Raw genomic sequence first — 56592 nt, 5'->3', positions numbered from 1 at the left:
TCAGAGCGGTTCCGGACCATCCGGTTACAGAGCGAGCCGATCCATAGCACTGACTACCTGTCGTGTTTAAAGAGCGAGCTGTCGCGGCAGGTGATTCAGGCTCTGTATCGGGTTGCGGGCGCGTTGCCTCGACAACTGGATGCCGGTTCACGGGAACGAAGAATTGAGACTTCCGCAGTTAACACCATGCAGCCTCTCTCGCCGCCATCAGCGAGGTGAAGAGAGGCCAGCAGGTGCAGAAGTCTGGTTAGACCGTAGCAGCCGTCAGAATGCCCCTTTGACAGTGCCGGAGAACGTCGGTAACTGGCCTCCGACTACAGCCAGTTAAAGAGAGGGGCGGGGGAGCGGCGCATCGCGGCCCGTTTCTACCTTCGGCTTCGCGCAATTCGTAGCGATGGCTTCACGCTGTTCGGAGGATTGTTGCGGAACGCGTTCTTCGTTTCGTCACCTATGCCGTCATAGAAGGCAATCAATTGCCGTGCGACCAGCATGCTGCCCGGGCCTATTCGCACACGCGCTCGTAACGAGCGTTCCGTCACCATGTGCCCGATCGTGAGGACCCAGCTAGAGGAAAGGTTGGACCGACGGCCATCGGCATCAGGTCAGAAGCCGTGAACGGCCTGGCGAAATAACAGTGGCGGTCGCTCGATTGCATCCCTCCGTCCTCCGAGAGAAGTTTCTCTTTGCCTGTTTCGCTTGATACGAGGTAGCGAAGAAATTAGTGGCGCTAAAATCAGAATTAAATACGAATAAATTCACAGAAAAGACCCGTTCGGGTGAATTAAATTTAATTTTTCTCAGACTTATCGCGCTGATAAAATTTCCGCTGCGGCGGGTCTCTTTTACTTTTGGTTTGGCTTTTTTTTGTGCGGGATATTTAAAATCCGCGTAGGGCGGGATGGCGGATGCATTGTTGAGGCGATGCGCTCTCGGGATAATAAGAATGATACGCGATATGAGAATTCGAGCCGCCGGGCCAGCGGATGTGGCGGCAATCACTGAGGTATTCCACGCGTGCGGTCTGATGGGCGGCGATATCGACCCCTCGTCCTCCTTCTACAGCCTGGCAGTGCAAGGAGAAAAGGTCATCGGTTGTGCCTGCGGTGAGGTGCATGAGGAGACGGTCATTATTCAAGCCGCCGCGGTGCTCGACGAATACAGGGGGCGCCAGGTTGCGACTCATCTGGTCAGAGCCATTTTGATGCGCGCCCGCGCTAATGGTTGCACTCGAGCTGCGGTGCTGACATCTGAGCATCCCGCGTTCTTTGCCCGCTTCGGGTTTACGCTCACCGCGTTGGACGACATGCCTCAGAAGATGAAGCTAACCACTGATTTCCTCCGGCGATTTGGTGCAAGGACACACTACATGTGCCGTCATCTCGACTGAGCGGGCGGAGGTGCCTGGAGTGGCAGCTAGTTCACAAGAGGCTCGACGTGACGGAAACTCAACCCGCGATGGTGAGAGGGAAAACTGATGAACCTTGATTTGCTTTGGAGGTGCAACGCGCCACATTGATGTCTTCTGCAGCCATCCTTCACACTGAACCGTGTTTGCGTTGCTGCGTTGCAACATACGATATGGGTTACTCTAAAATCAGTATTAAATATGATTTAATCTGATTCCGCAGCGGAACTGCTGCACCACTTGTGCGCCACTGCGCAGGACCGGATCGATGCCCCCGCCTCGCTCCGGTTTTTGTCCGCTCATAGAGCGTTTTCCTCTCCCAGGCGATGGGTGGCGGTAAGCCATCAGCGTTTCGCGTTGTGTGCGCTGGCTCGAAAGCCGCGCTGCTCTCCGAGTTAGTTCCGGGCTTGGGGTCAATCCGCACGTGCCGGTCCTCCCAACTTGGATTGTTATTTCTGCACGGCCATCTCACGGATGCTTGAATGTGGCGAGGTCGGTACTCGCAGCGGACTGGTCGGGCGCAAAGCACTCGCCGGCTTCTATCGTTACGTGGATGACAACAAGCAGGTCCTTGCCGTTGCCCGTCCCGTCGGCGCCTTGCCCCGGATCGTCCGCTCTTACCTTCCCGCTGATGGGCCCGCTTCACTCGCGGAGATCGTGAAGCCTCTACCTTCTCATCGCCGCCCACTACACTCGCCAGACGGGTTCCGCTAAGTTTAGTGTGGCCGAAGCCGTGAATTCCGAACTTGCTAGCGCGACGCCCAATTTCGCAGCGGATAACCCGCGCAAGATAGTGGACTTAGTCAACTCCCAACTCAGTGCTTCTGCGCGTGTTTGGTGTTCCGATGCATGCGATTGTCTTGTGCCTTTTCGTGGCTCGAGCCTTCCAGACTTCTCCGGTCCTCAGCACGCTGTTGGCCCTTGTCGCGGTCGCTGGAAAACGAGCCATTGGAATTTGTCATGGCCTCTTTGCTTGCGTGGCTAGGAGCCGCGCTACCGAAGTTGCCACCACCGCCTCCACCACCGCCACGCGCGGAAGCAGTAAGACTCAAGCCAAGCAGCAGACTTCCGACGGCAACTACCAGTGTTTTCTTGAACATCACGTCCCCTTACAAATGTCGAGAGTAATCTCACTCACCCCTAATATAGCCTGAGACGGGTTGGCGCCGCGTAACAAACGGTAAGGTAACCAGCGAATCCAAATCATGAAGTAGAACTATTGAAGATGAGAGCCTGGCAAATACTGAAATGGTCGAGTACTGGGCTAGCCACGGTCGGCGTCGTTGCTGCCGTGATGTTTGCGTGGTTAGCAGAGGGAAGGCTGTCTACGCCAGCCAATGTGCCGCGTGTCAGGCGGCAGAGAAGTAGTTCCAAATCCGGACGCGACAGACAAAGCGCTGGCAAACCTTGAGGGCCAGCCGAGCTGGCGAAGTCGCGGACCAAACGGACGACTGCCGGCACCGCCTCACGATGCGAGCGGCCATACCTGGCACCATCCCGACCAAGTACTGTTTTCTATTACCAAAAATGGACTGGTTCTCGACGAGACTGCGCCCTCTGGCTATGAAAGCGATATGCCTGCTTTCAAAGCTACCTTGTTGGACTCGGACATCGCCGCTGCGCTTGCCTATATCAAGAGCGCTTGGCCGGAAAGCCTGCAAGCCGCTCAACGAGAGGCAACCAGGGAATACAGGAGCCGATCGCTAAACTGGCAAGGAAGCGTCGACTGGGGCGGAACCTTGTCATATCTGTTTGTGCGGCTCACATAAGCCATTGCCAGAGACGCGTCCATGGAGATACTTTGATGCAAAACAAAACGAGGGAATCATGTGTAGGCGCATCGCACAGTTCAGCCCGTTTGCCATATGGGAAGCCGAACTGGGGGTCCAATGCGTCTACTCGGGCAGGCTACCCCAGCCAAGCGTGGTACTGCACGGCCACCAGGGCGACAAGCGCAATATTCCAGAGGGCTCTTTTCATAGCTATAGTCGGCATTGCTGAAATTTTCCTGGTTACTTGCTGGGTTTTTTCTTGTTGGGCTGGGAAATAGCGGCTGGAGGCTGGGCAATAAGCAGAGGCTGGGCCGCTGGGCTAGGCGTCGTTGCTGGCGTCTTTTCGGGGGCAGGCGCTTGGGGGAGTTGACCGTTCTCATAACCCGTTGAAACCGATTCCAGGTAGCCGGGTGGAAACTTCTGTTCCGTTGTTGCCGCCGGCTCGCCATGCGCGACAGCGCAGCATGTAAGGGCGCTTATGGCAATAACTTTCCGCCAAACTGTGCGCAGAAGGGGGGCGGTGAGCCTCATGGGCAACTCCTTATCAAGGGGAGGCGTCAGCCCCTAATTCGCTTACCAATTCAAGCTTGTGCTCAACTGTAAAGCGACAACGAGTTCTGGCGTTATGTCAGGTTGGGATGTGGAGTCGACCGTAGCTAGAGTCGTGCCAAGCCTGCTGTGAGGCCAGAAGCCGGCATGGACAGGCAGGCCAATTAAATTGAGTTGTATTAAAACGTTTCACTTTCAATATGTCGCAATCGGCACCGGCCTGCAATGGCTGACACCATGGCGACTAACCAGGAAGCCGGAAGTGGCCAATTTTCAGTAGGTTAGTACGAACGAAGAAATGCTGGCCATCGTTGTCCTTTCTCTAAATCCTGTTGCAAACCTGTGACAAAGGATTTTTTTTCAGAATAAATAAATCTTAATTTCACTGAGGTGAGCGTGTAATGAAATTAATTCTGTTTAAGCCAGATTTAAATGTTGCGAATGTGCGTTGGCGCCAAGATGACCCATTCGGGTGAGGGAAAACTAGAGTGTCCTATGGCATCTTGCTCGAGGTGGGACTTGACATCAATGGACATCGCCGTTTTATTCCAGCAGAAAGCGGGCGAACGGCCCGACGATAGACGATATAGGCGGTCGATCCATCCTCGACGGTGACTGAATCTACGCGCGGGCTTTCCGGGCAGCTCGGCGCTTATAGCGCTTAGTACAGTCCCAATTCCAGTGCTGGCTTCGAAACGGAGACGCTTGGCAGGCAATGCAGCTACTGCCAGCCTACGCTCAAGATTCATTCGAACGACCGCTTGCTGACTGGAACTGCCATGTGAATGTCTCAACGATGCATCGGACGAGCGTCCCATCATGGCCGAGAACGCCCTGAAGTAGGCAGACTTTCATCTGTTCTGCCATTCGATCGAAACTTCGACGCCAACGTATTGAACATCTGTGCGGAAGTGAACATACGACGGCGAAGCTTTTTCATACCGTCTTTAAGTAGGAAAGCGCGCGTCGCGCGGCAAAGCACCGGAGGCGATATTGGCATCACTACTTTATGGTGCCGGCTGGGGCGGCGGGCTGGTGTTTGCGATCGGATTATTCACCAGTATCTTGCTTGGCTTGGAACTGGGCCGGCTGGTGTGGCGATGGCAGGTTGCCTCCGGTCGGGAACCGGAAACAACGGGCGTCAGCGCAGTCGCCAGCGCGATATTTGCACTGCTTGGGCTATTGATCGCCTTCACCTTTTCCGGGGCGGCAAGCCGCTTTGATATGCGGCGTACGCTGATCGTCCAGGAAGCCAATGACATCGGCACGGCTTACTTGCGCCTGGATCTGCTGCCGCAACCGGCGCGCGGTGAGTTGCAGGAGATATTCCGGCAGTATCTGGATGCCCGGCTTGACGCCTATCGAGCCGTCCCCGACCGAAAACGCGTCGATGCAGCCCTGGCCCGTTCGGACGGACTGCGTGAGCGCCTCTGGACAAGATCCGTAACTGAGTCCCAGCGAACCACCAGTACGGCGGCCACGATGCTTCTGCTGCCAGCGCTCAATGCAGCGTTCGATACGGCATCGACCCGGCTCGCTGCCACGAAGGAACATCCGCCCACCGTCATATTTGGCATGCTTTTGGCGCTTTGCTGGATCGGGGCCCTGTTCGCGGGCTATGGCATGGCCAGCAACGGTCCGCGTAACTGGTTGCATGCGCTTTTCTTCGTGGCCACACTGGCCGGGACGCTCTATGTCATCGTCGACCTGGAGTTTCCGCGGTTGGGCCTGATCCGCGTTGATGCGTTTGACGAGGTGTTGCAGGACGTCCGCAATGGAATGCGATGATCGGGCCGGTGCAGCATGCCGCCGCCAGTGCCCAGACACGGGAGAGAGGCCAATGAGCGTGCTGTCGGCCATTGGAGGCGGAGGACCGTACCCGACCCACTACGGTCACTGGACCACGCGCTTCACTAACGGCGGATTCCTTGTGCGGATTCAACCGGTCGTCTGAATGGCACGGTCGGGGCAACCTCGCACGCCGCTTCGGTGAAGTACACAGAACGCCTGGCCCGGCCGCTCAATGTCTCCGGGCCGGAGTCCATCATGCTTAAAGTACGCAAGACCATCCACCTGCTGCAGCCGATCGAGCAGGCGACTGTAGAAGAGGGGCGCTCCATCTTCATCTGAGCGGTGCGGACCATGCAGCGTCAACTTCTGGCAGCGGGCACCAGCTTCTCGAACCTCGTTGATGATGTGCGCCAGGAGCTCGCCGCGTGCTACCTATCTAACAAACGCTATCCAATAGGTAGGATGGCCACGCTGCTGGGATATTCGCGCCCATCTTCGTTTACGCAGTGGGTTAGTGACCTGCCGGGCGGCGGAGACTGCAGTGGCCTCTAAGCGCGTGGCGGCCGCCGCGGAGCGAGGGCGCGCCGGTCGTCGCCCAAATCCATGGCGTGCTGCGCTCTAGAATGCTGCGCTGAGCTGAGCGGCGTCAGAGGTGTGACAACGCCAGCTTCGCCGGCAGTCCGAGGAACACAAGTCCGGCGAACCTCACCAACCCAAAAGTTGTGATCTTCTTCCTGGCGTTCCTGCCGCAGTTCGTCGTGGCAGGGCAAGGCAGCGTGGCGCTGCAAGTCCTGCTGCTCGGCATCGTTGGCGTCGTCCCACGCCATACCGTGGACGATGACTTCCGCACCGTACTGCCGGATCAATGCCTTTGCGCGCGCTGTGGTGGATTCGGGTACCACCACCGTTACCGGGATCGACAGGCGGCTTCCGGCGTAAGCCACGGCGATTCCCGCATTGCCGCCCGATGACGAGAGAACAGCAGCTTGCCCTGTCGCATATATGTCTCGCAGGCGACACCGATGCCACGCAGCTTGAACGATCCGGACGGCTGCAGCGATTCCAGCTTGAGCCAGACAGTACGTCCGGCCGCTGCGCTCAGCGATGGCGAGGCCAGCAGCGGGGTCTCGACGTGTAGTGCCATGTCAGTTTCCAAGCTTGCAGGTCAGGAAGTCGTCGATGTACGCGGCCGGTATCGAGCAGGTGGACTGGGAGCAGGCGTAGTCCTGCCCCAGCCATCACGCGATCTCGACTACCACCTTGGCGCGCGCGGTGCCTGCGGTGACGAGTTCGTATGCCTGCTCCGCCTGGGCCAGCGTGAAGCGGCGCGGATCGACCACCGGCCGCAACAGCCCGCTTTCCACCAGCCGCGTGGCCTCGCTCATTATCTCGCCGTGATGGGCGCGCAGCTTGCCGGTGAGCAGCGGATACAGTGTGAACACGCCCGAGTAGGTGGCTTCGCGGAATGACAGCGGGGCCAGGGCATGCGTTCCCCAGCCCAGCGCGCTCACCACGTGGCCGAAGTGCTTCACCGCAGTGAACGAGGCATCCAGCGTCGGGCCGCCGACCGTGTCGACGACCAGCTCGAAGCCTTCACCCTGCGTGTGCGCGGCGACATACGCTTCGACAGGCTGCGCGCGGTAGTCAATGGGCGTTGCGCCGAGCTTGCCCACCAGGTCAAGATCCTTCTCACTGGCCGTGGCAAACACTGTGGCGCCCAGCGCGCGTGCCAGTTGCACCGCGATGTGGCCCACGCCGCCAGCGCCGCCTTGCACGAGCACGGTCTGGCCGGTCTGGAGATGCGCCCGATCGACGATACCGGCATAGGCCGTGATAAAAGCCAGCGGCAGGGCAGCGGCCTCGCGCATCGACAGATTCGACGGCTTGCGGGCCAGCAGGTTGGCGTCGACGGCGGCGTACTGCGCGAGCGAACCCTGCAGGCCGCCCACGCCGCCGGTCATGCCGTAGACTTCATCGCCAGGGTGAAAAGCGGTAACGCCTGCACCGACTGCTTCCACCGTGCCGGCCATGTCAATGCCAAGCACGAGTGGTAGCGGATGCCGCGCATGCGCGGCGGCGCCCGCCCGGATCTTGGTGTCGAGCGGATTGAGGCCGCTCGCAGCGATGCGTACAAGTACCTGCCCAGGGCCAGGGGTGGGCCGGGGCTGTGTGGTTGGTTCGAGGGGGCCGTTGTAGTGGTTCAGCACCAGGGCCTGCATGGACATCGTCACCTCCTGTGTTTCCTTTCGGTCGTCACGCCTGGCAATCTTGCATTCCGCGTGTCGTTGGACTCATGATGGTTCATGCGCAATCGCATGAAAACCAATAATCCTGAATGGTGGCTAGTCATAGATGCATGACCATGGACTCGAATGGAGCGATGTGCGCATCTTCCTCGCCATCGCGCGGGCCGGGACGCTCGGCGGCGCGGCCCGGGTGATCGGCCAGACACAACCGACCATGGGCCGGCGCCTGAGGGCGCTGGAGGAGGCGGTTGGGCAGGCCTTGTTCCACCGCACCAGTGACGGCTTTGTGCTGACCGACGAAGGCAGCGCCGTCCTGGTCTACGCCGAGCGCATGGAGGAGGAAGCACTGGGCCTCTCCCGAACGCTGGCCGGACAGGGCAACGCGCTGACAGGCTCGTTGCGTGTCACGTCGTCCGACTGGTTCGGCATGCATGTGCTGACCCCGGTCTTTGCCCGCTTCCTCAGGCAGCATCCGGATGTGTCGCTGGAGCTGGTGACGGATTCCCGCCAATACAGTCTGGCGCGCCGCGAAGCCGACCTGGCATTTCGCATCATGCCGTTCGAGGAGCCCGACGTCATCCAGCGCAAGCTGATGCACATGAACTACGCGCTGTACGGGCACCGGGATCTCGTGGCGCCTCGCGCCGGCGATGGCGAGGGTGTAGCGCTCATCAGCATGGACACTGCCTTCGGCACGCTGCCCGACGTGGAATGGGTCGGGCGAATGCTGCCCAGGGCACGCATCGTTTATCGCAGTAACAACCGTGGCGTGCAGGCGCGCATGTGCGCCGAGGGCGGTGGCTTCGCAGTGCTGCCGTGTGCGCTGGGAGATGCCACGCGGGACCTCCGGCGCATCGATCTGGGCGAAGCGCCGCCGGGGCGCGATGTCTGGTTTGGCCTTCACCGCGACCTGCGCCGGCTGGCACGCTTGCGGGCGTTAGTGGACCTGACGGTGGCGTGCCTGGGAGAGCGATAGGTGCGCCGCGCGCGCTCCGTCAGACGGCATCGCGCATCTTGGTTCGCAATGCCCGCTGCTGGCGCCGATACGCTCCCGGCCCCACGCCGAATTGTCCGCTGAAGGCGCGCCCGAACGCAGCCTGGGAGGCGTAGCCGCATCGCTCGGCGACGGCGGCGGCCGAGAGGTTGTCTTGCTGCAGCAGGCGCGCCGCGCGCTCCATGCGTAGCGTCGTCACGAGTTCCAGCGGTGTAATGCCGCCCAGTTGTGTGAAGCGCCGCGCGAGCGTGGCGCGAGAGACGTTGGCGGACTGCGCCAGGCTTTCGATTGTCCACGGCCTTTCCGGTGAGCCCACGACGGCATCCACCGCCTTCGCCATGCGCGTGTCAGCCAGCAGGGCGAGCACCCCCCGTGTCACCGTACCGCGCGAAATCAGCGTCCGGAGCAGCACCGTAAAGAGCGCGGTCGACAGGTCGGCAATGATGGCCGCACCGCCCGGCCGAGGCGTTTCGGCTTCCGCATGCATCATGCCGATCAGCCCGCGCAGCCAGCCAGCGTCATGCCCGCCCTCGCCGGGGGATGGCCCGGCCGTAGGCACGCACAGCATCTCCGGCAGTGCGCGCAGCAGGATTCCGGCGCCGCCGCCCAGAGCAAAGGTGCCGCAGAGAATGTCGAGTGGCGCGTCGGCCCCCGGCACGGTGATTTCCGTGACCACGCCGTTGAAGCGCTGCGATGCCGTTCCGCGCGGCGGCCCGCTTCGCCTGGTGCGTTGCGCGCTGGCCAGCGTGTGCGCAGCGCCGCGCGGAAAGAGCAGGACATCGCCTGCGCTCACTGGCAAGACGTCCTTGCCGATTGTCACGTCGGCACGCCCGTCGAGGATCACGTGATATGGCATGTGGCCCGCTGGGGCCTGCGCGTTGTGCGCGGACCACGCGCCGGCCACGCGGCAATGCAGGTCCACGGTGCCGGATGGCGACAGCAGCCGCACCAGCTCGCTGAGACTGTCCATGGGGTTTCCCTCGTGGCTGAGACGATAGAGCCAAAACGTGAGCTGATTCTAGCTCTTTCGAATCTGCCGGGGGCCTACCATGAAGTCAAGGGAAGCAGTGCTTGCCTTCACTGACAGGAAACCGGAGAACCATCATGACCACTCGTCTGCATACCATCCCCGTCCAGGACGCCACCGGCCAGACCGCCGAGCTGTTCGGCGCCATCCGCAAGGCAATCGGCAAGGTGCCGAATGCTTATGCGACCATCGGCAGCAATGCCCCTGCTGTGCTTGCCAATGCGCTGCAGACAGGGCAGATCTTGAAGAATGGCGCTCTGTCGGCGCGTGAGCTGGAGGCGATTAACCTGGCCGTCAGCGAGCACACCGGCTGTGACTATTGCGTGGCTGCACACACGCTCATGGGCAAGTTGGCAGGATACAGCGGGCAGCAGATGCGCCAGTTGCGGGAGGGGAGCTACCCCGATGACGTCAAGATCGATGCGCTGGTGCGCTTCGTGCTGGAACTCGTCAGTACCCGTGGTACGGTGCCGGCGGAGAGCGTGCAGGCTGTGCGCGCCGCCGGCTACACGGATGGCCAGATCGTCGAGATCATCCAGGCCATGAGTGCCATCCTGTTCACCAACATGGTCAACCGCGTGAACGACACGGCCCTGGATTTCCCGGCGGTGGCCTGACACGCTCTCCCGGCGGGCGCCTTGAATGGGCAGCGCCGCCGGGGGCGAGGCCGGCTCGGGCCCGGACATAGCCGTGCAGCGGTCAGGTATCTCTGGCACGAACAGGGTTTCGGGATTCTTCCGTTTCGCTCGAAGATCATTTAAGCCATTTGATTACACGTCGAAGCGGCAAATCTCGGCAGTCTTTCGGCAGCGGGCCGCAAGCTCGGCCTGTCACCGGCTACGGCCAGCGTCAAGCTCGAGTCTGCGCTGCGCACGCAATTGTTCGAGCGTACGTCGCGCAAGTTGCGGCTGACCAATGAGGGCCGGATCTACCTTGCGATTGCCAGCACGCACCTCAGACGCTTGAAGACGCGCTTGCCACGCTTCATGCAGGCACCCACAGGTTAGCGGACGCGTGCGCGTTTCCGCAACGTCGGACTTCGGGCGCAATATGCTGAGGCGCTGGCTGGACGAATTCAATGAAGACCATCCGAACGTCAGCATCGCGCTAGTTTTGTCCGACTCGATCCTGCATCTGCTCTACGACGATATCGACATCGCGATCCGGTTTGGCGTGGCTGCCGACAGCCGGCACTTTGATCGCGAAACGCCTTGCCGATAACCGGCGAGCACTGTGCGCCTCGCCTCGATATATACAGCAGTTCGGTGTTCCCGTTCATCCTGTCGGAGCACAGGTCCCTACCGCTGTCGTCGGCCTCGTGGCCAACGAATGGCACTTCGCTCACGACGGGGAAACAGTGCAATTTTTCGCGCCGGTTGCGAGCTCCCGCGAGACGAACGACGGTGCACTGGCAAGGGGTGGGGTGTGGAAGGAGGCGGCATTTCCGATCTGCGCGATGGGCGGCTCGAACTGCTGCTGCCGGAATGGCGTTGTCCGGACTTGCCCTTGAATGCCCTGTTTCAACGCAATCGATACATGGCGCCGCGTGTGCGTGTGCTGCTCCATTTTCTGGGTGAACGCATAGCGCTGGCTTTTGCAGAACTGGAGCCGGGTGCACACGTTCGCTGCTGGCTGCATCTACGTGCCCGGCTCTTGCCTAGGCGAACGTGACTCCGGGATGCCTCCATGTCATTCATTTTTGTTTGAGCGCCATGCAATAACGTAAATTTACAGGCAGGCGTGCATGAACAATCATGATCCGTGCGACCCGCAGTCCAACCCGGCACAGATGTCACGTCAGGTGGACCGTGCTCAGGTCGCCCTTGAGTGTGTTCATGTAGTGAAGGAAGGAGACCTTGTCATCAAAACGAAGGTTGATCACCGCCTGGCGGTAAAACTCGTGGATCTTCGGCTGCAGCTCTTCCCAGAACTGCCTTCCTTTGCTGGTCAGGACCACGCGTCGTGCGCGGCGGTCTTCATCGCTGGTCACGCGCGAGACGTGTTCTTCGCGCTCGAGCCGTTTTAGCACGCCATCGAGGTTCTGGCGGCTCACCACCAGATACTCGGCCAGTTCGGAGAAGGACATGCCGTGCGTGGCCTTCGGCCGCGACAGTGCTCCCATCACGGCCCACTGCACACCACTGATCCCCAGTTCGTTGGCGGTCTGGCGATGCAGGATGTTGCCCACCTGAAAAAGTCGGAAGAACAGCCGGTTGGTGACATCCAGTCCGGACTGGTCAGGACGCTCTTCTGCGCTTGCGGATTTCATCTGCTTCCCTTTGCTTCGAATCTTGTTGGCTTCCATGAGACATGAAATCGACTGGACGCCAGATGATACCTTGCCGTCGCCGCAGCGCCGCATTGACCCGGTGCAGGAGCTTTTCTATTGTGCCTTAACATCAATGTATTGACATAGACGCCGCAAGCGGCACTGGCCTGACTAGGTAAATTCCCGTTGTTTCCCAAAATATTTATATCAAGACCTTGTCATATATGAGATTGAGCACCTAGACTTCCGAACACCACAACACACGGTCTTGGAGGCAAGCAAACCATGGATCAGTACCCACGCCTGATGGCTCCCCTCAGCGTTGCAGGCATCACCCTCAGGAACCGCATCGTGATGGGCGCGATGCACACCCGGCTGGAAACCTTGGACAGGCCACATGAAAGGCTGGCCGCGTTCTACGGCGCACGCGCCAGGGGCGAAGCCGGCCTGATTCTGACCGGCGGGTATGCTCCCAATCCCGCGGGAGTTTTCGAACCTGGCGCGCCGCTACTATGCGAACGCAGTCAATTGGCGGAGCACCGTGCGATCACGGAGGCGGTGCATGCAGCAGGCGGGCACATTGCGCTGCAGATCGTCCATGCAGGTCGCTACGCCAAGCACCATCTTTGCGTGGGGCCGTCTGCCGAGCGGGCGCGGATCAACCCGATTGCGCCACGCGAGCTCACGACGGAGGAGGTCTGGCAAACCATTGAGGACTTTGCCAATACCGCGGAGCTTGCGTGGGAGGGTGGCTACGACGGCGTCGAGATCATGGGGTCGGAGGGGTACCTCATCAACCAGTTCACGGCGCCGTTCACGAATCAACGAACCGATGAGTTCGGCGGCAGCTTCGAGGCGCGCATCCGCTTTCCGCTGGAAGTCCTGAAGGCCATTCGCCGTCGTGTAGTGGACCGCTTTCTGGTGGTCTACCGGATTTCCGCCGTTGACCTGATCGAGGGCGGGATGACCGGCGCGGAGGTGGCCGAGCTGGCGCGGCGCGTGGAGGCCAACGGCGCGGACATCATCAATACCGGGGTGGGCTGGCACGAGTCGGCGGTGCCGACGATTGCCGCGTCCGTACCGCGCTCGGCGTGGGCGTATGCGATCGAGAATGTGAAGCGGGCAGTTGACATCCCCGTGATCGCATCGAACCGGATCAATACGCCGGACGGCGCCGAGGCGCTGCTGTCATCAGGCTGTGCCGATATGGTTTCCATGGCCAGGCCATTGCTCGCGGACCCCGATTTTGCCAGGAAGACCCGCGTTGGAAAGGCGGCCGAGATCAACACCTGCATCGCTTGCAACCAGGCCTGCCTGGACCGCATCTTCACAGATCGCACCGCCACCTGTCTGGTGAATCCGCGCGCAGGCAGAGAGATCGAGTTCATGCCAAAGCCACCCGAAGGGACGAAGCGGATCGCGGTGGTCGGTGGCGGCCCTGCTGGCATGTCGTTTGCCATCAATGCAAGCGAGCGCGGTCATCGGGTCACGCTGTTCGAGGCCGGCAATGAACTCGGCGGTCAGCTCAACATGGCGCGCGTCGTGCCGGGCAAGAATGAATTCAACGAGATGCTGCGGTATTTCCGTACCAGGCTCGACGGCCTTGGTGTGACGGTGCATCTGGGACGCTTCGTGAAAGCCGGCGAACTGCTGGAAGCTGGATTCGACACAATCGTGATTGCGACGGGCGTGCGTCCGCGCTCACCTGGCTTTCCAGGAGTGGATCATCCCAAGGTCCTTTCATACGTCGATGTGCTCGCCCGCGGCGCTGCCGTCGGGCAGCGGGTGGCCATCATCGGCGCAGGCGGTATCGGCTTCGATGTGGCCGAGTTCCTGCTCGGCGATGCGGAAGAGTCACTGGATCCCTCCAGCTTCCTTGCCACATGGGGTGTCGATCCGTCGCTGTCCACGTCAGGCGGCCTGAGCGAATCGGCCGAAACTGCTGCCCCCGCACATGCGCGCAGGGAGGTACACATGTTCCAGCGCAAGCCCGAAGCGCTGGGCAAGCGTCTGGGCAAGTCGACCGGCTGGATTCTCAAGTCCAGGCTGAAGCGGGCCAACGTTGCGATGGCGAGCGGAGCGGTCTACGAACGCGTGGACGATGACGGCCTGCACTACACGATAGACGGCAAGACGCACGTTCTGCAGGTCGACAACGTCATCCTCTGCGCCGGCCAGGAGTCCGAACGCGGGCTCTACGAAGCGCTTCGGTCGAGTGGCGCAAATGTCCACGTAATCGGAGGTGCGGATGTGGCCAGCGAGCTGGATGCGCTGCGCGCGATTGATCAGGCAACGCGGCTCGCCATGACCGTATGAAGGCGCGCGGCCCTATCGGGCCGCAAGAACAGCCATACCACCGAGATGCAGGACTTCCTGGAGACACTTCATGGTGACAAAATTTGATCTGGGGCTCGATCAGCGCGCGGCAAACTACCAGCCGCTGACGCCGCTCCATTTCCTGAATCGGGCCGAGGATGTATACCCGCATCGGATTGCCATTATCCATGGCGACCGCTCATACACGTGGAAGGAATATGCCGGACGCTGCCGCAAGCTGGCTGGCGCGTTGATCGATCACGGCATCGAACGTGGCGATACGGTTGCCATCCTGGCGCCCAACACGCCAGCCATGCTCGAAGCGCAGTTTGGTGTGCCGATGGCAGGCGCCGTGCTGAACTGCATCAACATTCGCCTTGATGCCGCGGCCGTCAGCTTCATTCTCCGGCATTCCGAGACCCGCCTGCTGTTTGTCGATCAACAGTTCGCCGAGGTTGCGCGCGCGGCCATCGCCGTGCTTGGCGAGCCGATCACCGTTGTGGATATCACGGACCCGGAGGTGGCGGGCAGCCGGCCGGTTGGGCATATCGAGTATGAGTCGTTCCTCGCCAGCGCGCCGGACACGCCGGATATTCGCCTGCCGCTGAGCGAATGGGACGCGATTGCGCTCAACTACACGTCGGGAACCACTGGCAATCCGAAGGGTGTCGTGTATCACCACCGGGGCGCATATCTCAATGCGCTGGGGCAACTTGTCAATGCCGAGCTGAGCGGCGACGCACCCGTCTACCTGTGGACCTTGCCGCTGTTCCACTGCAATGGCTGGTGCTATGCCTGGGCGCTCGCCGCGGTCGGCGCGACACAGATCTGTCTGCGCAAGGTGAGCGGAGCCACAATCTATGACGCGATAGCCAACCACGACGTCACGCATTTCTGCTGCGCCCCGACAGTCCTTTCCTTCCTGATCGAGAGTGTGCCGCCGTCGTGGGTGCCGCCGGCCAGGCCGATCCGTGTGCTGTCGGGAGGAGCATCACCGCCGCCGGCGGTCTTTCGCAGGCTGATCGAGCTCGGCTTCCGCGTGCAGCATGTCTATGGCATGACCGAGATGCACGGGGTTGCCACGATCTGCCAAAGCCAAGAGGCATGGCAGGCGCTGCCGGAAGAAGAGCATCTGGTTCACCTTACCCGGCAAGGGGTCAGAACTGTCGTCATGAACGAAATGATGGTGGCGGATCCCAAAACGCTATCGCCGGTTTCGCGGGATGGCAGTGCGATGGGGGAAATCCTGCTCAGGGGCAACCTGGCGATGAAAGGCTATTTCAAGAATGCCTCTGCAACAGAGGAGGCGTTCGCAGGTGGGTGGTACCACACCGGAGATCTCGCTGTGGTTCATGCCGACGGATATATCGAAATCAAGGATCGCTCAAAGGACATCATCATCTCGGGGGGAGAAAACATTTCCTCGGTAGAGGTCGAGGACGTCCTTTACGAGCATCCGGCCGTAGCAGGCGCGGCTGTAGTTGCGGTGCCGGATCCACGTTGGGGAGAGGTGCCATGCGCCATCGTCGAACTCAAGGCGGATCTCGCGGGGGGCGTCAATGCCAGTGAAATCATCAGCTTCTGTCGCGCCAGACTGCCTGGCTTCAAGGCGCCGCAGCACGTGATCTTTGACAGTCTGGCGAGAACCGCCACGGGAAAACTTCAGAAATTCAAGCTACGCGAGTCCGCGTTACAGCACCTGGTGGGCAACGGTGCGATCGGGCCCGATTCAGGTACGACGGAGTAAGGGAATGCGAGATCTCGACAACAAAGTGGTGGTGGTTACAGGCGCGGCTGGCGGAATCGGTACTGCAATTTGTCGGCGCTTCGTCGATGCCGGGGCCAGGGTGGTAGCGGTAGACAAGGATGAGGATGCGCTGCAACGGCTTGCCGAGGCACTCCGGCCTCTCAACGCCCAACTGGCATTGCTCCCGCTCGATATTACCAACCACGAGCGGGTCGTCAGCCGGATCGGTTCGATCGCGGAGAGCCTGGGCGGTATCGATGCTCTGGTCAACAATGCGGGATGGGATCTGCCGGTGCAATTCCTTGAGAGTTCGCCGGAATTCTGGAACAAGGTCATCGCCATCAATCTGGTCGGTCCTTTGAACCTTCACCATGCCGTGCTGCCGCACATGATATCGAGAGGAGGGGGCATGGTGGTCAATATCGCCTCGGATGCCGGCCGCGTGGGATCTTCGGGGGAGGCCGTCTATTCCGCATGCAAGGGCGGGATCATCGCTTTCACGAAGACGATTGCCCGCGAATGTGCCAATCACAATATCCGTGTCAATACGGTCTGTCCGGGGCCCACGGACACCGCGCTTCTGCAGTCATTTGGCGGCGATGGCGAATATGGGAAGAAGCTCTATGAAGGGCTGAAGCGCGCGATCCCATTGAAGCGTCTGGGCAAGCCGGAAGACGTTGCCGGAATCGTCGTCTTTCTCTCCAGCCCGGAAGCCGGGTTCATCACTGGCCAGACCATTAGCGTATCTGGCGGTCTCACCATGCACGGTTAAGCATCATGACCCAATACACCGACATTTTGTTCGACAGGAAGGACGGCGTTGCACGCATCACGATCAATCGTCCCGAGCGTTATAACGCATTCCGGGGGCATACCTGCGAGGAGTTGATCGATGCGTTCAACACGGCGGGATGGGATCCTTCCATTGGCGTGATTGTCCTGACCGGCGCGGGAGACAAGGCCTTCTGTACGGGCGGAGATCAATCGGCGCATGATGGCAAGTATGACGGCAGGGGCGTGGTGGGGCTGCCCGTGGAGGAGTTGCAGGGCGTGATCCGCGAAGTACCGAAGCCCGTCATTGCGCGTGTCAATGGCTATGCAATCGGCGGCGGCAACGTACTGGTGACGTGCTGCGATCTTGCCATCGCATCGGACACCGCGATCTTCGGGCAAGTGGGGCCGAAGGTCGGTTCGGTCGACCCGGGCTTCGGCACGGCATTCCTGTCGAGAGTCGTCGGAGAAAAAAAGGCGCGGGAGATCTGGTTCCTGTGTCGCCGCTATCCGGCAAAACAGGCGCTGGAGATGGGACTGGTGAACCGGGTGGTTGATCCTGCGGAACTCGATGCGGAAGTGGCTATCTGGTGCAACGAGATCCTGGGCATGAGCCCGACCGCGATTGCCATCGCCAAGCGATCCTTCAATGCCGATTCCGATTCGATCCGGGGCATTGGCGGGCTCGGCATGCAGGCCCTGGCGCTCTATTATCAGACCGCCGAATCGCGCGAGGGCGTGTCTGCATTCCTTGAGAAGCGCCGGCCGCAGTTCCGGGGCATTGTGAACGGCCACGAGGGCGACGCGTAAGAAGGGGATGGAATCATGCCGATAAACCTGCACTACGACGATTATCTTGCTGTCATCACCATCGACAGGCAGGAAAGCCTCAATGCCCTGAGCCTTTCGCTAATACAGGAACTTGGACTGGCGATCGATGAGGTCGCGAGGTCGCCCGCCAGGGCGCTTGCGCTGGTCGGCGCGGGAAACAAGGCATTCTGTGCGGGCGCCGATGTCGAGGGCCTGCTTGACCGAGATTTCTGGGCCGAGCGCGAAGGGATTCGACTAGGACAGGATACCTTCGCAAAGCTTGACCGCCTGCGTGTCCCCTCCATCGCGGTGCTGCACGGCTATGCGCTCGGTGGTGGTCTGGAACTTGCCATGTCATGTACTTTCCGGGTGGCGACCACAAGCGGAAAGTTTGGCCTGCCGGAGGTCAGGCTGGGGCTATTGCCTGGATACGGAGGCACGCAGAGACTTCCGCGGCTGGTCGGAGAGTCGCGTGCGCTGGAGTTGATCATGACAGGCCGAATGATCGATGCGCGCGAGGCCAGGGAAATCGGACTGGTCAATGACGTCGTGGAAGACGGTGATGCGGTTGCCATTGCAAAGGTCTTTGCCGATCGCTTCGTTCGCCATAGCCAATGCGCTTCCCTGCTGGCCCGGACTGCCGTTCAACGTGCCCTGGACCTGCCGCTGGCGGAGGGGCTGCGTATGGAAGCGGACCTCATTATGCAGGCATTCCAGACCGACGATGCGCATGAGGGGATCCGCGCCTTTCTTGGCAAACGGCCTGCTGGTTTCACCGATCGGTGAGCCCTGCCATCCGCTCCACGCGCCACCAAGGCGATTTGGTAGTGTTCAGAGGGGTTTTTCGGCAGGGTAGTCTGGCAGCATGCACAACCCGCCCCTCGATTTCAATAACGATATCCTCCTGTTGGACGTGGCGTCAGGATCGAGTTGTCGAGCTCGACCCTGAGGCCGGTCTGAAGACCGTCATTCGATATTGACCGTGACGCCGAGCCGTGAGGCATCCTCAATTGCCGAGAGCAGTCGATGCCGGCGCAGAGCATACGAGAAGTCGGGAACCGTGTGCGCGCCTGTGGCGAGGTCGTGGCCGATGGCAATGTACTCGTGTATGACGTTCGCCGCCATGCCCGTCCTTAGCGCTTCCGGTATCTAGCCGGCGCCAATGGGGAAGCCGCAGCGCCGTCCGCGCTCCAGACCGTTGCACCGGACCCAAAGTCCTTCGCTGGGAGATTCACGGTACACGTGGCGATTTGGTCATCACTTCGTCGAACGGCAACCTGTGCGGCTAGTGCCCAGCCAGGACTGAGCGGGCTGGCGCCGATGATGCCGACGCCGATCGTACCGGGTCGGCGCGCCTTCGAATCAGGGTTTGTCATGGGAGGGTCTTGGCTATTCAACCCGTTCTAGGGTAGTCAGTCTAGAAATAGCGCCCATAGTTCAGATCAATTATTTGCTCGATCGTCTCACTGATTGATCCGAAGCCGGGATCCACATGATCAGCGGCTTTGCAGGCACTGCCGCACGGATGGCCAGCACCGGACTTCCACTTGCCAGCCTGTTGCTCGTGCTGATAATTGTCTGACTCTACGTTGCGAAACTGGAACCGTCTCGGATCGTCCAGGAAGGGGCATCCAAGGTATGCGTCTGGCAAGCTCCGGTCAGTCCCCGCGCGCACCATGTTCACGCAGGGACTCCATCCAACGGGTACGTGTCCTCTCGTTGGCAAAGGCGAGCCCATACAGGTTCTCGCGGATTGGCTTGATCCCGGCGAAGCTCAGCATGCTTCGCTCGAAGCCGCGAACTCCGTATGCGCCGAAGTACCAGCGATACAGCAGCGCCGGCATTCCCATGGTCACGACGACGCGTGCCGAGCGGCCGGCGAGCAGTCGTCCGGGGAAACTTTTCTTCTCGTAGTCCATGGCAAAGCCGGGCCGGAAGATGTGTTCGAGAAAACCCTTGAACAGCGCCGGCATGGTTCCGTGCCACAGCGGAAACAGAAAGACCCAATGCTCTGCCCAGTGCATGTCCTCCCTTGGCTGCTCCAACGCGGGAGGCAATGTGCCAGTCTCGAACTCAGCTTGCGTGCGAAGCAGCGGGAAGTCGAGCTTGGCCACCTCGACGCGCCGTACGACGTGTCCCGCCGTGGTCGCGCCTTGAGCGTAGGCGTCAGCCAGCGCATGCAGCAAGTGATGGCCCGATGGGTCTGGATGCCCCTGGATGATCACGATGCGCTTGGACATGCTGCGGGGAAGCTGTTGGGGAGACTGGCGGTACAAGGCACTAAGGAAATATGCCCCAGACAGGTGATGATATGACAGAAGCACTGGCACGCGGAGTGATACGTCTGGCCGGCATAATTTCATTGCCGCCGATTGGAGTGTGGGCGCTAGGGCTCCTCGGCGTAGGCCCCAGGCTGGCTGAAGGCCAAATTTTCACCTCCGCGGCCGGCCTTCTTCTTTGGCTTTCCAGCGAAATTGCCTGGCACTCTGGTGAGAAGTGATGTCGGTCCAGGCGTCAAAACCAACAGCGGTTTGTCCAAGGCGCATGGGGCTATGCTACCCCTTGAGGCGACGAAGGCAAGTAGGCCTTCGATGCGATGCGCGAGTGACCGGTAACTGGCGAAAAGGCGACAAGCTAATGTTAGCCTCGCGCCCGAGGTGAGTGACGCATCATGGCCGGCTTCAGCCCTCGCCACCATCGAAGGGCATCAAGTCGGCTGTGCGGTGGACCTTCGAACTCCATGAAACGAGATGCGTTCCCGCAATGCCTTAGCGATTGGGGATCCAGATTTGCAACCTGCTCACCATTGCGCAGTGCGAAACGTATCGCTCCCACTGGCAGGTGATCGAGCGAATCGCACCAGCGACGGTTACGGGGCAACATAGCGTGCCGGGCGGGGATTGGTTGCCAGCACGAAGTTGAGGGCAACGGCACCGAGGATGGAGAGAGCCCCGCGCGGCCACGGGCGCCCTCTGCTGACCCATTCCGGGCATTTGGCTGAATCACGGCGAGCGACCTTGACGGCCAAGGAGGCGCCACCTGAGCGTCCGGAACTGTCATCCAGCCGAGATGGCGGCCCAGGGAAGCGGGTAGCAACGAAGCGTGGCTTGATATCCAGCATTATCCGCCGAGTTGACCCAGGTCAACCGCGCTTTCCGGATGGCGCCTAGATTGACACCAAAGAGGTCAGAGTTCCCTTTCATAACGACCCCATTAGGGGTGGTACTGCGCAGGAGTGTTCCACGCTTCCACGGAGAACAAGAATGAAAACGCCTTTCAAGATTGCCTATGCCCTCATCGCGGGCGGGCTATCGGTCGCTGCGGCAGGTGTTCATGCCGAGACACTGGAAAAGGTTGCTGCGACGGGCAGGATTACCGTCGCTTATCGTGAGGCGGCGGTTCCCTTTAGTTATCTGCTTGGCCCGCATAAAGCCGTTGGATTTTCAGTCGACCTGACGGAAGCCATCGTTGACGATGTGCGAAGCCGGCTGAAGCAGCCTGGCCTCAAAGTCGAATACATCCCAGTGACCGGGCAGAATCGTATTCCGTTGCTGGTCAACGGTACCTATGATTTGGAGTGTGGTTCGACCACCAATACCAGCATGCGTGGCAAGGAGGTGGCATTCTCGATCAATTTCTTCTACGCGGGAACTCGTCTGCTGACCAAACGCGATTCTGGTATTAATGGCTACGCTGATCTGGCGAAGAAGACGGTAGCCAGCACCGCCGGCAGCACGAACGAGAAGGTAGTGAGAAAGCACGGCGCTGACAACAATATCGACGTCCAGATGATTTCCGGCAAGGACTATGCAGACGCCATGCAACTCGTGGAAAACGATCGCGCGTCAGCGCTTGCCTTGGATGACGTTCTGCTATTCGGCTTGCGTGCCAATTCAAGGAACCCTTCTTCGCTTGAGATCGTGGGCGATACGCTTCAGGTGGAACCATATGCTTGCATGGTCCGTAAAGACGATGCGGAGTTCAAGAAGCTGGTGGATGGGACCATAACGCGACTGATGAAATCGGGAGAATTTACACGGCTCTATAAGAAATGGTTTGAATCTCCGATCCCACCTGCCGGAGTGAATCTGAATATGCCGATGAGCGAGCCGTTGCGAGCAAACATCAAGACACGTAGCGATAAACCGGCGCAGTGATATTTCTGCATGATTTCGAGATGGCCCTAACGACCGCCAGCGGAATAACTGGCCCGCATGCGGGGATTCCAACAGCGACCGGCAGTCCTCGGCGTTCTGCCGATTCCTCGGCATAACCCGGAGCGTCGGTCAGTCAGGGCCACTGGCGTGGTGTCACTGCCGGAATTTTGCCCGCTCCTACGCGTCTGTGAGCAAGCATGGTCAAGGTCTATGCAACCTTTGCAGAAAAGCGTTTGCATAGCCATGTCGCCGGGAAACGTATCAATGGCAATTGGCGCCAAAGCGTGGCGGCGTCCCAGAAATCCTGATGACTTGTGACCAAGCCATCCTGGTCAAAAGACAAATGGGTGCAGCCCGGAACATCGAAGGCATGCTGGCGCACTCTCCCCATGAATGTCCATGCAACAAAGGCTTGTGCACCGCTGCCCATCTTCGTGTGAAATGCAAAACGAGGTGTCTCGACGGTCTCGAACATATGCTCGAAGACGGTACGGATGGCCGCGATGCCGCAGACTTCGTTGAACGGATCACAGAAGCGCGCCTGGCTCGCGTAATACAGGTCCAGACGTTCCAGCGACGAAGGCGACAGCGCGCCATACCATGCCAGTAGCGCGGGAAGGGTGCGCGGCGCATGGGCAAATTGATTGTGTGGCATGTCGGTCATCATGATTCATGGTGGCGGGTCAATCGCTGTAGCAGCCCCAGGCTGACGCGGTACGGCAGTAGGCTGATCAGACGAACCAGACGCGTAAAGCGTTGTGGGAACGCGATCTCGAAGCGACCGCGTTCCAGTCCGGCGACAATTGCTTCCGCGGCACCCTCCGGCGTCATGAGCGCCGGCATTCGGAAGTCGTTGCGCGCCGTCAGACGAGACTTGACGAAGCCGGGATTGATCAGGTAGACCCCCAGTCCGTGCGCATGGAGCTCGACGTACAACAGTTCCGCAAGGTTGATGAGGGCTGCCTTGGATGGGCCATATAGCGTGGCGCTGGGTAACCCGACGTACCCGGCGACGCTTGCCACAATGGCCAGTCCGCCCGATCGCCGCGAAAGCATCCGTGGCAGGACGGCACTTAGACCGTAATAGACACCACAGACGTTGGTCTCCAGCGTGTCGTGCGCTTCCCGCGCTTCCAGTTGCCAGGGGCGAAGCGGACGGTAGTCGGCCGCGCAAAATACAACCAGATCCACGCCTTCCCACGCTTCGCACAACGCGTCGTGAGTCGCCTTCCAGTCGTCCGGCCTGCGCACATCCATGGTGAGCACGACGCCTTTGGGATGGCTTTCGATCACCGCGAGCAGGGCATCGGTTCGTCGGCCCGAAACCGCGACCCATGCCCCCTTTGCAAGCAATGCTTTGGCGAGTGCTGCGCCTATTCCGCTTGACGCGCCGACCAGCCATACGCGCTTGCCATGCCAGTCGCGCAGCCGAGGGTTGAGGTGCAGACCGAAAGCCATGTCCGGATTCCTATGGAGGCGGGCGGCGAAAAATTATTGTCACCTGCCCAACTTCAAAGCCGAACTTCGTGACGCGGGCGCGGTTGATCATCGTCTGCGGATCGATAAGCACCATCATGTCGTCGAACTGCACGTCGTACAGCTTTCCATCGACGGGCAGTTGCATGGTATAGCGCCAGCGCAGAACATTGCCTGCGGCCTCTCCCATGGCTGCACCAACGATATCAGGCGCCTCGCCTTGCCACGTGCCGTCGGGCTGGTGATCGAGGGTCCATGTCCGTTCCTGTGTCGTGCCATCGCTGTAGCGGAATGCTTCGTGCAGGACGAACTGCTGCTGTGACATGCGCCCGTCAAGGGCTACATGGAACCGTTTGACGACTTCGCCATTGCGCTTTTGGAACATTCCCCATGCTTCCGTCTTGCCGCCAAAAAACTGAGTGATCTCCAGCACTGGGCGCTCATGGGCGTACCGGCTCACATCGGGTGCACTGCATGCCGTGCCAAAGCTTGTAGCGATGCCAAGAACCAGGGCGTTCAGGGCTCTCATTGAAGTTCCTCCAATACGAGGCGTGATGGCATTTGCAATGTGGAAAGCGCACCCAACTTGAGCAGGCAGGGAAGGCCTGCGTAGGTGAAGGCGAGTGCCATGCCGGGGATACCCGTCGCGGGAAAGCCTGGCACATAGCCAAGCCAGGCGAGGCCGGGCAGGGTCAGTGCCGAGATAGCCAGACATAGCTTGCCTATCAGCGTCCAGATACCGAAGCAGGCGCCGGCCCCCTCGCCGTCCGGTAGGCACTGCGCGAGAATGACAGGCGGTATCGCAAGATCGGCCCCCAGCGCAAAGCCACAGGCGACACATATCACCAGGAATGGCACCACATCTCCCCGACCCAGTGTGGCCGCCCACACGAACGCCGCGATGGCGACCCATATTGCTGCACGCCACGCCCGTTGAGGGCCAATCCGTCTTGAAATCCCCACCCAGACTGGAAGTCCCATCGCGGCAGCCGAAAAATATATCGCGAGACTGGGTGTGACCCATCGAGGTGCCCCCAGCCGATCTTCAATGAAAAAGACGGCGAGGGTAGCCGGTATTGCGACAGACAATCCATTCAGGAAATAGGGCACCAGAAGCATGCGGAACGAAGGGTTGTGCAGCACGGTCCTCGCTACGCTAACGATGAAGGGGCGGAGACCGCGGTGGCCCGATCGGCCGGTCCGACTGGGTGGCATCCTTTGCCAGGGAGGGGCGAAGCGCAGCAACCAGACTGCGCCGATCAGCAGAATGGCAAAGAGTGCGATGAACGGAATCATGGCGTTACGCGGCGCCAGGTCGTCACGTTCCATCAGCCAGGCGGGTCCCGCACTGGCAATAAGGACACCGAGAACGCCCGCACCCTCTCGCCACGCGGCTGCACGCGTCAACGCGTCGCAATTGAGCCCCAAGCTCGCGCCCCACGCGAGGTAAGCGACATTCATAAAGCTGTGTGTGGCGTAGACAAGGACCAGGGCGGCGGCGAACCAGGCCATCAATGCCCATCCTGAGACCGGCGGCATCCATAAGGCCGCAAACGCTGCGATGAGGCATAGGGAAGTCGCCCACAGCGCAGGGCGCAGGCGACGGCTACCCGCCAGCGCATCTGCCCAGCGCCCGAGGCATGGATCTTGCACGGTATCGACAAGGCGGGTGAGCATCAGGACGAGTCCCGCCGTGGACAACGGCATGCCCAGGCGCGAGGTGTAATAGGCAGGGGCCAGGACATAGATGGGCAGCGCGACCATGGCAAGCGGCAGGCCAAGGGCGCCGTAAGCGATGAGGGAAGCCGGGCGTATGTTCATCGTGCCGGTCCCAGGAGCTTCTGCCGCAATGCCGGATCCCGCGTCGATGGGCCAAGCCATATGGCAAAGAACGCGTGGGCCAGGACCGGATCGTCGAACCGGCCAGTTTCACGGTCATTGGCGTAGAAGCGCGCACCCTGCGCCGGCGAGTACACGCCGGTCAGGCAGTCTCCTGCGCGAACGTCGACCAGTACGCGGGAAAGCGCATGGCGCCAACGATCGGTTGTCGTGTCGGACAACGAATTGCCGTAGATACGGCGGATTTCATCGATGCTCGTTTCCACCAGGCGCTGCTTCGGGATGTCTCTTGCGTAGATGAGACGTAGCGCGAACGGCGCTTGTAGTACGTCCGGCGAGTTCGAGGCAGCCGCGGCGCCGCCGGAGACTGGTGCGCGGGCCATCCAGAGCTGCGCGACATAGACGCGCAGTCCGAGCCACCGATACTCGCCCTGGCCGATCATCCGCGCTTCAGGCAAGCTTTCCCGACACGGCTCGGCGGCAATGCCGGGCAGCGCGGCGCATGCAAGAACAAGGGCTGCCAGACGGGCCATGCTAGTCCTTGCGCGTGAGAAGGAATTGCATGACGTCGGTGCGGCCCGCGTCGAACCCGACCTCGCAATAGCAAAGATAGAGCCGCCACATGCGTATGAATCCCTCATCAAAGCCAAGCGTCAGAATCTCTTCCACATGAGCTTCGAATTGCTCGCGCCATCGCCGGAGGGTTTCGGCGTAGTCTTTGCCGAAGGCCAACACCTTGCAGCTCGAAAATCCGGCTCTGTCGGCTGCCCGGGCAAATTGCTCAGGGCTTGGCAGCATTCCACCGGGAAAGATGTACTCGCGGATAACATCGCTGCTATGCCGATAGGCGTTGAAGCGAGCGTCATCGATCGTGATTGACTGCACCACCGCCTGGCCCTCCGGGCGAAGCCTTCGGGATATCTGATCGAAGAACGTGGGCCAGTAGGCTTCTCCGACTGCCTCGAACATCTCGATGGACACGATGGCATCGTAGGTGCCATCCAGATCGCGATAGTCGCGAAGCTCCAGCTTGACACGGTCCGTCAGGGCCGCCTGCTCGACGCGCGACTGGGCCATCGCGAGCTGGGCGGCGGAGATCGTGACGCCGTGCACCCGCACGCCGCGCCTGGCCGCGTGTAACGCGAACCCGCCCCAACCGCACCCGATTTCCAGCACGTGCATGCCTGGCCCTAGCGCGAGCACGTCACAGATATGCGCGTACTTGGCTTCCTGTGCCTCTGCCAGCGACCGTGCGCTGCGACCATCGAAGTATGCTGCGGAGTAGCTCCAGGTTTCGTCGAGCCACAGGGCATAGAACGGATTGCCCAGGTCGTAGTGGGCATGGATGTTCCTTCGGCTGCCGTTGCGCGTGTTCCTGCGGAAAAGATGTCGCAGTTGATACCAGCGGCGGCTCAGCCATCCTCCGTGGACGGCGCCTGACAGGGCCGATTCATTCTCGAGGGCCAGATGCAGCAAGGCGACCAGATCAGGGGTGTCGACCCATCCGGCGCGGTAGGCTTCAGCAAAGCCGATATCCCCAGCGCGCATGACGGCTTCGCATGCGCGCCAGTCCAGCAGCGTCAGCCGAGCCCCCGGCGCCTGATGCGGATCGCCGTAGATCGCCTCCTGCCCGTCCGGCCGTAGTAGCACCAGATGGCCCACGGCCAGGCGGTCGAGCGCGGCCAGGAACATCCTGGCGAATACGGACGTCCGGGACGGCAGCAGGGTGGGGATACAAGGTTGTAGCAGTGCACGCTGGCTGGAAGGCAGGCGGTTCATATGAAGGGGCGATGCCAGACAGAGGTGGAGTTAGCCGACAGGCGGTACTGAAGGTGGTTGCTTTCCATGAAACGGAACCGACATTCGCCACAGACGCAAGGCCTGCCAGTGGATGCGTACAATGACCGCGATAGCAGCCCAGGGCTGGCTTGCCAGGATTGTCATCATGCCCCCCAGCGTCAGAGGTGCTTTGCGGCCACCGATCGACGTACGAAGCACGAGGCCGCCGCTGTCGTCGTAATAGTCAATACCGACGTGCGCTACATCGTCTGTTTCGCGCACCTGAAAGGCGTAGTGTCCTTGCACCGTGTTAAAGGGCGACACATGCAGGCACTTTCGGGTAGCGAGGACGGTGGACGCCTGGATGGCGCCGAGGTCCGGCGCGGTGACAAGGTAGGCGTGGTGATCCCCGAACGTGTTATTCACATCGGCGACAAGCGCCCGCAATGCACCGGCTTTGTCGTAGCAATACCAGAAGCTGACCGGATTGAAGGCGTAGCCGAAGATGCGTGGCGAGGTCTGCAACCAGATCGGTCCGTCGTCTGGCAGCCCCAGGTCAGCCAGACGTGGCCGAATCCATCGGCCGAGCCCGGTGCCATCGCGCGGTCCGTAGTCGCGTGTGTAAAGGCTCACGAGCCGCGGATGGTCGACCCCAAACCACCAACGCCGCAGGTTCGGCAGCGCATCGATGTCGACACGCAGGCAAAAGGTGGGGTACACGAAGCGATGGCGCGCGGGGCGCAGGCGTTCGTGCATGACGCGGCAGCGCAGGAGCCATGCAGCAGGCATCATAGTCGCGACCAGGCTGGCAGGGCGCCGAAGTCGCGGGCCACCCGCAGGGCCGACTTCAGGCCATCTTCGTGAAAGCCGTATCCGGTCCACGCGCCGGCGTACCAGGTCCGTCGTTCGCCTTGCAGAGCGGGCAGCCGTTGCTGTGCCGCAATGGCCGCGAGGTCGAACACGGGATGGGCGTAGTGGAAGCGGCGCAGTTCCGTGCCAGGCGCAGGCTCGCGAAACGCGTTCAGGGTAACGACGACGGGCGAGCGAAACGGCAGCGGCTGCAACTGGTTGAGCAGATAGCTCACACAGACCGCACGTTGAGCGTCACCGTGCTGGCGGCCCAGGTAGTTCCAGGCTGACCATACGCGCTGACGACGAGGCAAAAGCGTGGCGTCTGTGTGCAGGATCGCGACATTGGACGCGTAGCGCACGCTGCCCAGTACATCACGTTCGGCGGGTGATGCGTCGGCTAGCATCCGCAGCGTATCGGGCGCGTGCGTGGCGAACACGATGGTATCGAAGCGTGATGTGCCTTCATCGGTCATGACAGCCACACCGGCTTCATCGCGGCGCACCGCGCGCACGGCAACCCCAAGGCGAACATCATTGAGATGGCTGGCAATCCGGTTCACGTATTGGCGGGCGCCGCCGGCGACGGTGCGCCACTGCGGCCGGTTGCGGACCTGCAGGAGCGCATGATTCATGCAAAAGCGCAGGAACGTCGAGGCAGGGAAGCGCATCACGTCGGCGGTCGCGCAGGACCAGATGGCGGATGCCATGGGCAGCAAGTAGTGCTGACGAAAGGGTTGCCCGTACTGGCCTGCTTGCAGCAGATCTCCCAGAGAGCAGCCGCTGTGTTCAGCGAACGCCAGATGTGTTTGCGCGGCGCCATTGAACCGTACGATGTCCCGGAGCATTCCGAGGAATGTTGGGGAAAACGCGTTGCGTCGCTGCGCGAACACCGTACTCACATTGCTGCCGGCCCATTCGAGGCGCCCATCGTCAAGCGAAACGGCGAAGGACATATCGCTCGCGTGAGAACGCACACCCAGCGCCTCGAACATCGACACGAGATTGGGATAGGTGCGGTCGTTGAACACCAGGAACCCCGTGTCCACGGGACAGGTGAAACCCTCCAGCGTGACGTCAACCGTATTGGTATGCCCGCCCAGATAGTGGCCCGCCTCGAAAAGCGTGACGGCGTGGTCCCGCGAGAGCATCCAGGCGGTCGCCAGGCCCGAAATCCCAGCGCCTACAACGGCAATCCGCAGTCCCTTCTGAGTGACCGAATATGCGCTCACGCTGCACCTTTCTGGCTTTTTTGGCGGTTGTTGATGCGGTTTGGAGCGGGGGTGCTAACATACCCCTACTGTCTCGGAAAGAAGGTTACTGCATAGTAACGAAATTTACAAATGGGTATTTTGGGCAAGCTCAGCTTCAAGGACCAAACCTTTCGCTTACGCGAGGACGCGATTCTGGATGCGACCACGCGCATCCTGGCGGATAAGGGGTTCGACCTGATGACGATGGACGATGTCGCCGGCGAGGTGGGCATATCGAAGCCCATTCTTTATAAGCATTTCAAGTCCAAGGACGACCTCGTGGGCGCTGCGATGATCCGACTCATCGATGGCGCCATCGACTTCCTGGAGCAACTGCCGCAGCAGGAAACCGCAATGGGGCGGTTGCGCGCGCTCCTTGCGTGGGCGCTGCGCGTACGACTGGAAGGTGGCCTGCCGTTCCTGCCATCCACCAGCCCGCATGTGCGCGAAATGCTAACGCACAACCTCGGCTACGTAACGCGCGTATTCAAGCTCAACGGCATCTTGAAGGGGCTGGTAGGCGAGGCAAAAAAGAGTGGCGATCTGGATGCCGCACTGCCAGACGATGTGATTTTGTTCTCCTATTATTCGCGGACGTGTGATCCTGCGGTCGAATACCTGCGTCTATATGCAAAATTGGATGACGAGCGAATCGTCGCGCATATGCTCGATGTGTGTTTCCATGGGATCGCCGCACGCGCCTAGTCGCTAAAAGCCTGCGGGTAATGAAGAGAGCGACACGGTCTTCTCGACCGCTGGGTGAATAGAGCCGGAGACGGCTTCCGACCGAGGCCGTGTGGAAACGTCTCTCGAATCGGACTAATGCGCGTCTCCTCCGGGGCGTAGCCTGTCTTATCGAATTTTCGGCCAATCTGGTCATGGGACGACGCCGTAACGGGTGCGAACAGCGCTAGTGAGCTCCTGAGGGCGATCTTCAGCCCATTTTTTGGGCGCAAATGGGTGCTTACGCACCCACCAGGCGCATTGCCTTCATTGTTTTCGAGAACCCGAGAATTCGAAGGACGCGCTTCAGGTTGTACGCCAGAACATGCAGGCTCATTTCAGTACCTACATTCGGTAGCGTGCGCGTCAGGAAGTGCGTGTAGCCCATCCAATGTTTGAAGGTTCCGAAGACATGCTCGACGGTTCGCCTACGAACCGTCATTGCATCCGGCGTCTTGTCGAGCCGGCGCTGGACGGCCTCCAGCACTTCCTCATGCTCCCATCTGGAGATGCGCCGGTACGGACTCGGCGTGCAGTGAGATCGCATGGTGCACTGAGGACAGGCACTACTCCAATAGCGGCGTAGCTGCAGTCCATGTTCTTCTCTGGTGAAGCGGTATATCGCACGTTCACCGGCGGGACATTGATATTCATCGTCCCGGGCAATGTAGATGAAGTCCGCCCGATCAAATCGACCTCCCGCCTTCGCGCTGGACGTCGTTGGCTTGGGCAAGATGGCAGCAACTCCCGTATCCGCGCATGCCTTGATCTCCTGCGCGCTGAAGTAGCCACGATCAGCTATGGCTTTAAGCCTGGTCTTACCCATCGCATCGCGAGCGGCTCGAGCCATCGAACTCAGTTGCGCCCGATCATTGCCAATATTGGTGACTTCATGAGCGACGATCAGATGGTGCTTGGCATCTACGGCCATCTGTACGTTGTAGCCGACCATTCCGGAGCCCTTGCCACTTGTCGCCATCGAACGCGCATCAGGATCGGTCATCGAGATCTGACCATCTGGAAGTGTCTTGAGCTCTTCCTTTATCTGGCCAAGGCTATGCATCTGCTGACGCAGTTGCGCAATCTTCTCGCGCAGTCGAGTTGTCTTGAGTTCCATCTCCGCCGGCTGCGTGCGATCGGCAGTCTCCAGCGCGCTCAGATACCGCTGGATGCTTTCCTCGATTTGCTGCTGGCGTTTGTCGACTTTGCCAGCCGTGAAATTGCGGTCCCGAGTATTGACTGCCTTGAACTTGCTGCCGTCGATGGCGACCAGGGCCTGCGAGAACAACTTTAAATCGCGGCACAGAACTATGAAACGACGGCAGACATTGCGAATGCCCGTGCTGTTATCCCTGCGGAAGTCTGCAATCGTCTTGAAGTCCGGCGCCAGTCGGCCGGTAAGCCACATCAGTTCTATATTGCGTTGGCACTCGCGCTCCAGACGGCGGCTGGACTGGACTCGGTTGAGGTAGCCATAGATGTAAATCTTCAACAGGACGGCAGGATGAGGTAGCCTGATCGAGACAGACACGCCTGGTCCTTAGATTAAGATCGTGGATCAGGAGCGCGCGAAGATGAGCAAGGCAAGACAGACGTACACGGAAGAGTTTCAGGCAGAGGCCGTGAGACTGGTGCTGGAACAGGGGCTGACGCTGCAGTCGGCCGCCCAGCGTCTTGGGATTCCGAAGGGCACGTTGACGAATTGGGTGTTGAGAGCCAAAGCGCCTGGAGCAACAGCGGCACCAGGAGGCGTGACAGTGGCGGAGCTGGCGGCGGAGAATGCGAGGCTGCGCAAGGAGCTGGCAGAAGCGAAGCTGGAGCGCGATATTGTAAAAAAAGCCGCAGCGTACTTCGCCAGGGAATCACTGCCCGGTACGCGTTCGTGAGGCAATGGCGAGAAGTGTATCCGGTGAAGATGATGTGCCGGGTATTGGGAGTCTCGCGCAGTGGTTATTACGACTGGACGCACAGACCTCACGGGCTCAGTCCGGAACAGGAGCGGTTGCATCTGGCGATCCGGGCGGCCCACAAGCGCACGCGTCAGACGTATGGCACGCGGCGCCTGCAGCGAGAACTGGCTGGCGATGGATTCATGGTCGGTCGTGACCGGCTGGCCCGACTGCGCAATGAGATGGGGATTCGGTGTCGGCAAAAGCGTCGATTCGTGGCGACAACGCGCTCGGCACATAATCTGCCAGTGGCGCCCAACCTACTGGAGCAGAAGTTTGAAGCCGACAGGCCAAACGCCGCGTGGGTGACTGACATCACGTATATCGCAACCGACGAGGGGTGGTTGTACCTGGCAGGAATCAAGGACCTGTACACATGCGAGATCGTGGGCTACGCGATGGGGCCCAGAATGACACAGGAACTGGTAGGCGAGGCGCTGTTCCGGGCGGTGCGTAGCAAGCGGCCGCGGCCCGGCCTGATACATCATTCGGACAGGGGTAGCCAATACTGTGCTCACGGCTATCGCAGGTTGCTGGCGCAGTTCGGCATGCAGGCATCGATGTCACGCAAGGGAAATTGCTACGACAATGCGCCCATGGAAAGCTTCTGGGGCAGTCTGAAAGCAGAGCTGGTGTACCACCATCGGTATGCCACCCGGATGGAAGCCATGGCCTCTGTTCGTGAGTACATTGAAATTTTTTACAATCGCCAACGGCGGCATTCCAAGTTGGGGTACCAAACGCCAGGCGAAGTCGCTGCAAGCTACCTCAATCGACTAGCTGCAGCATGAACCAGACGTGTCCGCTCTAGACAGAACACCTCAGGATGATATGAGGGGCGACCTGTAGTCGAAGGATTGGCACCTTCGAACCCGAGCGACTCGAGATCCAACTCTTCAACGAACGCGTCGATGATCCTGGCGGGGTTATCCTCGGCGATGAAATCATCGAGGCATTCTGGAAGCAGCGTAGCTTGCTTGCGGTCTTCTCCCTCTATGAATCGCTTCATCCGGTCCCCCAATCTGAATGCGTTGATCCAGTCTAGGTGATCGAACCGTTTTCACACAGCCTCGACCCATAGCCGCCTTCCGGATTTAGGAGACCGTAATGACCGCTTCCGAGTGCGGAATCAACCGGTCGATGCAACATCTAGAATCTGTGTGAGCAGTGGAGGTGTTGCAAATGAAGCAGAGGCCGAGGATCTATTATTCCGAGGCGCAGAAGGCACTCATGTGGGATCGCTGGCGCAAGGGAGATACGATTCATGAGATCGCCAGGTTATTTGATCGCGGGCACTCTTCAGTCCAGAGGATCTTGTCGGACGCGGGAGGCATTCGACCAGCACAACGCCATCGCGCCGCGCGAGCGTTGACGTTTGCCGAGCGTGAGGAGATATCGCGCTCGCTGGCGTTAGGGCTTTCGATTCGGGCCATTGCATCGCGGCTGAATCGCGCTCCGTCTACCATTAGCCGTGAGCTCGAGCGCAATGGGGGCGGCAGAGCTATCGTGCGAGCCAGGCCGATGCACTGGACTGGGAGCGAGCGCGTCGCCCGAAGCTCTGTAAGCTTGTCAGGAACCGGGTGCTGGCGCAGGTCGTCGCCGGCAAGCTGAGGCTGCAGTGGTCCCCAGCATATTCGCAAGCGAAACTCAACGCCGTAGCCAGGCGACTAAACGAGCGCCCTCGCAAGACGTTGAACTTCGATACGCCGGCTGAAAGGTTTCACCAGTACGTTGCATCGACCGGTTGAATCCGCGAGATACAGCCGCCGTTCGCCCGGCATAATCGGCGGACGAACAAAGGGAATAGGCCTGAATCTGCAAGAAGTGAGATAGCTGAGCCAGGTTGGCACGTGGAACCGTTGCAGAGCCTGATCCGTGTCTACCATCGATTCACGAAGGCGGAGCCGCAGTGCCGCGCTGAATCAGTGATATAGGCATCTCCGTACGGCCCGGTTCGGTGCCGTCCTGGAGCCATCGCAATAGAGCTTCCGCAGTTTTCTTGCCCAACAAGCTACTTTCCAACGCTACGGTTGTGAGGCCCGGCGTGACCTCAGCCGAAATCGGCAAGTTATCGCAGCCAACGATCGAAAGCTCGTCAGGTACTTTGAGGTTTAGCGCTGTTGCCTCGAACAGACAGCCGAGCGCTAGGACGTCATTGCCACAAAAGACCGCCGTTGGCCTGGTCGATGCATCGCGAAGTATGTTTCGCAATCCGGTACGGCCTCCGGCAAACGAGTAAGGCTGCTCGCAGGCCGCGCCCGGAATGATTTCGGCACGCAGAGCGCGCAAAGTATTGACGAAGCCTTCAGTGCGTAATCGTGCGCGATCGTTGTTCCGCGAGATACCAGAAATCATGCCGAAGTGCCGATGCCCAAGATCGAACAGGTATCTGGCCGCGAGCGCTCCGATTTCAAAGTTATCGAACCCAATGCAAGGGTAGTCGTTCGACAACGCCCAAGTGATAATAGTCCGCGTGCCCGATTGCCGTAGGACTGAAAGCGTTTCAGGAGCGTGGTCGGCGCCGACAAGAACCATGGCATCGACGGCGCGCTCCGACAATGCACGGACGACATCTATCTCGGTTTGAGGGTCGTAGTTGTGGGAGCCAAGAAGGAGTTGGTAGCCGTTCGCGGCCAACACACCCTGCATCCCCTGGATGGCATGCGAGAAGATGGCGTTGTCCAGAGTGGGCACAACCGCTGCGATGGTGCGGGATCGACCGGAAGCTAACGCCCGGGCAGAAGCGTCGGGGACATATCCCAGTGCCTGAATGGCATGCCGTACGCGCGCCAAAGTATCTTCACGCACCAACGAAGGTGAGGAGAGTGTCCGCGAGACTGTCGCCATGGAGACGCCGGCTAGCCTCGCTACATCTTCAAGTTTCGTTTTAGGCACTTTCATTGCTCCCCGTCCAGTGCCCTATTGTCGCCCATCTCTGCGGGGTGCTGTAGCGACTACAACTCAGGTGCAGACAAACCTCGGGGAAAACCCTTTCTTGCGGTCCGTCGTGTACGAGCTATTCTTTGCATGAAAGCGCTTTCATTCAAAAAAACCACCGGCTTGGGGAGGCGGTCGGAAAAAATGAAAGCGCTTACATCCCTATACCCAACCTGAGGACTTGCAGAAATGATCTCGTATCTGAAAAAAGCGGAAAAGACGCCCCAGACCGAAACGGCGACGGCACAGAAGGTTGTGACAGAGATGCTTGCCGAGATTCAGGCGCGCGGTAAAGACGCCGTGCGTCAGTACGCCAAACAACTGGACGGCTGGAGTGGCGACATTGTGCTTACGCCCGATCAGATCCGAGAGCAGACCAAGGACGTGCCGGCAGGCGTGCGCGCCGACATCGACTTCGCCATTCGGCAGGTCACCGACTTCGCACTGGCGCAGCGCGAATCCCTGAAAGAGTTCTCCGTGGAACTCCATCCGGGCGTCACTGCGGGACAACGCGTGCTGCCAGTCAATGTGGTCGGCTGCTACGCGCCCGCCGGGCGTTATGCGCACATCGCATCAGCGTATATGGGCGTGGCGACGGCCAAGGCTGCCGGTGTCAAGACTGTCGTCGCGTGCTCGAGCCCGTTCCGCGGACAAGGCATCCATCCGCACGTCCTTTACGCCTTCCAGGCGGCAGGCGCGGACGTCATCATGGCACTGGGCGGGGTGCAGGCGATCGCATCCATGGCCTATGGTCTCTTCACTGGCAAGCCGGCCGATGTGGTGGTGGGCCCTGGCAACAAGTTCGTGGCAGAGGCCAAGCGTTCCCTCTACGGCCAAGTCGGCATTGACGTGTTCGCCGGGCCGTCGGAAGTCGCCGTCATCGCCGATGAGACGGCCGACCCGGCCATCGTCGCCAGCGATCTTGTCGGACAAGCCGAGCACGGCCATGAATCGCCTGCCTGGCTGTTCACCACTTCGCGCGATCTGGCCGACCGTGTCATGGCGCTGGTTCCGGAACTGATTGCCAAGCTTCCCCCGACCGCCCGCGATGCAGCCACCGCCGCCTGGAGAGACTACGGCGAGGTGATCCTGTGCGGCACCCGGGAAGAGGTGGTGGAGATCTCCGACCGTTATGCCTCCGAGCATCTGGAAGTCCACACAGCGGATCTCGACTGGTGGCTGGCGAATCTGACCTGCTACGGCTCGCTCTTCCTCGGTGAGGAAACCACCGTGGCGTTCGGCGACAAAACCAGTGGGCCCAACCACGTGCTTCCGACCAAGGGCGCCGCGCGTTACTCCGGCGGACTGTCCGTGCACAAGTTCATGAAGACGCTGACGTGGCAACAAATGACGCGTGAAGCGACCCGCCAGATCGGCCAGGTGACAGCTCGCATCTCGCGGCTCGAAGGCATGGAAGCGCACGCCCGTACCGCGGATGACCGCATGGCGAAGTACTTCCCGAACGCGTCCTTCGAAATGGGCACGCCGGTGGAGGTGTAACGATGACCGGACTGCAAAATGCAGGGAGGCTTGTGCCTGATCTTTCAGGACGGCAGGCGCTCGTGACAGGTGGCAGCTCCGGGATCGGAGAGGCCATTGCCACCGCGATGGGCCAGGCTGGCGCGCGAGTGATTCTCGCGGCGAGACGCCAGTCCCAGCTCGATGCTGCGGCATCCCGCCTCGACGCCATGGGAATCGCAGTCGATACACACGTATTTGACGTATCCGATCTCGATGCCATTCCGGCTGCAGCAGACGCTCTGCAACAGCAACATGGCACGATCGATATCCTCGTCAATGCGGCGGGAATGAACCTGCGTGAAACGTATGCAAGCGTCACGCCGTCTTCGTGGCGGCTTCAACTCGATACCCATCTCGGTGCGCCATTCTTCCTGACGCAGGCGCTGGCACCCGCGATGCAGACTCAGGGGTGGGGACGCATACTGAATATCGCTTCCCTGCAGTCATACCGTGCCTTCGCCAATAGCGCGCCGTATGGCGCGGCAAAAGGCGGCATCGTCCAACTCACGCGAGCGATTGCCGAAGAGTGGTCTCGACACGGGATCACATGCAACGCCATTGGTCCGGGCTTCTTCCCGACAGCGCTGACCGGTCCTGTGTTCGCGGATGCCGGTCTTACGGAGTATCACGCCAGCCGTACTTGTATCGGGCGCAACGGCGAGCTTGCGGACCTGCACGGGTTGGTCGCCTTCCTGGCTAGCGACATGGCAGCGTACATCACCGGCCAGACCTTCATGGTGGACGGAGGCTACACGGCGCGGTAAGTAAAGCGGTAACCCACAAGGGCAGCGCGCGGCAAAAGTCCTCACCGCTGCCCGTACCCAAAATAGCGCCTCTGAGGCGCAACCACGGGACAAGACGAATTAGGAGACAAGCATGACGAAGCAGGCAACGGCGGCGCAGTCCGCACAGGACGCGGCGCGAAAACTGCGGCAGGTTGTTACGTCGAGCACGATTGGCGCGATGGTTGAGTGGTACGACTTTTTCCTTTACGGGGTGGTAGCCGGCCTTGTGTTCAACAAGCTGTATTTCCCTTCAGCGGATCCCGTGGTAGGCACGCTGCTCGCCTATGCAACCTTCGCGGCGGGCTTTGTGGCGCGGCCACTCGGGGGCGTGATCTTCGGACACTTCGGCGATACCCTCGGTCGCAAGCGCATGCTGGTGCTGACGCTGATGATCATGGGTGTCGCGACTACCGCCATTGGCCTGATTCCCACCTATCAGCAGATTGGTGTCTGGGCGCCGATCCTGCTGCTGGTATGTCGGGTTGCGCAGGGGATTGGCCTCGGTGGCGAGTGGGGCGGCGCGGTACTGATGACCTTCGAGAGCGCGCCAAGCCACCGTCGCGGATTCTTTGCGAGTCTGCCGCAGACTGGCATGTCCCTCGGGCTGGTACTGGCAAGCGGTGTCATTGCAATCTTGTCACTGCTGTTGTCAGATAAGGACTTCCTCGCATGGGGCTGGCGCATTGCTTTCATGCTTAGCGCAGTGATGGTCTTGATCGGTTCGTACATGCGCTCACATGTGGAGGAATCCCCGGAATTCGCGGCTGCCCAACATGACCACGAAGAAGCCCCCGGACTTCCATTCCTGGCCATGCTTCGTCGCTATCCCGCCGTTGTGCTTGCCTGCATGGGCGCTCGCTTCATCGATGGCGTCTTCTTCAATGTGTTTGGTGTGTTCTCGCTGGCCTACCTCACGCAGACGTTGAAGCTCTCCCGTGATCAAGCGTTGCTGGGCGTGCTGATCGGTGCCGGTGTGATGACGTTCTTCATTCCGCTGTGGGGCGCCGTGTCCGACCGTGTCGGGCGGCCCATCGTCTACGGTACTGGCGCGCTGCTCGCAGGTCTTTCGGCCTTCCCTGCATTCTGGCTGATGCAACATTCCGGGGGCAATGTGCTGCTGGTGTGGGCGGCGATCATCATTCCGTTCGGTATCTTTCACGCGGCGGTATTCGGCACGATGTCGTCGATGTTCTCAGAAGTGTTCGATCCTCGCGTTCGTTATACCGGCATTTCCTTTGTCTATCAGTTTGCCGGGGTGTTTGCGGGAGGTCTGACGCCGATCATCGCCACCTGGCTTAACGCCAAGGCGGACGGGGAGCCCTGGTATCTGTGCGCATACGTGCTGGGAGTCGGCATCATGAGCGCCGCCTGCACGATGTGGATTGCCTTTCGGTCGGCGCACGCCAACCGCGTAAGCCTGGCGCCGTCGAAGGTCCATGGCTAACGCGCTGCTTCGCTTCATCACCTGCATTAACACCCGATTCAGGATTAGGTACACCCATGAAAGCCATCGTCTATACCCAACCGGACGCCGTCGAGGTACTGGACCGAGACATGCCGGACCTGGAGCCAGGTGAGATTCTGTTGCGCATCGATGCCAGCGGCATTTGCGGCTCGGATCTCCACGCCTACCATGGTCACGATCCCCGTCGCAAGCCAGGGCTGGTGCTCGGCCATGAGTTTGCGGGTACTGTCATTGCCTCTTCCGATGAAGCTCGCATGCCCGTCGGTCAGCGTGTGACAGCGAACCCACTCGTTACATGCGGTCACTGTGACTACTGCCTCCAGGGACGTGACAATCTCTGCGCCAATCGCGGCATGGTTGGCATGAACCGGCCCGGCGCGCTGTCGGAGTATCTTGCGATCCCGATTCGCTGCGCAATTCCGATTCCTGACACGCTGCCGAGCGTCAGCGCAGCGCTGACCGAGCCAGCGGCTACCGCGCTTCATGCCGTCAACCTCACGATGCGAGCGATGAGTCGGCCCTTGCCGGAGGTGAGCGTGCTGATCATCGGCGGCGGAGCAATTGGCATGCTGACCGCTGCCCTAGTGACGTCTTACGGCTGCAAACGTGTCTGCGTCGCAGAGACCAATGCCCTCCGACAGGCGTCGGTAAGCCGGCATCTTGGATGCGAGGTGATCGATCCAACGGTCAGTCCGCCACCCGAATCCGCGTTCGACGTTGTCATTGATGCGGTTGGTGCCGCTCCAACCCGGAACCTTGCCATTGCCGCGACGCGACCTGGGGGTGTTGTCATGCATATCGGCTTGCAGGCGTGGTCGAGCGAGATCGATATGCGCAAACTGACCCTTGCCGAGTTGACGCTGCTGGGAACTTACACCTACACGATGTCCGACATGCACGCCACAGTTCGGGCACTGGAGCAAGGCAATTTTGGCTCGCTGGAGTGGGTAGAGACCCGTTCCTTGGCAGATGGCCCGGCCGCCTTTGCTGATCTCGCTGCGGGTCGTGTGGCGGCGGGGAAGGTTGTATTGATTCCTGAGCTCGCCTAAGACGGCACCCAACCCGTAACGACATACGCAACAGTAATTTTTTTACCCAGCCAACTCATATATATGAGCTAGTTTACATGGATGAGTTGGCTACCTAATATTTATTTCATCGACGACCGACACGAAGGAGACAAAGATGATTCACGTAGTACTGCATGACGCCAAGGACACCGTCGCGGTGGCTGTGGTCGAGGGGATTGAGCCGGGCACCAAGCTGAACGCCTGGATCATGGACGAGGACAAGGTCATCACCGTTACCGCGCTCCAGCCGATCCCCATCGGCCACAAGGTTGCGCTGCGCGACATGGACGTGAACGAGACGGTTTACAAGTACGGCATTGACATCGGCAAGGTTGTCGCGCCGATTAAGGCTGGTGAACACGCTCACGTTCACAACATCAAGACCAAGCGCTGGTAAGCAGTACCACCGCATCCCTCCGAATCCACCTTTAATCAAAGCATCCGAGGACCACGTCATGTCCGTTATTGACCAAAACACCACTTTCTGGGGCTACCGCCGCGACAACGGTCGCGTGGGCGTTCGCAACCACGTCATCATCCTTCCGCTGGATGACCTGTCCAATGCCGCCGCCGAAGCCGTCGCTGTTGCCATCAAGGGCACGATGGCTATCCCTCATCCGTACGGCCGCCTGCAGTTCGGTCCGGACCTCGATCTGCACTTCCGCACCTTGATTGGCGCGGGCAGCAACCCGAACGTTGCTGCGGTAGTAGTGATCGGTATCGAAGACGGGTGGACGAAGAAAGTCGTTGATGGCATCGCCAAGACCGGCAAACCGGTGGTTGGCTTTGGCATCGAGGGCCACGGCGACCACGAAACCATCATGCGGGCGTCGAAAGCGGCGAAGGAATTCGTGCAATACGCCACGACGCTGCAACGCGTGGAGTGCCCGATCAGCGAACTGTGGGTGTCGACCAAGTGCGGCGAGTCGGACACCACTTCCGGTTGCGGTGCCAACCCGACCGTCGGCAATGCCTTTGACAAGCTCCATCCGCTTGGTACCACGCTGGTGTTCGGCGAGACCTCGGAGCTGACTGGCGGCGAGCACATCGTCGCCGCCCGTTGCGCCAACGATGACGTGCGCAATAAGTTCATGGAAATGTTCGAGCGCTACCAGGGCATGATCGACCGCTGGAAGACCTCGGACCTGTCCGAGTCCCAGCCGACCAAGGGAAATATTGCCGGCGGCCTGACCACCATCGAAGAGAAAGCGCTCGGCAACATCCAGAAGATCGGTAAGAAGTGCACCGTCGATGGCGTATTGGATAAGGCCGAAGAGCCGACCCATCCGGGCCTCTGGTTCATGGACTCATCATCAGCCGCAGCCGAAATGGTCACGCTCTGCGCCGCCGCCGGCTACGTCGTCCACTTCTTCCCGACCGGCCAAGGCAACGTGATTGGCAACCCAATCGTCCCCGTGATCAAGCTGTGCGCCAACCCGCGTACGGTGCGTCTCATGAGCGAGCACATGGACGTGGACTGCTCGGGGCTGCTGCAACGCGAACAGACGCTGGACCAGACTGGCGACAAGCTGCTCGAGTGCATGCTGGAGACTGTCAATGGCCGCTGGACCGCGGCCGAAGCGCTCGGCCACCGTGAGTTCGTGCTGACCCGCATCCACGAGTCCGCGTAACGCAGCCGCCTGCATCAGTGAAGATGTGAATCCCTTCGCAGGGCAGGCGCTGACGCCCCGCTTCGACTTACGAACGAGCCAAGCAAATCCGGCAAGCACAACAGCCTGACCGAGATTCCTAATGGCGCCCGGGCGCTGATCGTTGTATGGCCTCCCAGCTAGATGCCGGGCTGCTGTCTGCGCGGGAGCACACACGGTAGTCGGTCTTTCGGCGTCAGGGACTGTATCGATGTCGACGCCGGCCGCCAGCCGTGGTGCTCCGCAAGACTTACTGGTCGAGGAAGCTTCGCTAGGCATGAACGCGGAAGATCCTAGGCACGCACCGAAGATTGGTGATGGAAGAGTAACGCAGAGCGGCCTCGAAGCTCCCGATAAGCTATGAGCGTTAGCTCGTGGGTTTAGGCGGGCTGTCGATGTCGAGTGCTGAAGTTTCCCATTCCAAATGGGCCTGCGACAGACGGGCTGATGACAACAATGGAGACGGAACAATGGATCGACGCTTGACCTGCAGCGGGCGCAGGCGCTTTTCCTGCGCCCTCTCTGCCTTGACTGCGGCAATAGCCCTGTCTGGGTTGAGTCCTATTAGGGCCGCGGCACAAAGAAATGCCGCGACAAACTACCCGGAAAAGCCCATACGGTATGTCGTTCCATTCGCGGCCGGCGGACTCACCGATCTCATCGCGCGCCTGGTAGGCCAGCAATTAGCGGAGGAGTGGAAGAAGCCGATCATTGTCGACAACAAGCCGGGAGGCAACGCGAACATCGGCGCAGACCAGGGAGCCAAGGCGCCTCCGGACGGCTACACATGGCTTGCAGTGACGCTAACACACGCGGCGAATGTCACGCTGTTTCCCACGCTGCCGTTCAATATGCAGAAGGATCTGGTGCCAGTGGTGCGCGTGGCATCGTCCCCCATGGTTGTCGTGGTGCCGGCAAATTCGCCGATCACATCGCTGAAAGACTTGGCCGTCGGGGCTCAGAAATCGCGGCTGAATGCTGGCTCCAGCGGGAACGGAACGCCACCGCACTTAACCCTCGCGCTGTTCGAAAGCCAGAGCAAGACGAGCTTCACCCATGTGCCATACAAGGGCGGTGCGCCGTCGATGACGGATCTGATCGGCGGCCAGATCGACGTGGTCTTCTCCAATTTCCCAGAGTCGCTGGCATTTGTGAAGTCTGGCAAGCTGCGCGCATTGGCGGTGACCACGCGCGAGCGTCATCCGCTGCTGCCTGATGTGCCAGCCGTAGCTGAGGCAGGCTATCCGGACTTGATTGTCGAAAACTGGACCGGTTTGATGATGCCCGCGGGTACGCCTCGCACTATTGTCGACAAGGTTGCCACCTCCGTCTCCCGCATGTTGGCATCTGAAACCGTACGCAATCGTATTATCGCGGCGGGCTTTACGCCGGCACCTCAGGACGGGCCGCCGTTCGCTGAGTACTTTAGCTCGGAAGTGACGCGGTGGGCAAAGCTCATTAAAGAGAAGCACATAAGAGTTGAGTGAAAGGCAAGTCGCCGGTAACTAAGGAGCAAGGCTGGCCGGGAAGCCGGTCTGTTGCTGAGGCTTAACGTAATCACGACAGGAAATTAACGTGCACATCGGCATCCCGCAGGAAACACGAGTCGGCGAGACTCGAATCGCCGCCACCCCGGAGACGGTGAAGATGTATGTCGCACAGGGCCACAAGGTCACAGTGCAGTCCGGCGCCGGCTTGCGCGCCAGCTTGCCCGACGGCACCTACGAAAGCGCTGGCGCCCACATCGGCACGGCGGCCCAAGCCTTCGGCGCGGAACTCGTTCTGAAGGTCCGCTCGCCGGACGAAGACGAACTGGCGCAGATGAAGCCGGGTGCCGTGCTGGTGGGCATGCTCAATCCGTTCGATGCCGAAAACAAGGCGCGCATGGCGGCTGCCGGCATCACGGCATTCGCGCTCGAAGCTGCGCCGCGCACCACGCGCGCGCAGAGCATGGACGTGCTCTCCTCGCAGGCCAATATCGCAGGCTACAAGGCCGTGCTTGTGGCCGCGCACTACTACCAGCGCTTCATGCCGATGCTGATGACCGCCGCGGGCACCGTAAAGGCGGCGCGCGTGCTGATCCTCGGCGCCGGCGTGGCCGGCCTGCAGGCCATCGCCACGGCCAAACGCCTGGGCGCGGTGATCGAGGCGTCCGACGTGCGCCCGGCGGTGAAGGAGCAGATCGAATCGCTCGGCGGCAAGTTCCTGGACGTGCCGTTCATCACCGATGAAGAGCGCGAAATCGCGCAGGGCGTGGGCGGCTATGCCCGGCCGATGCCGCCGGACTGGATGCGCCGCCAGGCCGAATTGGTGCACGAGCGCGCCAGGCAGGCCGACATCATCATCACCACCGCGCTGATCCCCGGTCGCCAGGCACCCGTGCTGCTGCAGGAAGCGACCGTGCGGGAGATGAAACCGGGCTCGGTGGTGGTGGATCTCGCGGCCGCGCAAGGCGGCAACTGCCCGCTGACCGTGGCCGATGAAGTGGTCGAGCGCCATGGGGTGACCTTCGTCGGTCACACCAACCTGGCCAGCATGGTCGCGGCCGACGCCTCGGCGCTCTATGCCCGCAACGTGCTGGACTTTCTCAAGCTGGTCATCGACAAGGAGGGCCAGTTCACGCTGAACCTCGAAGATGACATCGTCGCCGCCTGCCTGATGACACGGCGGGAAGAAGAGGCATTGGCCTGTTAAGGAGAGTTCGATGGAAATGGTGAACCACACGGTGATCAATCTGATCATCTTCGTGCTGGCGATCTACGTGGGCTACCACGTGGTCTGGACAGTCACGCCCGCCCTGCATACGCCGCTGATGGCGGTAACCAATGCGATCTCGGCCATCATCATCGTCGGCGCCATGCTGGCGGCCGGCCTGACCGAAGGCGGCGTGGGCCGCACCATGGGCACGCTGGCCGTGGCACTGGCCGCGGTCAATGTGTTCGGCGGCTTCCTGGTCACGCAGCGCATGCTCGAGATGTTCCGCAAGAAGGCGCCCAAGGTGAAAGCCGAAGGCAACGCGAAGGCCCCGCATGCCGGCGGCGAACTGGTGGAGATGCCGCGATGAATGCCCTGTTCATGAATATGGTGACACTGTTCTACCTGGGTGCGTCGGTCTGCTTCATCCAGGCATTGAAGGGCCTGTCGCATCCGGCTTCGGCCCGCAAGGGGAACGCCTTCGGTATGATCGGTATGGCGGTAGCAGCGCTTACCACGGTGGCGCTGATCGCCAAGCTCAAGAGCGAGTTCCTCGCGGCTGGCGCTGGCACGGGTGCAGGTTCCGGCCTGGCGCTGATTCTCGCGGGGCTGGTCGTTGGCGGCGGCATCGGCGCCTATGTGGCGAAGAAGGTCGAGATGACCAAGATGCCCGAACTGGTCGCGGCCATGCACTCGCTGATCGGCATGGCCGCGGTGTGCATCGCGGTGGCAGCCGTGGCGGAGCCAGCAGCCTTTGGCATCGCGGCGGCGGGCTCACACGAGATCCCGATGGGCAACCGTATCGAGCTGTTCATCGGCTGCTTCGTCGGCGCCATCACTTTCTCCGGTTCGGTGATCGCGTTCGGCAAGCTGGCCGGGCGCTACAAGTTCCGCCTGTTCCAGGGTGCACCGGTCGTGTTCGCGGGCCAGCACATGCTGAACCTGGCGCTGGCCGTCGCCATGGTCGGCTTCGGCATCGCGTTCTTCATGACGCAGGAATGGCTGCCGTTCCTGGTCATGCTGGCCATCGCCTTCGTGCTGGGCGTGCTGATCATCATTCCGATCGGCGGCGCCGACATGCCGGTGGTGGTGTCGATGCTGAACTCCTACTCGGGCTGGGCGGCGGCGGGCATCGGCTTCTCGCTGAACAACCCGATGCTGATCATCGCCGGCTCGCTGGTGGGTTCGTCCGGTGCCATCCTCTCGTACATCATGTGCAAGGCGATGAACCGCTCGTTCTTCAACGTGATCCTGGGCGGCTTCGGCGGTGACGGGGCGGCAGCCGGCGCAGTCGGCGCACAGGCCCAGCGCAACGTGAAGTCCGGCTCCGCCGACGACGCAGCGTTCCTGATGGGCAATGCCGAGACGGTCATTATCGTGCCGGGCTACGGTCTGGCCGTCGCCCGTGCCCAGCACGCGCTGAAGGAACTGACGGAGAAGCTGCACGAAAAGGGCGTGACCGTGAAGTACGCGATCCACCCGGTGGCGGGCCGCATGCCGGGCCACATGAACGTGCTGCTGGCCGAAGCCGAAGTGCCCTACGACCAGGTCTTCGAAATGGAAGACATCAACAGCGAGTTCGGCCAGGCCGACGTGGTGCTGGTGCTGGGCGCCAACGACGTGGTGAACCCGGCGGCCAAGACTGATCCGAGGTCGCCGATCGCGGGCATGCCGATCCTGGAGGCGTACAAGGCCAAGACCATCATCGTGAACAAGCGGTCGATGGCCGCCGGCTACGCCGGGCTGGACAACGAACTGTTCTATATGGACAAGACCATGATGGTGTTCGGCGACGCCAAGAAGGTGGTCGAGGACATGTTTAAGGCAGTGGCAGATCGTCCGTAGCGTCGGGCACGATCGTGTCGCCCAAGACATTGGCAACGGCAGCCGCCCATTGGTCTATAAAGGTGGCCGAATACTCGATGCCTTCGCGCTCGGCTAGCTCGGCGACGTAGTCAGCGGTCTTCGTCACATGTGGACCAGTTAGAGGCAGGGGCGACAGGCCATGTCCCGTCGCCTTTTATGCCATGGCCGAAGTCGCAAATAGGGATTCAATCACACGTGGCGACGCCAAGTCTTCGTCGAATAGGGGGCCTGTCGCTGGTTGCGGCAGCTCAGGAAAGCGCTCGTTCGCCGAGCGTAGATCGCTGGCTGTCAGTGGCCGAACTCAGTCTGAAAGTGGGCGCCGGTTCTCGCCTTTTGACCTCTCTCCAGCGCCGATGGTCGGCTCCAGATCACGGACTGACGTTTCCACGCAAAAGAGCCATTTGATGCGTTTACTTGGAAACTTCACATCGAAGCCAGCGGAAGGGGGGCTGGCGCCCGCCGCCCATCTTGCCGGCAGCGGAATGGCCACGACTTCGGGCATCGTCGGCGGTAAGTGACCCTTTGTGTCCATGATCCAGTTATGGCGAATTATGGCGCTGGAATAATTATTGTCCGCCCATAATTTGCACATCATGTGAAATGATGTGTAGGGGACACCTTGTGCTCGCGAATGGCCGCAAACGGAGCCTTCAGTCGGAACCAGCCAGGGCCCCCCCGGTCTTTTCCGTTCCGTTGTGTGGTTGGGCGGCAAGGAAATGATGGGCGGCGCTGAACCCCCATCAATCCCGCTGTCGGGATGGGGCCAAGTCGAATGTCCCGTGTTAGCCGATGAGCTTTCGATCCGTGAGGGGGCGGCCGTACCCGACCCCTATGCGCCGTTCGAATCTTCCTCAACACGATGACGGCTATTCGAGTCCAACGGTCATCCGCCCTAATGCTGCTTCGGCAGACGATCGCCATTTCAGTCATTCGGCAATCAGCGCGTCAACGGCAGAAAAGAATCGGAGCAGCTTCACAGGTTGCCATGCCTACGGCCGCTTACCACCGCGGATTTAGCCGACCACCATCCGAAATTACTCTGTTTTCATACTTGTCCGGCGCCATCACCCGGCCACTGGCTCCATTTCCGCCCTGAGCCCCTCCGTAAGGCCGCCCAATACATGACCCGAAGTTCCGAAGACAACTCTGCCTCTTCGATCCTGCATCCAGGGAGGAAGCCGCTCGAGTCAATGCCAATTTCCACCGCCGCAGCTAGACAGATCACCATGCGCCTCGGGCACGCTGAACGCATCTCCGCGCGATAGAGCAAGAGCAGCGCGGCCTGGTAGCCGATACCGTGACGCCTGGACAGATGCTGTGCCTGCCGTGCGGTAGCACCGCGCCAGTCACGCATCTCGCGCAAGATGTCGCCAAGGCGGTCGATCAACCGGTCTTCGCTGCCGATGCGATACCGGACACGAGTTTTCTGCTCCGCCACGACCGGGCGCTCACGGATATCTCGAATGTGAAGAGCAGGCTCGGCGGGCCACCGAAACACATTCACGGGAGAACTCACGCCGGTATGTGGCCGGGCCAGGGAGCGCCGGAGCTTGCTCGTTGCCTGAGGAGGAACTTCTGGATCTTGCCGGTCGACGTCCTGGGAAGGTGGCCGATGACCACCTTCTTCGGCGCCTTGAAGTGCGCCAAGTGGGCACGGCAATGTTCGATCAGTTCGCGCTCGCCGACCCTGGCGCCATCGACGACTTCGACAAAGGCGCATGGCGTCTCTCCCCAACGCTCGTCCGGCTGGGCGACGACGGCTGCCACGCGCACCGCGGGGTGCCGGTAGAGCACCTCCTCCACCTCCAGCGAGTTGATATTCTCTCCGCCGGAAATGATGACGTCCTTGGAACGGTCCCGGATCTGTACATAGCCATCCGGGCAGACGACTGCGAGGTCTCCCGAGTGGAACCAGCCGCCGGCAAAAGCTTCCGCCGTGGCCTCCGGGTTCTTCAGGTAGCCCTTCATCGTCATGTTGCCGCGGAACATGACTTCGCCGATGGTCTTCGCGTCCCACGGCACCGGCACAAGGGTTTCGGGATCCAGCACGGCCATGCCTTCCTGCGCAGTGTAGCGGACGCCCTGCCGTCCTTTCCGTTCCGCCAGCGCATCGATGCCGAGGTCGTCCCATTCGGGCTGCTCCACGCAAACCGCCGCAGGGCCGTAGACCTCGGTCAGCCCGTAGATCTGAGTGATCCTGATCCCCATGCGCAACAGGCCCTCGATCACCGGCATCGGCGGCGGCGCGCCGCCGATGAGTCCGTGGACCGGATGGTCGATGCCCGCCTTCCACGCTTCAGGTGCGTGGGCAAGCATCGCATGCACGATCGGCGCTCCGCAGTAATGCGTGACCTGGTGCTCGCGAATCGCATCGAGCACGGCGGCAGCATCCACCCGCCGCAGGCAGATACTGGTACCGGCGTTGGCCGCCAGCGTCCAGGCGAAGCACCAGCCATTGCAGTGGAACAGCGGCAGCGTCCACAGGAAGACGGCGTGCCGGGGCATGCCCCAGTCGAGCATGTTCGACAGCGCAGCCAGATAGGCGCCGCGATGGTGGTAGACCACGCCCTTGGGGTTGCCCGTGGTGCCGGACGTATAGTTGAGGGCGATGGCCTGCCATTCGTCGACGGGCTCGCCGCCCTCCCAGTGCGGATCGCCCCCGGCCAGGAAGCCCTCGTATTCGATCTCCGCCAGCCTGCGGCCTCCTTCGACGGCGGGATCGATGATGTCAATCACCAGCGGCTTGTCGTCGAGCAGTGCCAGTGCGGCTTGGACTACGTCAGCGTACTCCGTGTCGGTGACCAGCACCTTCGCATCCGCGTGCCTGAGCATAAAGGCGATGGCGGCCGCGTCCAGGCGCACGTTCAGCGTGTTCAGCATGGCGCCGCTCATGGGCACGCCGAAATGCATCTCCAGCATCTCCGGCGTGTTGGCGGCCATCACGGCCACCGTATCGCCAGTCCTGACGCCGGCGGCCACAAGCGCCGACGCGAGGCGGCGGCTGCGGTCCAGCATTGCCCGCCAACTCGTGCGGCGCTCGCCGTAGGCGATGGCTGTACGCTCAGGGTAGACCTCGGCCGTCCTGCGCAGGAAGGAGATCGGCGTCAGGGGCACGAAGTTGACCGGGCTGCGCTCCAACCCATCCGCGTTGTGTTCGACCTGTTCCATGGATTGCCTCACTGGCTGCAGCCGTGCGTCATTGCATTACGTCGCGGGAGATGATCATCCGTTGGATCTCGGAGGTCCCCTCGACGATCTCGAGCACCTTGGCATCCCCGAACGCGCGCGATACCGCGTACTCCGTCATGATCCCGTTGCCGCCGTGGATCTGCACGGCTTGGTGAGCCGCCTCCATGGCCTTCTCGGTAGCGAAAAGCTTTGCCATCGAGGCCTGCCGATCGTAGGGCCGGCCCTCGTCCTTGGCCACCGCAGCGTCGTACAGCATCAGGCGGGCAGCGTGCGCGTGGGTCGCCATGTCGGCCAGCTTGAACTGCAGCGACTGGAACTGGTTGAGCGTCTTGCCGAACGCTGTGCGCTCGCTCATGTAGCGGACGGAGCGTTCCAGCGAGCCCTGCAGGATGCCCAGGCCCAGCGTTCCGATCAGGATGCGGCCGGTGCTCACCTGTGACAGGGTCTGCCTGAGGCCGACCCCGACCTCGCCGAGCAGGTGGTCGGCAGGAATGGCGCAGTCCTCGAAGAACAGCTCGAATGTGGTCGATCCGCGCCAGCCGATCTTGTGCAGCTTCTTGCCATGGCTGAAGCCGGGCGTGCCGTTCGGCACGATGAAGTTCGAAATCTCCTTGCGGCCGTCGGGCCGGGTTCCCGTCACCGCCGCGATGACGATCGGGCCGGTGATCTCGGAACCCGAGTTACTGATGAAGGTCTTGGCGCCATTGATGACCCAGCAGCCATCCTTCAGCACGGCTCGGGTCTGGATGTTGGCGGCGTCGGAGCCGGCGTTCGGCTCTGTCAGGCCGATGCAGCCGACCTGCGTGCCCGTCAGGATCGGCCGCAGGAAGCGCGCCTTCTGGCTGTCGGTGCCGTAGTTGTTGAGCAGGCTGGCCGCCGTCGAGTTGGCCATGATGGCCACTGCCACGGCGCAATCGACGCGGGCGATCTCTTCCAGCGCAATGGCGAAGCCAAGCCAGTCGCCGCCGCTACCTCCCCAGGCTTCGGGGTACGGCAGCCCGATATAGCCCAGTTCGCCGGCCCGGCGCCAGATCTCGTAGGGAAAACTCTCCTCTTCCCACAACCGGTGGGCGACCGGTGCGATCTCTTCCTCGGCGAAGCGGCGCACAGCCTCGCGGATCATCTCGTGGTGTTCTGCGACGTAAGCCATCGTCGTCCTCCTCAATACGATTCTTGCAGCATCGCCAGGTAGTCATCGACCGTGGCAGTGCGGGGATTGGTGGCGTGGCAGTGGTCCTTCGTGGCGGCGACCGCGATGTTCTCCAGCACGTCACGCGGCACACCCATGGCGCCGAGACCAGCCGGCAAGCCAAGACGGGCGTTGAGTTCGCTGATGGCCAGAGCCGGGTCCGCGCCGACGGGCAGGCCCATGGCCTGCACCAGTGCGGCCTGCTTGGCTTCGGTCGCCGGCTTGTTGAAGCGCAGCACGGCCGGCAGCAGCACGGCGTTCAGCGTGCCGTGGTGCAACGAGACGCCGGGCACCGCGCCCAGCGGGTGCGACAGGGCATGCACCGCGCCCAGCCCCTTCTGGAAGGCCAGCGCGCCTTCCATGGCGGCCATCATCATGTTCCAGCGCGCGTCGCGGTCGCAGCCGTCGGCGGTGGCCTTGCCGATATTGGCCACGCCGCGGCACAGGCCGTCCAGGGCGATCGCCTCGGCGGGCGGGTTGATGGCCGGCGCCAGGAAGGTCTCGATGCAGTGGGCGATGGCGTCCATGCCGGTCGCGGCGGTCAGGGCCGGAGGCAATCCCAGCGTGAGTTCGGGGTCGCAGATGGCGAGCTTCGGCAGCAGGAACGGACTAAGCAGGCCGAGCTTGCGGCCGGACTCCATGACGATGACAGCGCCCCGGCCCACTTCGCTACCGGTACCCGCAGTCGTCGGGATGGCCACCAGCGGGGCGACCCGGCTGGTGATCCGGCTCGCGCCGCCCTCCACCGCCGCGTAGGTCTGCAGCGGTGCCGGGTGGGTCGCCAGCAGCGCGGTGGCCTTGCCCAGGTCGATGGGCGACCCGCCGCCCACGGCCACGATGCCGTCGCAGCCATTGCCGAGGTAAAGGCCGGTCGCGGCGGACACGGCGGCTTCCGTCGGGTTGGATGGGGTGTCCTCGAAGACAGTGGGCGTGCAATCTGGGCCCAGGGCGTCGAGCACCTTGTCGGCGATACCGGCGGCGCGGATGCCCCGGTCGGTGACGATCAGCGGTCGCTGGATGCCCAGGCGCTGCAGCTCGGCCCCCAGCATCCGGATGGCGCCGAAGTCGATGTGAACGGTAGTCAGGTAGTTGATGACAGCCATGTTTTCCTCGTAGATATGTCGATGCGTCAAGCGCGGAATAGCGTTGAGTCCATGCGCGGAAGCGGCTCCGCCACGCGCACCGGCGGGAAGGCCATCAGGTCTAGCACCTGCGACCTGATGTCAATACCGGGCGCAACCTCCTCCAGCACCAGTCCATCTGGCGCCACCGAGAAGACTGCGCGCTCGGTGATGACCTTGGCCTCCTGGCCGCGCTCGGCCACGTTGCGCCCGAGCGGATAGGTGATCTCGTCCACGCGCTCGACGAACTTGCGCACGCTCCCCTCACGCCCGACCGACAGGAAACCGTCGGTGGTGTCGGCGGCGAGGCCGCCGGTGGTGAAGGTGCCGGTGAACAGCAGCTTGCGCGCGTTGTAGGCGATGTCGATGAAGCCGCCCGGCCCCGGATTGGCCGCGCCGAAGCGGCTGACGTTGATGTTCCCGGCCCGGTCGAACTGGGCAAAGGCCAGCGCCGCCATCGGGCAGTTGCCGCCGTCAATGAAGTCGAACTGCGAGGGGCCGTCGATCAAGGCCTCCGGATACTTGTTGGCGGAGAATTGCCAACCGCTCATCACGACGCCGCCGAAGGGGCCGTGCTCGGTGGTAAAGCTGTAGCGATGCAGGCCGCCGTCGGCGAACAGGCCGTCTTCCATCATCACCGTGGGCACGTCGGACGAAGCGCCGAAGCCGAAGATGCTGACCTCGCCGGGCCTGATTTCCCGGGCCGCCCGCCGAGCGATCACCTTGTCGGCGCCGGGCGTCAGGCGGTCCGAGGCGCGACCGTCGAAAAGCTGGCCGCCCAGATAGGCATCGTCGTACCGGATGTCGGTGGTCATCATGGCGTCGGGTTCCACCACGACGCGATCCACCAGCACGCCGGGAATCCGCACCGCATGCGCCGGCCGGGCGTGGCGCGGCACCAGCTTGCGCACCTGTGCGATCACGGTGCCGCCTGACGCCTTCACCGCCAGCGCCATGGCCAGCGCGCACGACGTGATCGGCTCGTCCTCGAAGCTCAGGTTGCCGTGCTCGTCGGCGCTGGTGGCACGCAGGAACGCCACGTCGAGCGGCCAGCTCGGATAGAACAGGTATTCCTTGCCGTCCAGCTCCTGCATCCGCACCAGGTCCTCGGTGGCGCGCGCCGTGTACTTGCCGCCCTGCTGGCGCGGATCGATGTAGGAGCCGAGGCCGATGCGGGTCAGATAGCCTGGGCTGTGCCGGGCGACCTCGCGCAGCCAGTGCATGGTGGCGCCGATCGGCCAGCAGTAGGCTTCCACCCGATTCTCGCGGATCAGGCGCATGAACTCGGGGCGCTCGCCGGTGGCCGGATTCACCGCATTGGTAAAGTTGCCCGACACGATCCGCTTCATCAGCCCTTCGACGGCCACGTGATCCATGCCGCGGATGCCCATGCCGTCGCCGACACTGACCGGGAAGAAGAAGGTCAGGTCACGAGGCGATCCAGTCTCATGGAAGCGTTGCGCCAGCGCCTGGAACAACGCGTCCGGCGTCAGCCAGCCGATCACGCCGACGCTGCCCACGCTCTGTCCGGGCCGGATATCCGAAACGGCCTGCGCCGCAGTACAGATCTTGCTCATGCGATCTCTCACCTTTCTCGCCGCTCGCCGCCCGGGCTCAGGCCTGGAAATGGATGATGTGGGTACCGACGCAGACCGTCTCGCCCCGCTGGTTGAGTAGCGTGGCCTCAGCCCACAGGCGCTTCTTCTCGTCGTCGGCGCGGGCAATGCGGTAGTTCACGGTGAGGGTGTCTCCGATGCGAACGGGCTTGGTGAAGCGCACGTTGTCGTAACCGTAGGAGACCGCCGGGCGCTTGATCATGTCGAGATACTTGGTCACGGCGCCGGCGATGAAACCGACCATCATGGCGCCCTGCGCGATGCGGCCGCCGAAGCCCATGCGCTTGCAGTATTCTTCGTCCATGTGATTGGGGTGGTTGTCACCGCTGATGCCGGCGAAGGCATAGATGTCGTACTCGCCGAGGGTGCGCGTGTAGCTGGTGTGCGTGCCAATAAGGGTGGATACGTTGCCTTCGTGCGGGATCTTGATGTCGGACACTTGGTTTCTCCGGGAGTGGGTTGGGTTCAGACCTGGGTGGCGTCAATCCTGCCCGCGAGGATGAGCAGAGATTCGAAGAGAAAGTAGTCGCCCCAGACCAGCTCGTTATCCATGGCGACGCCATTGCGCTTGTTGAAGCAGCCGCCGGTGAGGATGCCCGCCTGCCGTTCATCACCTGGGCTGACCGGGGTTAGGAAGCGGATCACGAGTTGCTCGATGCTCTCGACGGCGACCTGGCGGTAGACCGCCGCACGCTCCGGGATGAGCGCAGCCAGTTTGAGCAAGCTGGCTGCGGCGATGGCGGTGGCCGAGGTGTCGCGGTTAGTGTGCGGGATGGCGGGATCGTCGAAATCCCAGAAGGCCACACAGTCGGCGGGGAGGTGCGCGACCCACCAATCGGCCACGCGGATCGCGTCGGATTTGAACGCCTGCTCGCCGCACGACAGCGCCTGTGCGAGGCCGAGCATGCCCCACGCCTGGGCGCGGGCCCAGGTGCTGCTGTCATGAATGCCCTTGTGCGTGTAGCGCTTCACGAGCGAACCATCGGCAGCATTGAATGTGGCGGACTGGCAAACCGAGCCATCCTCCCGCACGCATAAGGCAATGTGCTGGCGCAGGTGCTGGCGGCCGATCTCGCCCGTGCCGAGCGCGGCGTCGTGCCGCAGCAGCAGCGCCACGGTGCCCGGAATCGCATCGATGTTGACCTCGCACGCCCCCACGCTGGAAGCCTCCTCAGCCTCGGTGCCGAGCGGGATCAGGCGGGCTGCTTCGCTGTACATTTCCGCCAGGCCACGCGAGCCGGCGAGGGCGAGCCCCGCGGCCTGCGGATCGGCCAGCAGCGAGCCGCCGAGTTGCGCGCCGTACCAGAAGAGGAACCCTTTGAACACCGACTTCGACGCCACCCGCGGCGCCAGCCGTGCGGACCACATGCGGGCGCTGTCGCGGTACTTCTGCTCGCCAGTGCGCAAGGCAGCCAGCCACAGCATCCCGACCCAGAACCCGCCGGTCCAGTCGCCGGCCGGGGTGCGTGTCCAGGTGCCGTCGGCCGGATTGCCATAGTGCGGAAAGCCCACCTCGTCCTGCGCGATCGTCGCATCGATGCGTTGCAGGCTGCGATCGAGCGCATCATCAATCAGTCTGGAATCCATATGTTTGTCTCCATGCGTACATTGGCTTGTCCGGTCTCCGGTGCCAGCCTTGCGAACCGACTGGGGTGGCGTGCGGAGCGGGGTATGCATGGGATCCTAGGGATTGCGCAAACTAGTGTCCAATATATAATTAATCGATCTTTTATACTCAATGGATATAGTGATGGACCTTCGCCACCTGCGGTACTTCATCGCCATCGCTGAGGAACTTAATTTCACGAGAGCGGCCGAGCGACTGCACATCGCCCAGCCTCCGCTGAGCATGCAGATCCGCCAACTCGAGGAGGAGATGGATGTCACACTGCTAAATCGCACGCGTCGGCATGTGGAGTTGACGGAAGCGGGTCGCATTTTCCTTGAGCAAGCGCGGCAGATCCTGCGAGCTACCGAGAGGGCAGTCGTGCAGGCGCAACGCGCGCATCGCGGCGAGACGGGTCGGCTGACCGTCGGCTTCTTCGAACACACGTCCTACACGCTGCTGCCGCCCATCCTGCGCGCCTACCGAGAACGTTTTCCTTCCGTCGAAATCCTGCTGCGCTGGTTTCCGGTCGTCAAACAGGCGGAAGCTCTGCGCCGGGGTGACGCGGATATTTCCTTCATGCGGCCGGTGCCGGACCTTGAGGAAGTGACATGGGAGACCATCCTGGAAGAGCCGTTCGTGCTGGCCGTGCCGGCAAGACACCCGTTGGCGAACGCTGAGTCGATTTCTCTGAAGAAATGCGCGCAGGAGCCCTTCGTGATGTACATACCGGAGATGGCGCCGGACTTCCACGCCATGAACATGCGCATGTGCGCGTCGGCGGGTTTTGTACCGAAGGTCATCTCGGAAGTGGGGCAGGTCTATACGCTACTCGGCCTGGTCAGCTCCGGTGCGGGCATCGGCTTCGTGCCAGCGTCAGTCCGGAAGGTGAAGTTCGACCACGTGGTTTACAAGCCGATCGAAGGCCGGCAGCCGACAATCGAGATCATGCTCGGCTATAGCCAGCGCACCCCAACGCCGCTCATGACGGCGTTCATCGAGACGGCCAAAAGCATGCTGTGAGGGTTCCCCCGACCTCGCCCGCTGCAACATGGGCAAGGTGGAGGATGGCGCGGGTGTTCAGTCGCGACGGGAGGTCGGCGACAGGCTACCGTCGACGTGGCGGTCGAGCGCCAGTGGGTTGAAGTCGGCCAGCGCGGCCGGCAACAGGCTGGATGGGAAGTTCTGATAGCACACTGGGCGCAGGAACCGCTCGATGGCGGCACTGCCGACCGACGTGCTGCGCCCATCGGACGTGGCCGGGAACGGTCCGCCGTGGACCATGGCGTGGCTCACTTCCACGCCGGTCGGGAAGCCGTTTACCAGGATTCGGCCCGCCCGGTCTTCCAGCCGCGGCAGCAGTTCGGCCGCGAGAGCTTCGTCCGCTGGCGCCATCTGCAGCGTGGCGGTCAGTTGCCCTTCCAGCCCGTCGAGCACCGCCGCCACATCCGCCGCCGAGCGGCATCTGACGATCAGCGAGCAGGGACCGAATATCTCCTCACCCAGTTCCGGAAACGCCAGAAAGCTGGCCGCGTCGGTGGCGAACAAATGGGCCGTCGCCGCGCACGCGTCGCTGCTGCTCTCGCCGGTGGCCACGCTTCGGACTGCCTCATGCGCCCGCAGGCGCGCCACCCCGGCGGCGTAGGCGCGGCCGATGCCGGGCGTCAGCATCGTACCCGCCGGCTTGCCTTGTACGGTCCGCCCGGCTTCGGCCTCGAAGCGATCACAGTCGTCCCCTTCCAGCGCGATCACCAAACCGGGGTTGGTGCAAAACTGGCCGACGCCCATCACGAGCGAATCGACGAATTCCCGCGCGATGCCTTCGGCACGATCTACCAGCGCATGTGGCAGCAGGAGCACCGGGTTGACGCTGCTCATTTCGGCGTAGACCGGAATCGGCACCGGCCTGGCCATTGCCTGCCGCAAGAGCGCGAGGCCACCGGCCCGGGAGCCGGTGAAGCCGACTGCCCGGATGGCGGGATGCCCGACGAGCGCCTGTCCTACGTCATTGCCAACGCCAAAGAGCAGCGAGAACGTCCCCTCCGGCATCCCGTATTCGGCCACCGCCGCCTGGATGACCCGGCCGACCAGTTCGGAAGTGCCGGGATGCGCGGGGTGGGCTTTGACGACCACCGGGCAGCCCGCCGCGAGGGCCGACGCCG

Annotated in this window: 52 protein-coding genes and 6 pseudogenes (2 of these 58 running past the window's edge); 30 read left to right on the top strand and 28 right to left on the bottom strand. The window is 61.5% G+C overall.

Features of this window, described 5'->3' with window-relative positions; all coding sequences use genetic code 11:
• Positions 1 to 219, top strand: partial view of a LysR substrate-binding domain-containing protein gene (locus ACIGJG_RS32865; RefSeq protein ID WP_483674172.1) — the 3' end only. Its footprint begins 327 nt before the window's first position; the window shows 219 of its 546 coding nt (coding positions 328-546); its start codon lies off the left edge, out of view; it ends in the stop codon at positions 217 to 219.
• Positions 220 to 597: 378 nt separating this feature from the next.
• Here the strand turns inward: ACIGJG_RS32865 and ACIGJG_RS32860 are convergent, their stop codons facing one another.
• Positions 598 to 999 carry a hypothetical protein gene (locus ACIGJG_RS32860; RefSeq protein ID WP_483674171.1) on the bottom strand — a complete coding sequence of 134 codons (402 nt, stop codon included), beginning with the start codon at positions 997 to 999 and terminating at the stop codon, positions 598 to 600.
• Between the two features lie 25 nt (positions 1000 to 1024).
• Between ACIGJG_RS32860 and ACIGJG_RS32855 the strand changes: the two genes are divergently transcribed.
• On the top strand, positions 1025 to 1387 hold the full coding sequence (locus tag ACIGJG_RS32855) for a GNAT family N-acetyltransferase (RefSeq protein WP_483674170.1): 363 nt from the start codon (positions 1025 to 1027) through the stop codon (positions 1385 to 1387).
• A gap of 833 nt (positions 1388 to 2220) precedes the next feature.
• On the opposite strand, the gene ACIGJG_RS32850 is transcribed toward ACIGJG_RS32855, so the two are convergent.
• Complete coding sequence (locus ACIGJG_RS32850) at positions 2221 to 2505, bottom strand: hypothetical protein (protein ID WP_140953291.1); 285 nt, start codon at positions 2503 to 2505, stop codon at positions 2221 to 2223.
• Positions 2506 to 4719: 2214 nt separating this feature from the next.
• Here ACIGJG_RS32850 and ACIGJG_RS32845 point away from each other — a divergent pair.
• The 3 genes and pseudogenes from ACIGJG_RS32845 to ACIGJG_RS32835 form a co-directional block, all read left to right on the top strand.
• Positions 4720 to 5514, top strand: a complete 795-nt coding sequence (locus ACIGJG_RS32845; protein WP_483674169.1) for a bestrophin-like domain — start codon at positions 4720 to 4722, stop codon at positions 5512 to 5514.
• Between the two features lie 201 nt (positions 5515 to 5715).
• Positions 5716 to 5856 (top strand): hypothetical protein, encoded by a 141-nt coding sequence (locus ACIGJG_RS32840; protein WP_166487197.1) that lies wholly within the window; start codon positions 5716 to 5718, stop codon positions 5854 to 5856.
• A 362-nt stretch (positions 5857 to 6218) separates the two neighbouring features.
• A pseudogene (locus ACIGJG_RS32835) lies at positions 6219 to 6326 on the top strand (LysE family translocator); the annotation flags it as partial.
• Between the two features lie 30 nt (positions 6327 to 6356).
• On the opposite strand, the pseudogene ACIGJG_RS32830 reads toward ACIGJG_RS32835, so the two are convergent.
• Together ACIGJG_RS32830 and ACIGJG_RS32825 are read right to left on the bottom strand one after the other, a co-directional pair.
• Positions 6357 to 6661, bottom strand: a pseudogene (locus ACIGJG_RS32830) (pyridoxal-phosphate dependent enzyme); the annotation flags it as partial.
• Positions 6662 to 6755: 94 nt separating this feature from the next.
• Positions 6756 to 7742, bottom strand: coding sequence for a zinc-dependent alcohol dehydrogenase family protein (locus tag ACIGJG_RS32825; protein WP_041680742.1), 987 nt, complete (start codon positions 7740 to 7742; stop codon positions 6756 to 6758).
• Positions 7743 to 7869: 127 nt separating this feature from the next.
• On the opposite strand from ACIGJG_RS32825, the gene ACIGJG_RS32820 reads away from it, so the two are divergent.
• The gene (locus ACIGJG_RS32820) at positions 7870 to 8739 is read left to right on the top strand and encodes a LysR family transcriptional regulator (RefSeq protein ID WP_011295881.1); all 870 of its coding nucleotides are present in this window, start codon (positions 7870 to 7872) and stop codon (positions 8737 to 8739) included.
• 19 nt (positions 8740 to 8758) lie between these two features.
• On the opposite strand, the gene ACIGJG_RS32815 is transcribed toward ACIGJG_RS32820, so the two are convergent.
• Positions 8759 to 9727: an AraC family transcriptional regulator gene (locus tag ACIGJG_RS32815; RefSeq protein WP_011295880.1), complete on the bottom strand. Its 969-nt coding sequence runs from the start codon at positions 9725 to 9727 to the stop codon at positions 8759 to 8761.
• A gap of 134 nt (positions 9728 to 9861) precedes the next feature.
• Between ACIGJG_RS32815 and ACIGJG_RS32810 the strand changes: the two genes are divergently transcribed.
• The 3 genes from ACIGJG_RS32810 (at position 9862) to ACIGJG_RS32800 (ending at position 11005) form a co-directional block, all read left to right on the top strand.
• Complete coding sequence (locus ACIGJG_RS32810) at positions 9862 to 10401, top strand: carboxymuconolactone decarboxylase family protein (RefSeq protein ID WP_011295879.1); 540 nt, start codon at positions 9862 to 9864, stop codon at positions 10399 to 10401.
• Positions 10402 to 10611: 210 nt separating this feature from the next.
• Complete coding sequence (locus ACIGJG_RS32805) at positions 10612 to 10791, top strand: hypothetical protein (protein WP_308813433.1); 180 nt, start codon at positions 10612 to 10614, stop codon at positions 10789 to 10791.
• Positions 10792 to 10798: 7 nt separating this feature from the next.
• Positions 10799 to 11005 carry a LysR substrate-binding domain-containing protein gene (locus ACIGJG_RS32800; protein ID WP_483674166.1) on the top strand — a complete coding sequence of 69 codons (207 nt, stop codon included), beginning with the start codon at positions 10799 to 10801 and terminating at the stop codon, positions 11003 to 11005.
• 120 nt (positions 11006 to 11125) lie between these two features.
• Here the strand turns inward: ACIGJG_RS32800 and ACIGJG_RS32795 are convergent, their stop codons facing one another.
• Positions 11126 to 11422 carry a hypothetical protein gene (locus tag ACIGJG_RS32795; protein WP_483674164.1) on the bottom strand — a complete coding sequence of 99 codons (297 nt, stop codon included), beginning with the start codon at positions 11420 to 11422 and terminating at the stop codon, positions 11126 to 11128.
• 154 nt (positions 11423 to 11576) lie between these two features.
• On the bottom strand, positions 11577 to 12053 hold the full coding sequence (locus ACIGJG_RS32790; protein WP_011295878.1) for a MarR family winged helix-turn-helix transcriptional regulator: 477 nt from the start codon (positions 12051 to 12053) through the stop codon (positions 11577 to 11579).
• Positions 12054 to 12338: 285 nt separating this feature from the next.
• Between ACIGJG_RS32790 and ACIGJG_RS32785 the strand changes: the two genes are divergently transcribed.
• The 5 genes from ACIGJG_RS32785 (at position 12339) to ACIGJG_RS32765 (ending at position 18483) form a co-directional block, all read left to right on the top strand.
• Entirely contained in the window at positions 12339 to 14369 is a 2031-nt protein-coding gene (locus ACIGJG_RS32785) for a 2,4-dienoyl-CoA reductase FMN-binding domain-containing protein (RefSeq protein ID WP_483674162.1), read from the top strand.
• Positions 14370 to 14439: 70 nt separating this feature from the next.
• On the top strand, positions 14440 to 16116 hold the full coding sequence (locus ACIGJG_RS32780; RefSeq protein ID WP_483674160.1) for an AMP-binding protein: 1677 nt from the start codon (positions 14440 to 14442) through the stop codon (positions 16114 to 16116).
• A gap of 4 nt (positions 16117 to 16120) precedes the next feature.
• Positions 16121 to 16888: an SDR family NAD(P)-dependent oxidoreductase gene (locus tag ACIGJG_RS32775; protein WP_011295875.1), complete on the top strand. Its 768-nt coding sequence runs from the start codon at positions 16121 to 16123 to the stop codon at positions 16886 to 16888.
• A gap of 5 nt (positions 16889 to 16893) precedes the next feature.
• A complete protein-coding gene (locus ACIGJG_RS32770) occupies positions 16894 to 17697 on the top strand; it encodes an enoyl-CoA hydratase-related protein (RefSeq protein ID WP_011295874.1) in 804 nt (267 codons plus the stop codon).
• A gap of 15 nt (positions 17698 to 17712) precedes the next feature.
• Positions 17713 to 18483, top strand: a complete 771-nt coding sequence (locus tag ACIGJG_RS32765) for an enoyl-CoA hydratase/isomerase family protein (protein ID WP_140953289.1) — start codon at positions 17713 to 17715, stop codon at positions 18481 to 18483.
• A gap of 180 nt (positions 18484 to 18663) precedes the next feature.
• Here the strand turns inward: ACIGJG_RS32765 and ACIGJG_RS32760 are convergent, their stop codons facing one another.
• Both ACIGJG_RS32760 and ACIGJG_RS32755 read right to left on the bottom strand, forming a co-directional pair.
• Positions 18664 to 18822 carry a hypothetical protein gene (locus ACIGJG_RS32760; RefSeq protein WP_166487196.1) on the bottom strand — a complete coding sequence of 53 codons (159 nt, stop codon included), beginning with the start codon at positions 18820 to 18822 and terminating at the stop codon, positions 18664 to 18666.
• A 533-nt stretch (positions 18823 to 19355) separates the two neighbouring features.
• Positions 19356 to 19937, bottom strand: a complete 582-nt coding sequence (locus ACIGJG_RS32755; RefSeq protein WP_483674158.1) for an NAD(P)H-dependent oxidoreductase — start codon at positions 19935 to 19937, stop codon at positions 19356 to 19358.
• Positions 19938 to 20960: 1023 nt separating this feature from the next.
• On the opposite strand from ACIGJG_RS32755, the gene ACIGJG_RS32750 reads away from it, so the two are divergent.
• The gene (locus ACIGJG_RS32750) at positions 20961 to 21854 is read left to right on the top strand and encodes a transporter substrate-binding domain-containing protein (protein ID WP_483674157.1); all 894 of its coding nucleotides are present in this window, start codon (positions 20961 to 20963) and stop codon (positions 21852 to 21854) included.
• A 208-nt stretch (positions 21855 to 22062) separates the two neighbouring features.
• Here ACIGJG_RS32750 and ACIGJG_RS32745 read toward each other — a convergent pair whose 3' ends face one another.
• Genes ACIGJG_RS32745 through ACIGJG_RS32710 form a run of 8 tightly spaced genes read right to left on the bottom strand, consistent with a single transcriptional unit; the run spans position 22063 to position 29029 of the window.
• Entirely contained in the window at positions 22063 to 22521 is a 459-nt protein-coding gene (locus tag ACIGJG_RS32745) for a nuclear transport factor 2 family protein (RefSeq protein ID WP_483674156.1), read from the bottom strand.
• Entirely contained in the window at positions 22518 to 23312 is a 795-nt protein-coding gene (locus ACIGJG_RS32740; RefSeq protein WP_483674154.1) for an SDR family NAD(P)-dependent oxidoreductase, read from the bottom strand. Before ACIGJG_RS32740 ends, ACIGJG_RS32745 begins: the two co-directional genes overlap by 4 nt.
• A 10-nt stretch (positions 23313 to 23322) precedes the next feature.
• Positions 23323 to 23859 (bottom strand): DUF3833 domain-containing protein, encoded by a 537-nt coding sequence (locus tag ACIGJG_RS32735; RefSeq protein WP_483674153.1) that lies wholly within the window; start codon positions 23857 to 23859, stop codon positions 23323 to 23325.
• A complete protein-coding gene (locus ACIGJG_RS32730; protein WP_483674152.1) occupies positions 23856 to 25151 on the bottom strand; it encodes an MFS transporter in 1296 nt (431 codons plus the stop codon). Before ACIGJG_RS32730 ends, ACIGJG_RS32735 begins: the two co-directional genes overlap by 4 nt.
• Positions 25148 to 25702 carry a chalcone isomerase family protein gene (locus ACIGJG_RS32725; RefSeq protein WP_483674151.1) on the bottom strand — a complete coding sequence of 185 codons (555 nt, stop codon included), beginning with the start codon at positions 25700 to 25702 and terminating at the stop codon, positions 25148 to 25150. The genes ACIGJG_RS32730 and ACIGJG_RS32725 overlap by 4 nt, the downstream gene beginning before the upstream one ends.
• A gap of 1 nt (position 25703) precedes the next feature.
• The gene (locus ACIGJG_RS32720) at positions 25704 to 26948 is read right to left on the bottom strand and encodes a class I SAM-dependent methyltransferase (RefSeq protein WP_483674150.1); all 1245 of its coding nucleotides are present in this window, start codon (positions 26946 to 26948) and stop codon (positions 25704 to 25706) included.
• A gap of 30 nt (positions 26949 to 26978) precedes the next feature.
• The gene (locus ACIGJG_RS32715) at positions 26979 to 27740 is read right to left on the bottom strand and encodes a DUF1365 domain-containing protein (protein ID WP_220632189.1); all 762 of its coding nucleotides are present in this window, start codon (positions 27738 to 27740) and stop codon (positions 26979 to 26981) included.
• Complete coding sequence (locus ACIGJG_RS32710) at positions 27737 to 29029, bottom strand: NAD(P)/FAD-dependent oxidoreductase (protein WP_483674148.1); 1293 nt, start codon at positions 29027 to 29029, stop codon at positions 27737 to 27739. Before ACIGJG_RS32710 ends, ACIGJG_RS32715 begins: the two co-directional genes overlap by 4 nt.
• Before the next feature lie 111 nt (positions 29030 to 29140).
• Between ACIGJG_RS32710 and ACIGJG_RS32705 the strand changes: the two genes are divergently transcribed.
• Positions 29141 to 29755 carry a TetR/AcrR family transcriptional regulator gene (locus ACIGJG_RS32705; protein WP_011295862.1) on the top strand — a complete coding sequence of 205 codons (615 nt, stop codon included), beginning with the start codon at positions 29141 to 29143 and terminating at the stop codon, positions 29753 to 29755.
• A 259-nt stretch (positions 29756 to 30014) separates the two neighbouring features.
• On the opposite strand, the pseudogene ACIGJG_RS32700 reads toward ACIGJG_RS32705, so the two are convergent.
• Positions 30015 to 31280 (bottom strand): annotated as a pseudogene (locus tag ACIGJG_RS32700) (IS1182 family transposase); the annotation flags it as partial.
• A gap of 67 nt (positions 31281 to 31347) precedes the next feature.
• Here ACIGJG_RS32700 and ACIGJG_RS32695 point away from each other — a divergent pair.
• Positions 31348 to 32513 (top strand): IS3 family transposase gene (locus ACIGJG_RS32695; protein WP_483673311.1). Its coding sequence is split into 2 segments (ribosomal slippage): positions 31348 to 31612 and positions 31612 to 32513, totalling 1167 coding nucleotides; the frame shifts between segments, so codons are not numbered across the junction.
• A 26-nt stretch (positions 32514 to 32539) separates the two neighbouring features.
• On the opposite strand, the pseudogene ACIGJG_RS32690 reads toward ACIGJG_RS32695, so the two are convergent.
• Positions 32540 to 32731 (bottom strand): annotated as a pseudogene (locus ACIGJG_RS32690) (IS5/IS1182 family transposase); the annotation flags it as partial.
• Between the two features lie 173 nt (positions 32732 to 32904).
• Here ACIGJG_RS32690 and ACIGJG_RS32685 point away from each other — a divergent pair.
• Both ACIGJG_RS32685 and ACIGJG_RS32680 read left to right on the top strand, forming a co-directional pair.
• Positions 32905 to 33350, top strand: a pseudogene (locus tag ACIGJG_RS32685) (transposase); the annotation flags it as partial.
• Between the two features lie 3 nt (positions 33351 to 33353).
• Positions 33354 to 33470: pseudogene (locus ACIGJG_RS32680) on the top strand (IS30 family transposase); the annotation flags it as partial.
• A 142-nt stretch (positions 33471 to 33612) separates the two neighbouring features.
• Here the strand turns inward: ACIGJG_RS32680 and ACIGJG_RS32675 are convergent.
• Positions 33613 to 34623: a LacI family DNA-binding transcriptional regulator gene (locus ACIGJG_RS32675; protein WP_483674147.1), complete on the bottom strand. Its 1011-nt coding sequence runs from the start codon at positions 34621 to 34623 to the stop codon at positions 33613 to 33615.
• 225 nt (positions 34624 to 34848) lie between these two features.
• Here ACIGJG_RS32675 and hpsN point away from each other — a divergent pair, with 225 nt between their 5' ends.
• From hpsN to ACIGJG_RS32625, 10 genes are all read left to right on the top strand, one after another.
• The gene (gene hpsN / locus ACIGJG_RS32670; RefSeq protein WP_011295860.1) at positions 34849 to 36159 is read left to right on the top strand and encodes a sulfopropanediol 3-dehydrogenase; all 1311 of its coding nucleotides are present in this window, start codon (positions 34849 to 34851) and stop codon (positions 36157 to 36159) included.
• Positions 36160 to 36161: 2 nt separating this feature from the next.
• Positions 36162 to 36944 (top strand): (S)-sulfopropanediol 2-dehydrogenase HpsO, encoded by a 783-nt coding sequence (gene hpsO, locus ACIGJG_RS32665; protein WP_011295859.1) that lies wholly within the window; start codon positions 36162 to 36164, stop codon positions 36942 to 36944.
• 112 nt (positions 36945 to 37056) lie between these two features.
• Positions 37057 to 38409: an MFS transporter gene (locus ACIGJG_RS32660; RefSeq protein ID WP_220632193.1), complete on the top strand. Its 1353-nt coding sequence runs from the start codon at positions 37057 to 37059 to the stop codon at positions 38407 to 38409.
• A 56-nt stretch (positions 38410 to 38465) separates the two neighbouring features.
• Positions 38466 to 39479 (top strand): galactitol-1-phosphate 5-dehydrogenase, encoded by a 1014-nt coding sequence (locus ACIGJG_RS32655; protein ID WP_011295857.1) that lies wholly within the window; start codon positions 38466 to 38468, stop codon positions 39477 to 39479.
• Positions 39480 to 39615: 136 nt separating this feature from the next.
• Entirely contained in the window at positions 39616 to 39897 is a 282-nt protein-coding gene (locus ACIGJG_RS32650) for a UxaA family hydrolase (RefSeq protein ID WP_011295856.1), read from the top strand.
• 58 nt (positions 39898 to 39955) lie between these two features.
• Positions 39956 to 41131 (top strand): UxaA family hydrolase, encoded by a 1176-nt coding sequence (locus ACIGJG_RS32645; RefSeq protein ID WP_011295855.1) that lies wholly within the window; start codon positions 39956 to 39958, stop codon positions 41129 to 41131.
• Positions 41132 to 41619: 488 nt separating this feature from the next.
• Positions 41620 to 42636, top strand: a complete 1017-nt coding sequence (locus tag ACIGJG_RS32640) for a Bug family tripartite tricarboxylate transporter substrate binding protein (protein WP_483674146.1) — start codon at positions 41620 to 41622, stop codon at positions 42634 to 42636.
• Between the two features lie 88 nt (positions 42637 to 42724).
• A complete protein-coding gene (locus tag ACIGJG_RS32635) occupies positions 42725 to 43843 on the top strand; it encodes a Re/Si-specific NAD(P)(+) transhydrogenase subunit alpha (protein WP_220632195.1) in 1119 nt (372 codons plus the stop codon).
• Positions 43844 to 43853: 10 nt separating this feature from the next.
• Positions 43854 to 44213: an NAD(P) transhydrogenase subunit alpha part 2 gene (locus ACIGJG_RS32630; RefSeq protein ID WP_011295852.1), complete on the top strand. Its 360-nt coding sequence runs from the start codon at positions 43854 to 43856 to the stop codon at positions 44211 to 44213.
• The gene (locus ACIGJG_RS32625; RefSeq protein WP_220632196.1) at positions 44210 to 45688 is read left to right on the top strand and encodes an NAD(P)(+) transhydrogenase (Re/Si-specific) subunit beta; all 1479 of its coding nucleotides are present in this window, start codon (positions 44210 to 44212) and stop codon (positions 45686 to 45688) included. Before ACIGJG_RS32630 ends, ACIGJG_RS32625 begins: the two co-directional genes overlap by 4 nt.
• On the opposite strand, the gene ACIGJG_RS32620 is transcribed toward ACIGJG_RS32625, so the two are convergent.
• The 7 genes from ACIGJG_RS32620 to ACIGJG_RS32590 form a co-directional block, all read right to left on the bottom strand.
• Positions 45663 to 45815, bottom strand: coding sequence for a hypothetical protein (locus ACIGJG_RS32620; RefSeq protein WP_166487195.1), 153 nt, complete (start codon positions 45813 to 45815; stop codon positions 45663 to 45665). The genes ACIGJG_RS32625 and ACIGJG_RS32620 overlap by 26 nt on opposite strands.
• A 1406-nt stretch (positions 45816 to 47221) precedes the next feature.
• Positions 47222 to 48877, bottom strand: coding sequence for an acyl-CoA synthetase (locus ACIGJG_RS32615; RefSeq protein WP_011296165.1), 1656 nt, complete (start codon positions 48875 to 48877; stop codon positions 47222 to 47224).
• A 28-nt stretch (positions 48878 to 48905) separates the two neighbouring features.
• Positions 48906 to 50048, bottom strand: coding sequence for an acyl-CoA dehydrogenase family protein (locus tag ACIGJG_RS32610; protein ID WP_011296166.1), 1143 nt, complete (start codon positions 50046 to 50048; stop codon positions 48906 to 48908).
• 11 nt (positions 50049 to 50059) lie between these two features.
• A complete protein-coding gene (locus tag ACIGJG_RS32605; protein WP_220632197.1) occupies positions 50060 to 51190 on the bottom strand; it encodes an iron-containing alcohol dehydrogenase in 1131 nt (376 codons plus the stop codon).
• Positions 51191 to 51216: 26 nt separating this feature from the next.
• Positions 51217 to 52785 (bottom strand): acyl CoA:acetate/3-ketoacid CoA transferase, encoded by a 1569-nt coding sequence (locus ACIGJG_RS32600; protein ID WP_011296168.1) that lies wholly within the window; start codon positions 52783 to 52785, stop codon positions 51217 to 51219.
• A 37-nt stretch (positions 52786 to 52822) separates the two neighbouring features.
• On the bottom strand, positions 52823 to 53263 hold the full coding sequence (locus tag ACIGJG_RS32595; protein ID WP_011296169.1) for a MaoC family dehydratase: 441 nt from the start codon (positions 53261 to 53263) through the stop codon (positions 52823 to 52825).
• A 26-nt stretch (positions 53264 to 53289) separates the two neighbouring features.
• Positions 53290 to 54411, bottom strand: a complete 1122-nt coding sequence (locus ACIGJG_RS32590) for a glycoside hydrolase family 88 protein (RefSeq protein ID WP_011296170.1) — start codon at positions 54409 to 54411, stop codon at positions 53290 to 53292.
• 163 nt (positions 54412 to 54574) lie between these two features.
• Between ACIGJG_RS32590 and ACIGJG_RS32585 the strand changes: the two genes are divergently transcribed.
• On the top strand, positions 54575 to 55453 hold the full coding sequence (locus ACIGJG_RS32585; RefSeq protein WP_041680795.1) for a LysR substrate-binding domain-containing protein: 879 nt from the start codon (positions 54575 to 54577) through the stop codon (positions 55451 to 55453).
• 57 nt (positions 55454 to 55510) lie between these two features.
• On the opposite strand, the gene ACIGJG_RS32580 is transcribed toward ACIGJG_RS32585, so the two are convergent.
• Positions 55511 to 56592 carry the 3' portion of an aldehyde dehydrogenase (NADP(+)) gene (locus tag ACIGJG_RS32580; RefSeq protein ID WP_011296172.1) on the bottom strand. 511 nt of this gene lie beyond the right edge of the window, so only the last 1082 of its 1593 coding nucleotides appear in the window; the start codon falls outside the window, past its right edge; its stop codon occupies positions 55511 to 55513.

The organism is Cupriavidus sp. C1SS-2L (assembly GCF_057073735.1).
This window is presented reverse-complemented; position numbering and strand designations above follow the sequence as displayed.

Coding starts and splice junctions, on each gene's coding strand:
- ACIGJG_RS32725 (WP_483674151.1), bottom strand. CDS start 25,702: ATGGCCCGTCTGGCAGCCCTTGTTCTTGCATGCGCCGCGCTGCCCGGC.
- ACIGJG_RS32780 (WP_483674160.1), top strand. CDS start 14,440: ATGGTGACAAAATTTGATCTGGGGCTCGATCAGCGCGCGGCAAACTAC.
- ACIGJG_RS32675 (WP_483674147.1), bottom strand. CDS start 34,623: ATGAAAGTGCCTAAAACGAAACTTGAAGATGTAGCGAGGCTAGCCGGC.
- ACIGJG_RS32855 (WP_483674170.1), top strand. CDS start 1,025: ATGGGCGGCGATATCGACCCCTCGTCCTCCTTCTACAGCCTGGCAGTG.
- ACIGJG_RS32630 (WP_011295852.1), top strand. CDS start 43,854: ATGGAAATGGTGAACCACACGGTGATCAATCTGATCATCTTCGTGCTG.
- ACIGJG_RS32660 (WP_220632193.1), top strand. CDS start 37,057: ATGACGAAGCAGGCAACGGCGGCGCAGTCCGCACAGGACGCGGCGCGA.
- ACIGJG_RS32795 (WP_483674164.1), bottom strand. CDS start 11,422: ATGCAGCCAGCAGCGAACGTGTGCACCCGGCTCCAGTTCTGCAAAAGC.
- ACIGJG_RS32760 (WP_166487196.1), bottom strand. CDS start 18,822: ATGGCGGCGAACGTCATACACGAGTACATTGCCATCGGCCACGACCTC.
- ACIGJG_RS32590 (WP_011296170.1), bottom strand. CDS start 54,411: ATGGATTCCAGACTGATTGATGATGCGCTCGATCGCAGCCTGCAACGC.
- ACIGJG_RS32850 (WP_140953291.1), bottom strand. CDS start 2,505: ATGTTCAAGAAAACACTGGTAGTTGCCGTCGGAAGTCTGCTGCTTGGC.
- ACIGJG_RS32770 (WP_011295874.1), top strand. CDS start 16,894: ATGACCCAATACACCGACATTTTGTTCGACAGGAAGGACGGCGTTGCA.
- ACIGJG_RS32625 (WP_220632196.1), top strand. CDS start 44,210: ATGAATGCCCTGTTCATGAATATGGTGACACTGTTCTACCTGGGTGCG.
- ACIGJG_RS32650 (WP_011295856.1), top strand. CDS start 39,616: ATGATTCACGTAGTACTGCATGACGCCAAGGACACCGTCGCGGTGGCT.
- ACIGJG_RS32730 (WP_483674152.1), bottom strand. CDS start 25,151: ATGAACATACGCCCGGCTTCCCTCATCGCTTACGGCGCCCTTGGCCTG.
- ACIGJG_RS32585 (WP_041680795.1), top strand. CDS start 54,575: ATGGACCTTCGCCACCTGCGGTACTTCATCGCCATCGCTGAGGAACTT.
- ACIGJG_RS32810 (WP_011295879.1), top strand. CDS start 9,862: ATGACCACTCGTCTGCATACCATCCCCGTCCAGGACGCCACCGGCCAG.
- ACIGJG_RS32740 (WP_483674154.1), bottom strand. CDS start 23,312: ATGGCTTTCGGTCTGCACCTCAACCCTCGGCTGCGCGACTGGCATGGC.
- ACIGJG_RS32755 (WP_483674158.1), bottom strand. CDS start 19,937: ATGTCCAAGCGCATCGTGATCATCCAGGGGCATCCAGACCCATCGGGC.
- ACIGJG_RS32645 (WP_011295855.1), top strand. CDS start 39,956: ATGTCCGTTATTGACCAAAACACCACTTTCTGGGGCTACCGCCGCGAC.
- ACIGJG_RS32825 (WP_041680742.1), bottom strand. CDS start 7,742: ATGTCCATGCAGGCCCTGGTGCTGAACCACTACAACGGCCCCCTCGAA.
- ACIGJG_RS32655 (WP_011295857.1), top strand. CDS start 38,466: ATGAAAGCCATCGTCTATACCCAACCGGACGCCGTCGAGGTACTGGAC.
- ACIGJG_RS32605 (WP_220632197.1), bottom strand. CDS start 51,190: ATGGCTGTCATCAACTACCTGACTACCGTTCACATCGACTTCGGCGCC.
- hpsN (WP_011295860.1), top strand. CDS start 34,849: ATGATCTCGTATCTGAAAAAAGCGGAAAAGACGCCCCAGACCGAAACG.
- ACIGJG_RS32820 (WP_011295881.1), top strand. CDS start 7,870: ATGCATGACCATGGACTCGAATGGAGCGATGTGCGCATCTTCCTCGCC.
- ACIGJG_RS32785 (WP_483674162.1), top strand. CDS start 12,339: ATGGATCAGTACCCACGCCTGATGGCTCCCCTCAGCGTTGCAGGCATC.
- ACIGJG_RS32610 (WP_011296166.1), bottom strand. CDS start 50,048: ATGGCTTACGTCGCAGAACACCACGAGATGATCCGCGAGGCTGTGCGC.
- ACIGJG_RS32640 (WP_483674146.1), top strand. CDS start 41,620: ATGGATCGACGCTTGACCTGCAGCGGGCGCAGGCGCTTTTCCTGCGCC.
- ACIGJG_RS32735 (WP_483674153.1), bottom strand. CDS start 23,859: ATGAGAGCCCTGAACGCCCTGGTTCTTGGCATCGCTACAAGCTTTGGC.
- hpsO (WP_011295859.1), top strand. CDS start 36,162: ATGACCGGACTGCAAAATGCAGGGAGGCTTGTGCCTGATCTTTCAGGA.
- ACIGJG_RS32705 (WP_011295862.1), top strand. CDS start 29,141: ATGGGTATTTTGGGCAAGCTCAGCTTCAAGGACCAAACCTTTCGCTTA.
- ACIGJG_RS32775 (WP_011295875.1), top strand. CDS start 16,121: ATGCGAGATCTCGACAACAAAGTGGTGGTGGTTACAGGCGCGGCTGGC.
- ACIGJG_RS32745 (WP_483674156.1), bottom strand. CDS start 22,521: ATGATGACCGACATGCCACACAATCAATTTGCCCATGCGCCGCGCACC.
- ACIGJG_RS32715 (WP_220632189.1), bottom strand. CDS start 27,740: ATGATGCCTGCTGCATGGCTCCTGCGCTGCCGCGTCATGCACGAACGC.
- ACIGJG_RS32720 (WP_483674150.1), bottom strand. CDS start 26,948: ATGAACCGCCTGCCTTCCAGCCAGCGTGCACTGCTACAACCTTGTATC.
- ACIGJG_RS32790 (WP_011295878.1), bottom strand. CDS start 12,053: ATGAAATCCGCAAGCGCAGAAGAGCGTCCTGACCAGTCCGGACTGGAT.
- ACIGJG_RS32750 (WP_483674157.1), top strand. CDS start 20,961: ATGAAAACGCCTTTCAAGATTGCCTATGCCCTCATCGCGGGCGGGCTA.
- ACIGJG_RS32765 (WP_140953289.1), top strand. CDS start 17,713: ATGCCGATAAACCTGCACTACGACGATTATCTTGCTGTCATCACCATC.
- ACIGJG_RS32815 (WP_011295880.1), bottom strand. CDS start 9,727: ATGGACAGTCTCAGCGAGCTGGTGCGGCTGCTGTCGCCATCCGGCACC.
- ACIGJG_RS32615 (WP_011296165.1), bottom strand. CDS start 48,877: ATGGAACAGGTCGAACACAACGCGGATGGGTTGGAGCGCAGCCCGGTC.
- ACIGJG_RS32600 (WP_011296168.1), bottom strand. CDS start 52,785: ATGAGCAAGATCTGTACTGCGGCGCAGGCCGTTTCGGATATCCGGCCC.